Here is a 57,671-nt window from a genome sequence, read left to right on the forward strand (position 1 = left end):
CCTTCATCCTCGCCGCGGTCAGCTGCTCACCACAAAGCCACACACCCGGACACCGCACCACCCTCATCGACAACGTCACCAGCCAATTGCCCTCCCCACCACCAACCACCCCGACGCTCGCCGAGGCTACTGAACCCGCTTCACCGCGAGTGGCCCGCGGCGAGGTCCACGACAGGATTGTGCATGCGGCGGGTGAGTTGTTCGCCGAGCGGGGTTTCGACAACACATCTCTGCAAGACATCGGTGACGCGGTAGGGGTCCTCAAAGGGAGTCTCTATCACTACATCTCCTCGAAAGAGGACTTGCTGTACGCGGTGATCCAGCACGGCCATGAAGGCCTGCTGGAGAACGTGCGGATGTGTAAAGAACTACGCGCCGGCCCGGCCGAAACGCTGGTGGCGTTTGCCGTCGGGCATATCACCCTCAACGTTCACCCAGACCGCTACCAGCGCGGAATCGTGTTTCTGCGCGACAGCGCACGCCTGAAAGACGATAAACGTCAGGCGGTGATCCGCGACCGCGACGCCTACACCGAATACCTGCAGCAGATCATCCGCGACGGGCAACGCCGCAAAGTGTTCTGCCCGGACCTCGACGTGCGCTTGACCTCCTACGCGATCCTCGGCGTGCTCAACTCATTCCACCGGTGGTATCGACCCACCGGCAAGTCAAGCCCCACAGAGATCGCCCGCCAGTTCAGCGCCTTCATCCTCGCCGCGGTCAGCTGCTCACCACAAAGCCACACACCCGGACACCGCACCACCCTCATCGACAACGTCACCAGCCAATTGCCCTCCCCACCACCAACCACCCGAGCGCCTTCGCGGCGCAGGAGGCGCTCCTCAAGCACGAGTGGTGGGTGAGCACGACTCAGCCCGATTCGTCACGCGGACAGGGAATCCAAGATCCTGACGCCGCTCAACGTACGCTGGCGCGACGCTGACCCGGGGGGAAGGCCAGATGGAGGCCTTCAATCTCCCGAACGAGACTCGTCGTCCACACCGGCCACGTTCCCGGCTGCACTTCGAATTCCGGCAGGCGCTCGAGCAGAACTCGCGTCGTCACCCGCAGTTGCACTTTCGCAATATTGGACCCCAGGCAGCGGTGGGGTCCCACGCCGAATGCAATGTGCCTGTTGTGTTTACGCTCGATGTCGACTTCGAAAGGATTGCTGAACATCCGCGGATCCCGATTGGCTGTCGCCCAGGAGAGCATTACGAAATCTCCTTCCTCCAACTCAGTTCCGCTGATCTCGACATCACGCGTACACGTACGTCCGATCGCGAAGTTGGGCGAATAGAATCGCAGAAACTCATCGACAGCACGTGAGATCTTCTGCGGATCATCGACGAGGACCTTGCGGTCGTCAGGATGAGTCGCGAGGTAGTGAGCGATACTTGCGAGCATGTAAGCCGTATTGCCCACGCCTCCGGACATCAGATCGACAACGACACTGACCTTCTCATCGAACGACGTTTCCTTTCCGTCATATTCGAATCCCTGGACGACGACATCGATGACATCGTTGCGCGGCGGCTGGGCTGCCCGTGTCTTCAAGTAGTCGGAGACGTAGTCGCCGCAGCGGGCCCAAGCCGCGCCCCGCTCGGCAACAGGGCCAAGCAACCCCGCGACGACGTGGGTGCTCAACATCTCGACGTCTTCCATCGGAACGCCGATCAGTGTCTTGAAGAACATGACACTGGGCAGGTGAACCGCGACGTCGCGGACAAAATCGGTGTGGCCGGACTCGATGAAGTCGTCGATTGCGCCGTGGACGATCTCCTCCACGACCGATTCGAACTTGGCGGCTGCGCCAGGGGTGAAAAAAGGGTTGAGAACCTTACGCCAAATCGTGTGGTACGGCGGGTCGGTCTCGACGGGAATCAACTTCATCATATCGTCGGGCCGGTTTGGTTGGAACCCTTTCGAACTGGTGAACGTCGGCCAATCCTCAGCACTCCTGCGGACATCTTCGTAACCGGTGATTGTGTGATAGCCCTTCCCCACCTTGCTATGGGCCACCGGGCAACTCGTGACGAGATCGTTGAGAACGTCGTAGTAGTTGTCGTTGAATTCCGGGCTGTCCATATCGAAGTCGTTGTGGTGGTCGCGCCCGAATTCTTGTTCAGCCATTTCCTTGCCTCCACCGAGTGCCCGCGGACCTCGCGTGCTGCGTTCGAGCGTTGGGCCACGCGTTCATCAACTAACCAAACGATTGGTTCCAAACCTTAGGCGAATGCGCGTAGCACTGTCAAGCAACGGACAGGCACCATCCTGGCCACGAGCGCGGTCCGGCAAGCCATGCTCCGATCGCTGCGGATTCCTCATCCCGAAATATAAGCTCTGACAAGCTCATAAAGGCCGTCCGCAATCGCCGGATCGTCGGTCAGCGGGTCCACGATCGCCGAGCGCGCGGCCAGATGCGGATCAACACCACTGGCCGTCAATCGGGCGGCAGCAACGAGCACGCGCGTCGAGGCGACTTCGCGTAGTCCGTCGGCACCGGACTTACGGATGGCGTGGGCAAGCGTGACGAGCTGCCTGGCAGTCTCCGAGCTGACGCCCGCTTCGTGCTTGATGATCTGAACCTCCGCCTCGGCCGGAGGGAAATTCAGCGTGATCGCGACCATGCGTTGCCGAGTGGACTGCTTGAGATCCTTCAACACTGACTGATAGCCAGGGTTATAGGACACAACCAGGCAGAAATCCGGATGTGCTTGAAGAGTCAAGCCCAAACGTTCGATGGGCAGGATGCGACGGTGGTCGGTCAGCGGGTGTAGGACCACGGTTGTGTCTTGCCGTGCTTCGACGATCTCGTCGAGGTAGCAGAGGGCACCGCGCCGGACAGCTGAAGTCAATGGCCCGTCTACCCACACGGTCTCACCGCCCCGCAGCAGGTACCTGCCGACCAGATCGGATGAACTGAGATCCTCATGGCAGGCCACAGTGGTCAGTTCCCGGTTCAACGAATGCGCCATCGCTTCGACGAATCGAGTCTTGCCGCATCCGGTCGGGCCCTTGAGCAATATCGGTAATCGCTGCTCAACGGCAGCGTGGAACACCTCCTTTTCAGTACCGGTGGCGAGATAGAACGGAGCCTCCATTGCGGTCACTGGCCTTCGTCTTCCCTTCTGTCGAACCGTCGTCTGAGATCTGCCGAGGCCAGGGCCGCGCGGCATAGCTTGCCGAGTTTGGGCGCTATGACCTCCATCCGGTCGCCGGTCGCCCGGACAGCGGAGCCGAACACATCGTCCAGCGTTCTTTCGGGCGTGTCGGATCCCAAAGTGAGACACAGGGACCCAATTCCGCCATCACGCGCTTCCTCAAGCCCCCGCCGGGAATCGGCTGCGGCATAAGGGCCTTCATAGCCCGCGTCGTAGGCAAACCCGTCGGAGAGCACCATCAGCAACATGTTGGCGGTGCCCGCCTCGGTTTGCAGGATATGGCGCGCGTGACGGATCGCCGGCCCGAGTCGGGTAAATCCACGGGGGGCGAGCGCGACCAGCCTCTGGCGTGCCCGGCTGTCCATCAGATCGTCGAAGGTCTTGACCCGTAGAAGGTGCACGCTGTTTCGACCCTGCGACCGGAAGCCATACACCGCGACGCGCGCGCCCAGCGCAACCCACGCATCGGCCAGCGCTGCCGCTGCGGAGATCTGTTGAGCGTGGTTGTTCGTCAACAGCGAGGAATCCGCGGACGACCCGGAAACGTCCAGCAGCAGGAGAACCCCGAGATCACGCTGCGTCTTTCGGGTATCGACGTAGAGCCTCTCGTCCGGCGTATGCCCCGCGACCAGGTCAACCCGACTCTGAATCACGGCGTCCAATTCCAATTCGTCACCGTTGAGTTCATGACGATGACGCTGTCGCACCAAGCCGATTGTTGCGAGGTTTCGACGCAAGGCTGATGCGTCCGCAATGTTGAGGCAGATCTCTGCTTCGCGAGGTTCTGGATCGACCTCGACGACAGTGCACCAGCCTTCGCGGTATCGTTGCTGTCTGAAGTCCCACTCTGGGTATGCCCAACCGGCGATGCTCATCACATCGTCGATGCCAGCAACGATCAGGTCCATGGAAATCGGCTCTGGATGCAACGAGAAGGCCGGATCATTCACACTCGGGCCACGACCAGGTCGAAAATGCCCCATATCGCCGGGTGCCGATTCGCCTGCGCCCGGCTCGCGCCCGAGGCCGAGTGCCTTGAGAGCGCGTGCGGATACCGAGAACCCGGCGGCCCCACCATTGACGAGCTTGCCGATGAAGCCCAGCCGCAGTGTTTCTTCGTCCTCTTCGAGCTCCTCTGTATCGTCGTCTTCCATCTCGAGGCTGCCCCCACCCGCCCCGGTCGCCCCGGAGAGCGATAGTGGGCGAGCAGCGAGCACACACCGGGGACGGACCACGCCGTATACATCGGGAGGTTCCTGAATTTCGCTCCTGCCCAGCGCCAACTTGAGCGACTGGGTCGGGTTGTGGACGTCCGCCTTGTAACCCAAGTCAGCCAGACGTTCAGGCTTCGCGCCGGGAAGTTTCCGCGCAATCGCATACAGCGCACGGGGTGCCTCTACAGCCAGATAACGACGAGCAGCACTAGGCCGGCCCAACAACCGCTGCATGATCGGTGCTTCTAGGCTGCCCGCCCAAATCAGTGCTGACTGAATCAGAGCTGCATCGCGCGCATGCACGAGGTCACTGTCACCGACATAGATCACCTCGGTGTCGGTATAGGTGCGCGCAGCCCCGCCAGACGTCACTCGAACTGGCCGGTCGGCTATCGCGCGACTCAACATCGTGTATATCGCTAGGTCATCGCCGATCCATCGGCCGCACGGCGTACCGATGTCGAATCGACCAGCCAGGGATGTGGCGTCGTCGGCGCTGCGTTCCACAACGGCAAGGGTATTGGGTGGAGTTCGGGCGTTCGAGCTGCTGCGACGGAGTGGGGAGATAACTGTCCAAGATCGGGGAATCGTTGGGCCACAGCTCTTCCGAAGCGGGACATTAGGCGACGAAATGTCTAGTGTCGCTTTGATCAAGCCAAAGAAGGCAGCGCCGTAGGCCTCGCCCATTTCGACGGAGAATCGCTCAACCCATGGTGAACCCAGTCAGCCGCACAGACCGATCCCAACACACCGGGCGCATCGCCGAGTCCAGCCTCGCCTCAGGCTCTAAAAGAGTTCGGCCCGTCCAGATCTGGGCAGCCCTCGGCGCCATGTTCGTGCTGCTGCAGATCTACCTGTACACGGCGTGGATCCTGTCGGCCGACTTCAAACGCACCCCCGTCGGACCTACGCCGGTGCCGGGGTGGATGAAGGTTTCGCTCAACATCTGGCAGTACGGCGGTCTCGTCGCAGCTCTGGGAATCATCTATTTTGTCGTCTATCGCCCATGGCGGCGCGACGGACGGATGTCGGTCGACGGCCTCATCTGTCTGGGCTTCCTGACCGTGTTCTGGCAGAACAGCCTGATCAGCTGGTTCCAGTGGAATCTCACGTGGAACTCCTACATGATCAACTTTGGCGGTTGGGAGCCGCGAGTTCCGTTCTGGCTTTCTCCTCACGCCAACCGAACAGCTGAACCTTTCGTCACGCTGCCGCCGATGTACATCTACTTCATGTACGCCGCTGTCGTCATTGGTTGCTTCGTGATGGGCCAAATCCGTAAGCGATTCCCCAATCTCGGCAATTTCGGCTTGTGTGTCGCCACCACGCTCATCTTCCTGGTGTTCGACACATGCCTGGAACCACTGTTGATGGCATCCGGAGTATGGACCTACCCCTCAGCCATCAAGGGCGTCACTCTATTTCACGGTCACTACTTCCAGTTCCCGATCTACGAGGCGATCCTGTTCGGCACCTGCTGGGCGGCGTGGACATTCCTACGGTTCTTCAAGGACGATAAGGGCCGTACCGTTGCCGAGCGCGGCGCCGACACTTTGCACGTTCGCGAGTCCGGCCGCACTTTTGTGAGATTCCTGGCCATCGCGGGCTTCCTCAATATCGCCATGGTCGTGTACAGCCTTCTGTGGGCGGCGATCGGCCTCCACGGCTCGGAGTGGCCTAAGGACATCACCGAGCGCTCGTATCTGACCAACAACTTGTGCGGTGCGGGCAGTGCCCCCTACCCGGGCGCGCCTGACTACGCCTGCCCGGGACCCGGGGTACCGATTCCGCGGCCCGGCTCGGCATACATGACCACCGATGGCACCATTTTCACGCCCAAGTAGCTCACCGCCCAGACCTTCGTCGCGAACACGTCGTGGTCAACGCCGCCGAGTCCGGTCACTTGAAGGAGCAAATATATGAACGCGAGAACACAACGCCTTTGCGCATGGTGCGCACCAGCGTTGATGGTCATATTCTTCATAGGGTTCTGGCTGATTGCCCGCTTCATTCCGCCGCCCAGCCCCGCGTGGAGCGCGGCCGAAATTGCAGACTTTTACCGACAGAACAGCTTTCGGATCAAACTCGGTATCACCATCGCAATGTGGTCAGGCATGCTGTGCACTCCGTGGGTGATCGCCCTCGGCCTGCAGATGAAGCGGATCGAAGGCCGCTGGGCTCCGCTTGCCCTCACGCAAATGGGCTTGGGGATTCTACTCCCGATGCAGTTCATGGTTCCGTTCTACTTCTTCTTGACGGGCGCCTACCGCAACGGACGCTCAGATGAAGCAATACAGACACTCAACGACCTTGGCTGGCTCCCATTTGCCGGTCTGATATTCACCTGGGCCACTCAGTGCATCGTCTTCGGGATCGCCGTCATCAAGGACAAGCACTCGAGACCGATATTTCCACGTTGGTCTGGCTACCTCAGTCTCTGGTGCGGCATCGTAACGCTCGGATCGCAGCTCGATGTTTTCTTCACTGACGGGCCGCTCGCTTGGAACGGTGCAATCACCTGGTGGCTGCTGCTAGTCGTGTTCTTCGTATGGATGCTTAGCTTGACCTACGTGATGCTGCAAGCCATCAACGATCACGAGAAGGAGTACGCGGCAGAGGCATTGAGCAGCGCGGCGTCGGCCTGACTCAAGGATGCGAACCATCGAGCCGGAAACCTCTAGCGACAGCGGCAGCCGGGCTCCCAAGGTCCCCGGAGAACCGGGGATTTGGGTCTTCATCTTCGGCGACCTCTTGCTCTTCGGTTACGTCTTCGGCGTATTTCTCGTGAATCGAGCTCACGATCCCGGTGTCTTCATCGAGTCGCAGCGCAGCCTCAATGTCCACGTTGGCGTGCTCTACACCCTGCTGCTACTGACCAGCTCGCTATTCATCGTGCGGGCGATGTCGTTCATCCGGGCTGGTGATGCGGTACGGGCGCCCGCGTATGTACTGCTGGCCATCGCATGCGGTGCCGCATTCGCGGTGATCAAGGTCGTTGAGTACTCGGGCAAGGTTAGCTCGGGGATCACTCTGAAGACCAACAACTTTTACCTGTTCTATTTCTTCATGACGGGCCTACACCTTGGCCACGTACTTCTTGGTCTCGTAGCGCTGGGCGTGTTGTGGCGATTCGCAAGCCGCGCCGGGACGCCTGACTTCGGCAACAAGATGCGTTATGCCGAAGGCTTCGCCTGCTTTTGGCATATGGTCGATCAACTCTGGCTAGTAATCTTCCCCCTGCTCTACCTCCTCCACTGAGAACTCCGGGCGACGAGTTGAACGGCGGAGCATTCTGTAGCTCCAGAGTCAGGCCGCTGGTACACCCGCCTGCAGGGGTGGCCGGCTAGTTGGATCTTGCGTTGCGCCCTCGATACCGGACCGCCGTCACCATCGGCACTCCACGGGGTCGGCACGCTCCCCAGCTCTTCGGATCAACGCATTTGACTGGTACACAGCGATTGTCGACTAGAACTAGAGGACTCTTGGATGCGTTCGTCTTCTGTCCTCCGTCGGCGTGCCAACGGACCCGATCGAGAGTCGAGGTGACCTTCGGGATCAGTGTCTTTCTACGGATGCGAGGGCGGCGCGTTCACAACAGAGCCGATGTGCTGTGCCGATACTAGGTCCTGCGCCCAGGCCAAACAGCGGCAACGGGGATTCGGTCTAGCTGTATCAACGCGCTGCTGCTCCGGTGTCTGTTGCGTCCATCATCTTCTTCACCGGCTTGTAGAGAATCTTCGTGTAAGTGTTGGGTGCGATGCGCGCCAGGATGTCCATGGCTTTCGCTTGTCCTCCAATGACCACCTTCGGCCGGCGCTTTCGTATCCCATCGATGATCAGATGACCTGCCTTCTCAGCAGGAACAGGCTTGACCGTCATCATGGACTCCTGCCCAGCTAGACCCTCCTCACGACTCATTGCAGGCGAGTTGATGAAAATGTTGGTGGCGACCGGGCCCGGATAGACCGTTGTCACAGTGAGATTGGTCTCGATCATGTCCATGCGCAACGCCTCACTGAAGCCTCGTACTGCGAATTTCGCAGCGGCGTATGGCACCTGGTACATCAACCCGACCAATCCGCCGAGACTCGAGATGTTGACCAACGATGCCTCCGGTCGACTCAACAGCTGAGGAAGGAACACCCGAGTGCAGTGGAGAACACCCCTGAGGTTGATATCGATGAGCCGCTCGATCATCTCTTCGGGCATCCGGTCGAATCGTTCGGACTTCATGAGGATGCCGGCGTTGTTGACCAAGATATCGGCAGGTCCCAACTCATCGGCGATCCGTGCCGCAAGCAAAGAGACTGCCTCTCTGTCAGCCACGTCAGCGACATAAGAGATTGCGCGCCCGCCGTTTTGGTTGATGTGAGCGGCCGTCTCCTGTGCACTCGCTCCGTTGATGTCCAGTACCGCCACCGCGGCTCCCTTTTCGGCCAGCTGGATCGCAATCTGTTGTCCCATGCCTGAGCCGGCCCCAGTGATGACTGCCACTTTCCCGTTGAAGTTCTTCACTCAGCACCCCTGGTGCCGCCAGCGGGGAATCCCACCACAACATCCTTGGGGCTCCACAGTTGTCCAGTTGACCACCTGACCTTTTCAGGTTCGGCGAGCCAGAACTCCGGTATTGCACGGAGCCATTCCTCAAGAGCAAGCCTGACTTCAAGCCGGGCCAGATGTGCCCCCAGGCAGCGGTGAATCCCGACACCGAAGCCAAAGTGCCGGTTCGCCTTTCGGTCGATGATCACAGTTTCCGGACTCTCAAACGCCGCAGGATCTCGGTTTGCCGCACCAAAGCAGACCAAAATTGGATCACCCTTTTGGATTGTCACCCCATTCAACTCGACCGTCCTCGTGGCAGACCGGCCCTCATGCACGGGCGCGAAATATCGCACGAACTCCTCAATGGCCACCGGAAGGAGCGATGGATCCGCGGCGAGCCGATCGCGATCCTCGGGATGTTGCGACAGATGATAAATTGCCGCAGTTATCATTCCCCAGGTGGTGTCCATTCCCGCCAGGATGAGCAAAAATAGCGCCCCCAGCAGGTCTTCGTCGTTGAGTTTCGCGCCGTCGACCTCACTGTCGATCAGCAGGGTGATGACATCATCTTTGGGGTTAGCACGGTGGTCGGCGATGCTGCCGGCCAGGTAGACCTGCATCTCGCCAGCCGCAGCCAACGCGCCATCCGGGTCGACGGCACCCATTTCCAGAATCCGCTTGATCCACGACGCAAACCGGCCCTCATCGTCCGGCGAGATACCGAGCATCGTGGCCATCAATCGCAGGGGAATGAATTTGGCGTACTCGGAAGACACTTCGACTCGGCCCTGGTCGATGAACTGGCTGATCACCGCTCGGCAGTCAAGGCGCACCAAGTCCTCCCACTTTTGCACATTCTGTGCGGTGAACGGCTTGACGAGCAGCTTGCGGAACATTGCGTGAGCCGGTGGATCAAGTTGAATCGGGGGGAGGATGGTGAATTCTCCGAACATCCCACGTGGAATCGACGTATAGCGGGACGAGAAGTCGCCTGGATTCTTGAGCACCTCTTCGACATCGTCGTAACGTGTCAGCACCCAGAATCCGCCATGTCGGTCGCTGTGGGCGACCGGACACTTGTCCCGAAGTTGGCGGAACGTGTCAGGTAAGCACGCTGCTTGATCGGGATCCCAGTGGTCGAAGTTGGCGGCGAGTTCCGCCACCGCTGCGCCGTGATTGATGGTCGACATGCCATGTACCTCCTGGTTGATGGCGTTCAAGAGTGTGAAATCGATTGGCAGCAAACTCAATAGGAACGCGGAAGGCCGAGAAGGTGAGTGCCGATCGAGTTGAGAATCATCTCGTTGTTCAGCGGGGCGACCCGCGTCAGCCGCAGAGTTTCAAGGAGCCAGAGGATGTCGTTATCGACATCAAACGCCGCCCCGCCAAAGGCCTGAATCACGCTGTCTGTGGCGGCCCAAGCCGATTCCGAGGCCATCAACTTCGCCATATTCGACAGCTGTCCGGCGTCGCCGCCCGAGTCGAATACCTCAGCTCCGCGGTAGGCGAACAGCTTCGCCGCTTCGAGCCCGACCTTGGCGCGCGCCATCGGGTGAGCCACCGACTGGTAGGCGCCAATCGGGGTACCGAACGGGGCCCGTTCGCTGGCGTATTCCACACCCTTCTGCAGTACGAAATCACCCAAGCCGATCGAGCCGCCAGCGGCGACCAAGCGTTCCGGGTTCAGCCCGTCGAACAAATACGCCGCACCTCTGCCTGGTTCACCCAGCACCGCGCTGTCAGGCACTTCGACCCCATCGAAGAACACCGTGCACTGTTTCTCGGGGGCGTTGACCGTAATGTTCTGCGGAGTAACCGAAATGCCCGGCGTGTCGTTGGGAAGCACGAACAACGTCAGCTCGGCACGCTTCCCCGCCGAGTTGGTTCGGGCGGCAACCATCAGCATCGGGGCTTCGTCCGCACCGGAGATGTAGGTCTTTTGCCCGTCAAGTCGCCAACCGTTGTCGATCTTCTGCGCATGGGTTCGCATGGCAAAGCTATTGGTGCCCGCGTCGGGCTCGGTAAACGCAAAGGCGACACTGGGCTCACCTGTCAGCGTGGGCTTGACTACCGCCTCCACCTGCGCCGGCGTGCCCACCTTGATCACTGGAACACGGCAGAAGAATGGGACCACCACATATCCGCTCAACGGCACGCCGGTACGCCCGAGGGCCTCAGCGAGCGCGACGAGTTCGGTCACGCCGCCGCCACTGCCCCCCATATTCTCCGGTACACCGATGCCAAGAAGTCCCGCATCGGCCAGCCCCGTCATGAACTCCGACGGACGCCGTCCCGTGGCCCGACAGTCACGCCAGTACGCACGGCCCCATTGCGCGCTGACGCCTTGAACTGCTTCCCAGATTGCCGCAACGGTCTCGCTGCGATCGGACGGCGGACTTGTCAACGTCATCTCCTATGAACCGAACGTTTGGCTACGATAGTACTCGTTGCGCCCCAACCGCAATGACCTGAATGTCACCGGCTAGTGAAACCCGCATCGACCGGAAGAGTTACGCCCGTGACGTAGCGTCCCTCCGTCGAAGCCAGCCATGCAATGGCGTTGCTGATGTCCTCACACTCGATCAGGTCAACCGGTAGCGAATTCTGTAAGGCGCTCGCAACCTCTGGGTGCTCGACTGTGAAAGCTGCGAACGCGTCGTTGGCGATCATCGGGCTGTTGACCCCAGTGGGATGAACCGTGTTGACCCGAATTCTGTGCTTAGCTAGGCGATTCGCATAGACCCTCATCAGCCCGACGACAGCATGCTTGGCCGCGGCGTAGCCATCCGACCCTGCCTCGCACGCCGTGGAGAGGCCCTTCAGCCCGGCTGTGGAGCTCGTAATGACGATGCCGCCTCCTTGTTGCTGCTCGATCAACTTGGGAACTGAAACGCGCAACGTATGCCAGACGCCCTTCAGCATGACGTCGATCGCGTCATAGAATGCCTCGTCGTCGTCGGCCCGCGCACCGACCGTAGGCATGATCCCGGCGTTCGCGATGACGATGTCGACGCGACCAAGCTGACCGATGCCGGCGTCGAACGCCGTTCTCAAAGCGCCGAGATCGCGCACGTCGGCGACCTCGAAAGCAGCGACCCTACCGTGTTTTTCAACCACGGTCTTGGTTTCTTCGAGATCCTCGAAGGTGGCCAACGGGTAGGCGACGGTGTCAATCTGGCGACAGATGTCAACACCGATGATGTCGGCACCCTCCTGCGCCAGCCGGATGGCGTGGGAGCGGCCCTGTCCGCGCGCCACCCCGGTGATGAACGCAACCTGGCCATCGAATTTACCCATCTTCCATCACCTTTCGCTTGTCAAGCGGTCTTAGTTCCGCCCCGTGTGGCCCCTGCAAACCGTGCGTGAGAACGGCCTCGGCCGATACGCATCGACCGCGGTCGGTGGAGGCCACGATTGACAATGCGACCGCCTGTTCCCCTGACTCAGTTACAAATCGCTGAGTCAGGGTGGCCACGCCGACAAGCTCATCGCCGGGATAGACCGACTGCGACATCTGCATTGTCCGCCTCCGGATGAACCACTCGGGTCCGGTGGTCGCCACGGCGATGCGATCGACAAATCCGTGCAAGACCATAGTGCTGACGTATACGTCGGGTTGCCCCTGGCTGCGGGCGTAGTCGATGTCGTGATGACCCGGGAAGAAATCCCACGTGGCCACCGGCGCCCCCAACACGGTTGCCAGGGTTACGTCGAGAACAACGGGCGGCGCTGACTCTCCTATGGCAAGCTCCTGGAGCACTGTCATCGTGGACCGTCCTGATCATGTGGCGTATAGCGGAACAGCGTGTTTCGGTAGTCAGCGATGCGAGCGCCGGTTCCTGTTCGGTAGATCGCGAGGGTGGTCACGAAGTGGCCAACGCCCAAGCGGGTTGACTTCTCCCCCGAGACCGCGGTCATGGTTTCGGTCACGTTGATGGTGTCTCCCGGCCGGGCGAAGTCGAAGTACTCCACGTCGGTGGATACGTTGATGAGACTGGTTCCTGGAAGCGGTATGCGGGCCGAGAGTGCGGTTCGCTCTTCCCGCCCGTCAGGACGCCAGAGCAACGGCATGACCCAGCCATGCAGCATGCCCGGCGGGGCACCGATGCCACCCCACAGTCTGCGCGCCTCGGCGATGTCCCAGTACGCGGGGTTGGGATCCTCGACTGTCGCAGCGAATACCCTGATCAACGCCAGACTGACCGGCACCTCGCCGAATTGGATCTGCTGTTGGACACCGATCATCGCGACGGCGTCTTCGTATGTGCCTTTCGGCAGTTCAGACTGGTCGGCCACGGCGAGTTCAGGCCCCTCCATTGGTACGGGCGACGTGGCCCTGTGCGTACTGCCCGAGACCTTCGACCGCCAGACCGTGGCTCAGCTCGTCGGCAACAGTCCGCCGCCAACGCATGCTCAACGCGGTACGGGTGTAACGCAATACGGGCAGTGGGTGCCGCGCCATATCGGCAGCCAACTCCCATGCTCGCGTGGACAGCGCGTCGGGACTGTGGATCTCGTGGACCACCCCCAGACGCAACGCTTCGGCCGCGTCTATCTCGGTGCCTGTCAGCAGAAAGTACCGGCCACGGGTCGGTCCCAACAGCTCGGTCCACACAATATGGACTCCGTCGCCAGGAACGACGCCGCTGACGAAGTGCGCCTTATCGGCAAACACCGTTGTGGGGCATGCCAGGACCACATCGGCCATAACCGCCAACTCTGAATGGATCAGCGCTGGGCCATTGATTGCCGAGATCACCGGAACGTCGATCTCCCACAGCGAAGTGAGCATTCGGCGACCTTCAAACCACGTCACGTCCCAACCCCGAACGGCCTCACGGAAGCTGGCCCGGTCGATGGACGCACAGAAGTCCTCTCCGGTTCCGGTGAGGATGACCACCTTCGTACTCTCGTCGAGGCCCACCGAGGTGAACGCCTCGGCGAGATCGCGATGCACAGTGGCGTTCCAGACGAGTGGGCCGCCATCGGTGTGCAATCGGATCTCGGTCACTCCTCCCTCCTGGGTGATCCTGATGTTCGGCCACCCGACCGCACCGTAACCTCTCATGTTGCCGTGCCGGGTTGGGATCGCTTGTCGGCAACCACCTCGCCGGCGATCATGATTTCCGTTGGCTCGAGTTCGCTGATCCACACTCTGACTGAACTTTGTTTTGCACCAATCGAAGTCATCACCGCGTGAGTTACGGCGGACAACAGCGCACGCTTCTCCGCGTCGGTGTGACCTGCGAGGAGGTTTATCTGGATCATCGGCATCGCGTTGGCTCCCTATTCAGTCAGAACTTGGTGCTGGCTCCGCCGTCGATCGGCAGAGTCGCTCCGGTGACGTAGCGGGCCTGGTCGGAGGCCAGGAACAACAACGCATTCGACATGTCTATAGGTTCGATCTGGGCAATCGGCAGAACATGCATGCCCAATGCGTTCTGCATCGCGCCTTCGCGGCTCGGCTGGGCCACATCGGGTTCGAAGAGTGCGTAGGTGCCGGGGTTGTGCAGCATGTGGGTGTTGACATTGGTGGGGTGGATGGTGTTCACCCGTATCGAGTACTGGCCCAACTCGTTCACCAACGTCTTCATCATCCCGACAACACCGTGCTTCGTTGCGGTGTAGTGGACGGTATTGGCCATTCCCACCAAACCGGCTAGCGAGCTGGTGATGGTGATGGATCCACCATTTCCGGCGGCAATCATCAACGGAACCGCCGCCTTGACGGTGTGCCAGACGCCGGTCAAGTTGACGTCGATGGTCTCCTGCCAGACCTCGTCGGTGAGTTCGTGGGCGCGTCCGTAGGTAACGATGCCAGCGTTGGCCGCGACGATGTCCAGGCGACCACCGAACTCGGCCACCGCGGCATCCAGCCCGGATTTGACCTCGTGGTAGTCACGGACGTCCGCCCGGAAGGCGATCATCCGCCGGCCCTCTTTTTCGACCAGCCGTTCGGTCTCCTCCAAGTCCTGCCAGCTTGCCGGCTCGTAGCCGGTCGTCAAAAGCGGCCCGCACAAATCGAAGCCAATGATGTCGGCGCCTTCGCTGGCGAGCAGCGCGGCGTGGCTACGCCCCTGCCCTCGCGCAGCCCCACTGATGAACGCAACCTTGCCTTCGCACCGGCCCATGTGGAGGCCTCCTATCCTGCTTGCTAATCCTTGTTGGTCGATGTGGGACCGCCTCAATCCTGGGGAAGGAACTCGAAATTCTCTGTCCCCATGGCGACAAGTGCGTTGCCTTCCAACGCCAGCCCGTAGCCCAACTGGTCGATCATCAACTTGCGCATGGTGTGAACCAGTGCGGTACGTGTGTACTTGAGGGTCAACGACGGCTTCGCGGCCCACAACTTTGCGATCTCGTTGGCCCTTGCAAGAAGCTGCGAGGGCGGCAGTACCTCACTGACGATGCCGACGTCGAGCATCTCATTCGCCGACAGCCGCTGGCCCATCAAGAGGAAGTAGCGTGCGCGGTTCAATCCCATCACGAGCGGCAACAGCAGGTTGATCCCGTCACCGGGCACCAGGCCATTGGCGAAATGAGGTCCGTCTTTGAGAGTGGCTGACTCCGAACACAACACAACGTCGGAAAGCAGGATGAGTTCACAGTGCTCGGTGACAGGACCATTGAGTGCACCGATGACCGGGCACTCGATATCGAGGAGATTGCGCAGCATACGGCGCCCCTCGAAGTAGATCTTGTCCCAGCCGTTCGGAGTGCCGACATCGGACAGGCTCGCATTGTCGGTTTCAGTGATGAAGTTGGGCCCCTTGCCCGTCAAAATCACAACCCGGTTGTCACGGTCGTCGGCGACGTCGCCAAACAAGCCCGCCAATTCACGATGAGCGGTCTCGCTCCAGATGAGCGACCCACCGTTCGTATGGAATTGAACCAGCAGAACGCCGTTGCCATCGCGGGTGAGTTCGGCGCTGCTGTATTTGTGCTGATAATCCTTGAGCACCGTCGTCATTCAAGACACCTCCAGGATGCGCCGCTCATGACCTGTCATCGAGTGAACCGATCGATTCACCCCGAGCCACCTTCTCGTCGAGGCTAGCGGCATCACTTGGAGTCCCCGAACTGGAATTCCGTTGCCACCGCCGCCGTGTCGAGGCCCGCCATTGCTCCCGGCGGCGATGCCGTAGGCCCCGACGCAGTTGCTGTAGACCGTGCCGCGAAAGCGGCGCGGGCCGCCGCGGCTTCCGGTCGCCCCTGCGTGATGACTCCAGTCGCCAATTCGAGTGCCAGGAAGTGCACGAAGTCGGAGTCTTCGGCGCTGTGCAACAGACGCTTCGTGAGTTCCACCGCGCGGGAGGGGCTTTCGGCGAGTTTGCCGGCAAGCTCCATCGCAACCGCCAGGCTGGCGCCGTCATCGGCCAGGTGGCTGATCAGACCGCACTCGTGGGCTTCAACCGCGGTCAGTTCGGTCCCCAGAAGCACCAGTGCCGCCGCCCGGATACGGCCCACACGCTGACTCAGGAACCAGCTCGCACCCCCATCGGGCACGACTCCCCGCCGAACGAACGGACACGAGAATCGTGCGCCCCGCGCAGCGACCACGAGGTCACATGCCAGCGCCAAGCTCCAGCCCAGTCCGACCGCGCCGCCCTCGACTGCGCAGAACACCGGCACCGGCAGCGACCGTAATCGGGTGATCACGCCGTGGGCCACTTCCAGTCGGCCGATGGCGGCCATCGCGCCATTGCCCACCCGCGGTGCCGTTTTGAGATCCCCGCCGGAACTGAAGTACGCACCGACCGAGGTGAGGACCACGCAGCGGACATCGCCGGCGGCGGTGACATAGTCGAGAGCCGCATCGAGCGCCAGCCAGGACTCGAGTATCAGGGAGTTGCGGCTCGACGGCCGGTTGAGGGTCGCCACGAGAATCCCCGCGTCGGTCAGTTCGGCGGTGACCACGTCATGACCGGTGTCGATGTTCACCGCATCACCACAAGCGCATCCAGTGACACCAACCGCCGGCGGTCGTCCAGTCCGATCGGATTGAGGTCGACTTCAACGATGCGCTGCTCGGTGTTCATCAATTCACCGAGCCTGACCATTGTCTCGCTCACGCCTGCCGCGAGAAGCTCGGCCGCTTCCGGGTCGCGCCGGTGGAACGACTGGTAGGCACGCAGACGCCGTACGGCGCGCAATGCGGAATCGGTGGTCACCGGCGCTACGCAGCGGGCCACATCCCCAAGTTCCTCGGCGGCCCCACCGCCGGCGCCGCAGACGACCACCGGGCCGAAGACGGGATCTCTGACCGCGCCGCACATGAATTCTGTTTTGACGGAGAGCATCTCGGCAATCATCACACCGGACAGAGCTGCATCCGGCCGACGGCTCGCGACGGTCTTCATAATCGTTTGGTAAGCGTCTCCCGCCATCGCCGGGTCAGCCAACCCCAAGATCACTCCCCCCACTTCGGCCTTGTGCGGGATATCCTTCGACACGATCTTGGCCACTACCGGGCGGCCAATGCTTTGCGCCACCCGCTCTGCGGCATCAGAGGAGGTCACCACCTCGGCAATTGGCATCGCAATGCCAATCAAAGACAGCACTTCGCGCGAGTCTTGCTCGTCAAGTGTCGAAGTCGCGGACACCGTACCGAGCCGGTCAGCCACCGCCGACAAGGCATCACGATCCAGAAGATTCACCGGACTCGTGTCCGAGACAGCCACGGTGGCAAGTCGCCGTTCCTGCCAGGCTGTCCAGGCCGAGATTCCGGCGAACATACTCGTGTATGAACGCGTGAGCGCGACATTCTCGTCACGGTCCAGGGTCTCGCTGCCGGGGCCTTCCAGCCAGCTGCTCAGCCAGATGCCCCCGATCGGGACGTCGGTGCTGCCGGCGGCTGTCGCGATCGCAGCGGGGCGGCCGGCCGTCGCAGCTCCTGTTGTGGTGGAGACCAGGGTTAGGACTACGGAGTAGGACGGATCCTCGGCGAGCGCTAGCAGGCACTGACCAAGCACTGCGTCAGACTGAAACGCGGTGGTGTCTATCGGGTTTCCCACGGCAGCGAAGCTAGGTACCAACTCGCCGAGCCGCGCGACGGTGGAGGCCGTCGGCGTCGGCAACGCGACACCGGCGTCGTCGGCCGCGTCGGCGGCAATTACGCCCGGACCGCCCATGGTCGTCAAAATGGCCACCCCGCCACGGCGGTACCGCTTGTTGCGCCAGCGCGAGAACATGTTGGCCGCGTCTAACAGCTCCTCCGGGGTCTGAAAGACGAGGAGTCCAGCGTCTTCGGCTGCGGTGCAAAACACTTCATAGCTGGTGGTCAGACTCCCGGTGTGCGATACCGCGGCATTGCTGCCCAGTGTTGTGCGTCCACTCTTGAGCACGAGGATCGGCTTGCTCAGCTCGTGTGCTCGGCGTCCGGCCTGACGGAGTGCGGCCGGGTTGTCGACACCTTCCAACGCCAACATGATCACGTTGGTCATATCGTCGTCCAGGAGGAAGTTGACGTAGTCCAGCGCAGTGACATCCACGGAGTTGCCGGTTGTCATGGTGTAGGAGACGCCCATACCGCGATGTCGCCGGTGACCGAGATGCGTCGCGAGGCCAGCACTTTGAGAGACGATGCCGATGTCACCGCTGGGGAGGTCCATCCTGAGATCGCCCAGGAACGTCAGCGGGATGCCATCACGGTAGTTGAGGATCCCGGCGGTGTTGGGACCACCGATCCGCATGCCCGACGCATCGGCGATCTCACGGATTCGGTCCTGCGCTGCAGCCCCATACGCGGTCTCACCGAAGCCCGCGGTGAAGATGACCGCGCTTCGACATCCGACGGCGGCTGCCGCCTCGACTGTCGCCTCGACCGCGGCGGCCGGTACGGCGATGAGCACACAGTCCAGGCCGCCCGGGATGTGGTCCAAGGACGCAACGCCGACCACCCCTTGGGGAGCAGGATCGGTGGCGAACCGTTGGTTCACCACGTAAACAGTTCCGGCGAACGGTGAATTCACCAACTGTGTGACCGTCGAGGCGCCGAACCCACTTCCGGTGCGTGAGGCTCCCACGACAGCAACCGATGCCGGCCGGACCAAGGGCCTCAGTTCGTCGTGGGTGTACAGTGCACGACCTCGCGACGTTGGTTGAAATGTACCCAGAGTCGACACTTGCTCTCCGTTCGTCTGTCTGCTCTATCGTCAGCTTGATCGGACTGCATCCACGAAGCGGTGCAACGTATTACGGTGCCTGGGCAGCGATCCGCGCAGGTCGAGCGCCAGATACGTAGCGCCCGCCTTGGCCCATCGTGCTGCGCGTCGGGCCACACATCCGATGTCGGCGTCGCCAACGGTGATCACGCCATGGAGGTCAAGACTGTCCGGATCGCGCTGGCTACGCTCCATCAAGTGGCGAATTTCTCGAAGCGCGTCGTCAAGCTCCTGCCCCGGGATCTGCTGGGGCATCCATCCATCCGCAAGACGCGCCACCCGGTCGATGGAGTGTGGTCCCGACCCCGAGCCGATCCAGATCGGGATCGGCTGCTGCACTGGGCGGGGACGTATGCTGGCACCAGCCAATCGGTGATGCTGGCCGTTGAAGGACACGTTGGGACTCGTCCACAGTTCACGCAATAGGTGGATCTGTTCTTCCATCCGTGCGAACCGATTCGACCACGGCATGCCTGTCATCGTCATTTCGGTGCTGTTCCATCCGGCGCCCACCCCCAAGGTGAGCCGACCCCCCGACAGGAGATCGACTTCAGCTGCGGCCTTCGCCACGGCAACTGTCTGTCGTTGCGGAAGTACCAGCGCCGCGCTCAGAAAGGACAGCTCACAGACCCCGCTCAGGTATCCAAACAAGACGAATGGCTCATGGAAGGCGTCACCTGCGCTATACGGAGCAGACCGCATGCTAGACGTTTCAGGAAAAGGCCAATCCCGACGCAAAGTGTCGCCGTGCAGGTCCCGATCGAGGCCGAGGTCGTGATGGGCTGCCGCTAGGTAGTCGAACCCGCAGGCCTGCGCGTCCTGAGCGAAATCGCAGATGGCGGCCTGGCTGCCGCCGATCGCGTCTTGCGGAAACACCAGCCCTAGACGCCCAGCGAAGCTCATACGGGTGCGCTCAGACCCACACGGCGGGACGCTTGTCCAGCCAGGCTCGTGGACCTTCAGAGGCATCGGGGTGTCGCATGTGGGCATCGACCACTCGGTCAGCACGACGGAGGGTTTCGTCATTCTCGGCACTGCGCGACAGAGCGCGCACAAGCCCCAGCGTCTCGGCCACAGCAGTTGGTGAGGCGTTGGCGATCGCGCCGGCAATCTCAAGTGCCCGCGCGAGAGCCTCTGGCGCCGTGTCAGCGAGCTCGTTGACTAAGCCGAGTTCATGGGCTCGCTCGGCTGAGAGCACTCCCCCTCCGATTGCCACCCTGGTGGCCTCACTGGGCCCGATGATGCTGACCATCCGCAGCGCGCCGTAACCGCACACCTGACCCACCGCGGTGTGTGTGTCGAGGAACCGTGCATGACGGGCGGCGATCACGACGTCTCCGTCAGTGACGAATCCAAGGCCACCTCCTGCGGCCGTCCCGTTAATCGCGACAACGACCGGCTTTTTCACTCCGGCAAGTCGCCACGTCAGCTTCCATTGCTCACCCGGAACACGTAGGGTGCCCTGCTCGGTGAGAGCACTCATGTCGGCGCCCACGCAGAAGTGGCGTTCACCGGCGGCGGTGAAGACAACGACACGCACCTCCGGAGTGGCGTCGACCCATTCCCATGCCGCGCAGAGCTGCTCGTAGATCGGACGGGTCAAGGCATTCCCCGCCTTTGGATTGTGCAGACTGACGACGGCAATGTTTCCGTCTAGCGATCGGATAACACGAGGCACGTCGTCGTTGTCGATGGTCAAGACACCTCCCGTAATAGCGCTTTGGCAATCACGTTGCGCTGAATCTCCGACGTTCCGCCAGAGATCCGCATGATTCGCACATCTCGATAGATGCGCGAGATCGGCGCCTCGGCCATGTAGCCGTACCCGCCGAAGATCTGCAATGCCCGATCAGCAACTCGCCCCACCATCTCACTGGCGTACAGCTTGACCATGGCCGCCTCTGCCGCGGTCACGCGACGCGACTCCAGTTGTGATGCAAGTGCGTAGGTCATCGATTGCGCCGCAGCCAGTTCGGTCACCGAGTCCGCCAACTGGATTTGGATCGCTTGATAGTCGCCGATCGGCGAACCGAACGCAGTGCGTTGGGTTGCGTATTCGGCAGCCAGTTCGATTGCGCGCCGCGCGGTTCCCAACGCGGTGATTGCCATCGAAATCCGTTCTTCGGCAAACGTCTTGAAGATCGCCTTGAGGCCTTCGCCAACTTCGCCAAGCACATATTCCTCCCCGACGAAGCAGTCCTCGAAGAGAAGTTCGGCCTGCTCTGCTACCGGCCCGCTCATGGTCTCTTGCATCCCGGCGATCGAGAAGCCCGGAGTGTCCTTCTCCACCAGGAACACCGTGAAGCTGCGAGCGCCGCTGTTGTCACCCTCAGTGCGCGCCAACACGAATAGCACGTCCGCGCGAGCACCCAATGTGATGTAGTGCTTGCTGCCCTGCAGTCGCCAGCCTCCATCGGCGCGGACCGCTCTTGTCTTCAATCCTTGGACATCAGAGCCCGCTTCAGGTTCCGTCACGGCGATGGCGGCAACCAGCTCGCCCGCAGCTATACCGGGCAGATACCGCTTGCGTTGCTCGTCACTGCCTGCGATCTCGAGCAGCTGCGAGGCCACCCCGTTAGCAATCGAGATGGGTAGCCACACCGACTTTGGGGCGCGGGAGAGCTCCTCGAGAACCGCGCAGTAGGCGAGGTGGGATACCCCCAGACCGCCATACTCTTCGGCAATGGTCAAACCGAAGTACCCCGCTTGGCGCAATCGCTCAGCGGTTTCGTCTGGCATGACACAGGTCCGGCTGATTTGCGCCTCGTGGGGCAACACGTAGCGATCGACAAACTCGCGGGCAGCCGATTTGAGTGTCGCGATGTCCTCTGGCAACAGCGGGCCAGCCCAGATTTCGTTCATCACTGCCTCCCGCTTACCGCGTCGATTTCGCGGATCAGTGCTTCGGAGTCGGTACCAAGATCCGGTGCGGGCCCGACCGGGCGTGTGCGCGTGCCACGAAGGGTGAAGGGCGAGGTGACCATGGGCGTAGGCCGGCCGACGGCGACGTCGTGCAGCATGTCGTTGACGGCGAGCTGCCGATCGCGAAGGACTTCCTCGGGTGAGGCAACGACCTGCCACCAGACTCCTGCCGCGTCGAGCCGGTCCGCCCATTCGGCGAAAGGTCGACGCGAGAACTCCTCATCGAGGATGGCGATGAGCTCGCGCCGGTGGGTCCGCATCGACTTCGCACTGCCGAAACGCTCGTCCTTGCAGAGATCTTCGCGCCCTATTGCGGCACATATACCAGGGAAGTGCCTGACGCTTTCCACGCCCTGCAGGAAGAGCCAACGGCCATCAGACGTTTGGTAGGAGTTCACCAGAGGCGTACGACTCTCCGTGCGGTGTGAGGCGCGGTTCACTCTGCCGAACGCCGCCTGCACTCCGAGATCGCCGGCGCATAACCATGTTCCGGACTGCAGTAACGATGACTCCACCAACTGACCCCGACCTGTACGCTCGCGCTCCAACAATGCGACGAGAACCGCACTGAACGCAGCCAGCGCTGTCACGGAATCGCCGTAACCACCAGCTGGATGGGGTGGCGGGTTGCCGGGCGCCGTTAACTGGTGCAGCAGTCCACTGCGCGCCCAGAACGCGCCGACGTCGTAACTCGCACGATCACGTTCCGGCCCGCGCAGCCCGAGACCTGTGATTGAGGCGTACACCAACCGCGGGCACAGCTCCAGTACCGCAGCGGGGTCCAATCCCGCGCGCTCTAGCGTTCCGGCACGCATGTTGGTGATAAGGACATCGCTGGTGGACAACAGATTCATGAGGCGATCTCGGTCATCGGCTGCGGCAATATCCAACACAAGGCTGCGTTTGCCTCGGTTGAACAACTCGAAGGCCGGGGAGCGGTCGGCGCCCCCGCCGGTAGAGCTGACGAACCGTCGCCCTGGATCGCCTTGGCGCGGCTCGATCTTGATCACTTGCGCGCCAAGGTCGGCCATCAGCGCGCTTGCACAAGGCGCAGCGATCCACGACCCGATCTCGACGACGCGTAGTGATCCAAAGAATCCGTTCACCCTGTTATCGCGCGGCGCCGCAGCGCTCGTCACGCGTCGACCATAGATGCCATCAACGGTCTCCTAACCAAACGTTTGGCGCGCTAAACGTATCATCGGTAGCAGCGAGTGTCAACGCCGAGCAATCGTGCCGCTCCAGCGCGCACCCATGCCGACGATGCCATCAAATCAGTTGCAGTGCTGATCTATTGGGAAAGCTTTGGGCTGAATCCGGGGTCTCGAAGAGCCGCGTATCGCGCAACAGGCAAAGAATGGAGCCGATGCAACTCGGCGGCCAACATGTCGACAGGCCGACGAGGTACCGAACCGATACTGTTCGCTTGAGCCTGGTGCAACTGACATGCCAGCTTCAGATCCCCGAAAGTTCGGTAAACACGGGATGGGAGCACCGGTGCCGGGACGAGGTCGCGGTCGGCGATGACGGCGACCTCGGAACTCCCGTCAATAGTGGTGCTGAGTGTTTGGCGAAGGCACACCCGGGCGGACATGCCGAAGTGACGGGCGATGCCAACGAAGTCGTGTGCTGGTCGGTGAGACGTCGGCTCTGTGGTCGGTCGCCGCGGGCCGCACTCGATGTCTTCGGAGAACAGATATGTTGGCACACCGCCAAACCTGCGCATCGCCAGCTCGATAAAGATCGCGAGAGTGCGCTTCGACCTGTCTCGAGAAGGGATCACCACACGAAACCGCGACCATGGCAGCCAGCATGTCCACAACAGAGTCGGTGCACCCGCCGCCAACGGCCCACGAGTCCACGCCCACTGCGCCCACAGGCCGGGCTCGGGAATCAGGGGTCGGCCGTACTGTCTGTCCACGGGACGGTAGTCCCGCTTACACTCGGCGACCGCCCGGCGAGTCGTGCGTTCGGCACCCTCGAAGCCCATCGCAACGAGCCGTTGGTGAACCACATCAGCTCGGACCAAACCGGCTGAGCGGTCGACCATTTCCTGAATCTTCGGAATGAACGGATCGATCGGCCTGGCCCGCCGGCCGACCATCGGCGCGAAGCCCGCGTCACGCATGCGCACGTACCGGGCAACCGTGTGGTGGTCGCAGCCGGCCAGCTTCGCTGCAGCTCGGTAGCTGCCGGTGAGATCGAAGGCTTCCAACAGGTCGATCGTGCCCACATCTATCTCCGCTCTTTCCCACCGCTACCACAGCACCGTGGCCGATATGTGATTGCCATCACCCGCCTGACCATAAAGGATCATGCACTATCCTGACAAGGGAACAATCACTCCCTTATGGACAGGGGCGGTATCCCGCCATATGCTCCACGTATGCATCTGCGTGGTTGCCTCACGCCGGTCCCACACGGCACCGGCACGGAATGTGGCGGGCGATGAGTCGTAGCAACCGCGAATTCAAAGCGAGTAACAAACCGGTACGGCCCACCCGACGCTCGTCGAATGAGGTGAAAGCCCTCTTGCTGGACGCCGCCGCGGACGAGTTCTCTCGGCAGGGCTACCGTGATGCCACAGTGCAAGGCATCGCCCGGAGAGCCGACCTCAGTGTCTCGGCTGTCTACCGTCACTTCGAGTCCAAGTCTGATCTGTTCCGCCAGGCGGCCTGTCAACCGTTCCTGAAGTTCCTCGATGAATTCTCCCGAACCTGGAATCAGCAGCGTGAAGTTCCCTGGGACGAGCTGAAACTCATGACTGAATTCGCCAGTGAGCTTTACGACAACATGCGTGCGCACCGCAAGTTGCTCATCGAAGTGACCGCCGCCCGTGATCACGTCGACCCGGGGGTGATTGAAGAGCTCCGCAAGGCCAGTTCGCGGATGTTCATGGAGCTTCGGGCGATCGGCGAGCAAGAGGCCAGCCTACGGAAGTTCTTCTCCGCGGAAGGCATTGAGCTGAGCGTCCGGCTCATTTCGGGCACAATCACCGCGATGGCGGTGTTCGATGACTGGCTTGCCCCGTCGTTCCCGCATCCGGTGTCCCGCGAGATCCTCATGGACGCCATTGCCCGCCTTTCCCTTTGGGGCCTTTCACAGACTCCGTAGGCGCGCTGAGAAGGTCGGCCATTGCGCCGGAGGTTCCCGACCCCACCGTGCCGACCCTTTTGCGCATCATGCCTGCACGATGTTGCGCAGAACGCCGAACCGTGGTGCTTCGATCTCGACGACATCGCCGTCTTCGAGGAATCGATACTTCTCGAAGCCCAGTTCCTTGTTCTTGATCCTCAGTTCGAGTAGACATCCGAAGCCCACAGTGCCCGAACCGATTACATCTCCGGGTAGCAACGTGGTATTGGCCGAGGCCCGCTGCAGGATCGCCGGCCACGGGAAGGTCATGTCGGCAAACGAGTTGTCGGTATAGATCTCACCGTTGACTCGCGCAGTCACTCGCTCTGACACGATGCCGTTCGACAATTCACCGCTGAACTCGTCTGTAGTGACAAGCCATGGACCTAGCGAGGTTGAAAAGTCCTTGCCTTTAGCGGGTCCGAGGTGATGCTTCATTTCCTCGGCGGCCAGGTCGCGGGCCGACCAATCGTTCATCAGCGTGAAGCCCGAGACGCAGTCCATCACATTCGGGTCAGACGCGTCGAGGTCGCTGACTTCGCAGCCGATGACCGCCGCGAGTTCGACCTCGTAGTCCAGCTTCTTGCACAGCGATGGTCTCCGGACAACATCGCCGTCGCCGATCACCGCCGCGGGATTGCTGAAATAAAAGACTGGTTCGCGATACCACGACTCCGGCGGCCGCTGTCCCCAGGCTGATAGGGAGTTGACCAGGTGCGCTTCATAGACCATGAAATCTCGGATACTGGGCGGTCGTTCGAGCGGTGCCCGGAAGCGTACATCCGACATGAATATCTGCGGACCGCGATCTGGCCATGCATGCGGTGCGCGGGCTACCTCGACAAGCTGACTAGGCCCCGCGTCCAAGATCGGGAAGACAACATCCTCAAGCACCTCGACCAGCATCGTGTCTTCGGAACGGGCCAGGCTGACTACCGCCAATCTCATTCGATCTCCCTCACTTCAGCGTTGAATCCCCTACCGGGGACCGACGACGCGGGCGCCAACCGTGCAACAGCGATCACCGACGACCGCTGATCAGGGCTTTGGCGATATTGCGCCGAAGGACTTCGCCGCTGCCGTCCGCGATCCGAATGATGCGAGCCTGATGCCATCCGTCATAAAGCCGCATCTCATTCGTTAGCCCCATCCCACCGTGGACCTGCATGCATCGCTCATAGACCCGAGAGCACATTTCGGTCGCGAACACCTTCGCCATCGCCACTTCATGGTGGGCTGGGCCACCTGCCTCGATGCGTGCGGCGCAGTCGCGAGCCATCGTGTCAGCGGCGTAGATCTCGATGGCGCAGTCCGCTAGGGGAAAGGACACGCCCTGGTAGTCGCCGATGGGATGGCCGAATGTCCTACGCACGCCGGCATAGCTGGCGGCCTGGTCCAACGCCCACTTGGACAGGCCGACCGAGCGCCCGCAGTTATACAGACGCCCTGTCGTCACACCCCCCAGCGCCAACGCGAATCCTTGGTCCAACTTCCCCACCAGCGCATCGGCGGGGACACGAACATCAGTGAAGCTGATGATCCCCTCGTGGCCGCCGGCCTGCCCGAACAACTTGATGACGCTGTCGACGGCGAACCCGGGCCCGCTCGTCGGTACGAGGAAGCAACTGATGCCGCCCGTCCGCTGCTTACGCAACTCGCCGTCGGTCACGGCCCACACAAAGACCCAGTCGGCTTCAGGCGAGTTGGTAATCCACTGTTTGGTGCCGTTGATGATCCACGAGTCACCGTCGGCACGTGCGGTGGTGGTCATGGCCCACGCGTCAGTGCCGGCGTTGGGCTCGGACATGCCAAAGCAACTCGTCGTGACACCCTTCACGTAGTCCGGCAGCATCCGCTCCTGTGCGGTGGGCGTCAGTGCCGAGCACAGCAGGCTGGGCCCGTAGCTCCAGTGCGCCACACTCGCGAATGGCAAGACGCGGCCGGGACCGTACCGGGCGTACAGATGGCGCCACACCTCATAGAGGAGTTCAGCGCCACCACCGCCGCCACCGATGTCTTCGGGCGCCAGCATTGTGTAGTAGCCCGCCTCAGCGGCTCGCTCACGCACCTCACGCAGTAGCGTCTTCACAGCCGGCGAGTACGCCCCGTCGGCGCCATAGAAGCGCCGCCCACAGTCGAACAAGTCTTGGTTTTTGTCCTCCAGCGGAACAACGACAGAGTCGACGAACTCCGAGAGTCCTTCAAGGATGTCGTCGTACCGGCTTGTCATCGCATCGCCTGTCCCCGCGCTGGCTCAACGCAGGTCATCTCGCGCGAGCCGAATTCGGCTCGATACATCGTCTCGGCCACTGACACCTCTCCTAGATGGTCTCGGACTCAGCCTCAAGGGATTACCAAACGTTTGGCGCCAAACCTAGGGTGCGACCGAGCACCCGTCAAGCGCACCTGAATCCGACGCCAATTCAGTACTTTTCGACCCACCAACAAGATGCTATGGTCTGAACCATACGTTTGGTTAGGAGGCCACGGTGGCGGTACCCATGTTCGACGCAGACCAGCACTATTACGAGACTGACGATGCGTTCACCCGATATCTGCCGAAGCAGTTTCTCGATGAGAACCGCGCAGTTCGGGTTGTACGTACCCCCGATCGCCCCGAGGGACGCATCTTCTTCGGCGAGGACAAGGTCACTTTTTTTGGCGTCAATCCCGTGGACGCCATCGGGTGGCCCGGCCAGCTACTCGAGTACTTCAAGCAGGGTGGCGGCAAGGGCGACGCCGTCACCGGTAACGTGCGAGCCGACGACATTCCCGAATCCCGCCACCGTGATCTGCGGCTGAGGTGGATGGTTGAACACGGCGTCGTGGGAACCCTGATGTTCCCAACGACGGCGGTCGGCGTGGAATACCAACTGCAATGCGACGTCCCCGCGCTCAACGCGACCCTGACAGCGTTCAACCGGTGGATCGAGGAGGAGTGGGGATTCGGTAGTCCAGAGTCCCCGATCTACAGTGCGCCCCTGCTCAACCTCACCGACATCGACTGGGCTGTCGCCGAATTGGAACGCGTCATCGCCCAAGGCGCCAAGCTCGTCCACCTGCGACCTGGCCCGGTCGGGGGCAAGCGGTCACCCGCCGACCCGGCACACGATGGGTTCTGGGCCCGCTGCGCTGAGGCCGAGATCCCGGTCGACTTCCACCTGGGTAACAGCGGTGAGAGTGTCTACTACTCCGCTTTGTGGGGTGAGACGCCTAGTGCACCTCAGCATCGGTTCTCGCCCTTCCAGCGTGTGACCAGCTTTGGTGAACGCGCCATCTCGGACACGCTCTTAGCGCTGGTGACTCATAACTTGTTCGGACGCGTACCGAATCTCACGGTGATGTCGATCGAACACGGCAGCGAGTGGGTCGGCCCGCTGCTCAAGAAGATGGACCGTGCTGCCCGCATGTGCGGTCCAAAGGACTGGACCTACGGTGTCTTGACTGAGCGTCCACGCGAGATCTTCAAGCGTCACGTCAAGGTGGCTCCGTTCCCGGAAGACAACATCCTCGGGTTGATCGAGCTCATCGGCGAAGACGCGGTTGTCGCGGGTTCGGACTGGCCGCACCCAGAGGGTGAGGTAGTTCCACTTGACTTTGCCGCACGCATCGAGGGCAAGGTTCCGGACCACACTTACCTCAAGGTGATGCACGACAATGTCGCCAAAGTGCTCGGGTTACCCGCGCTCCAGACTGCCTCTGCCGTGACAACAGACGTTCAGCCGAACTGACCCATCGGTGGTCGCGGGGCCTCGGCGGCCTGCGCCGTCACATCCTCAACGTAAGTAGGAATGTTCTTATGAGCCGGTTCGAGGCTAGCGCGGCCGACGGCCGTGCAATTCTGAGTCGGCTGCCCGGGACACTGAAGAGCGTGTCGGATGCTAAGGCTACGAAGCCAGTTCGCGCCTTGGGAGCGTTCTTCACGATGGCGCTGCAGGTGTTGGTGTCGATACCGCGCCGGCCGTTTGCGTGGCAGGAATTCCTGTTGCAGTCATGGTTTGTCGCACGAGTCTCGATGTTGCCCACGTTGATGTTGGCAATCCCGTTTACGGTTCTGATGGTCTTCACATTCAACATCCTCTTGGTTGAGTTCGGCGCTGCGGACTATTCAGGCACCGGGGCCGCCTATGGCACGGTGACCCAGATCGGTCCTGTGGTGACGGTGCTGGTGGTCTCCGGCGCGGGCGCGACGGCCATGTGCGCCGACTTGGGTGCACGCACTATTAGGGACGAGCTCGACGCCTTGCGCGTCATGGGCGTCAATCCAATTCAAGCGTTAGTCGTGCCTCGCGTGCTCGCCGCAACGGTGGTGGCGACCCTGTTGTCGTCAGTGGTGATTCTTGTTGGTCTGGTCGGTAGCTTCGTCTTTTCCGTCTTCGTCCAGCATGTGACACCGGGGTCGTTCGTCGGCGGGTTGACGGTCATCACGAAGGCCCCGGACGTGGTGATCTCGTTGATCAAGTCCACACTATTCGGCCTGGCCGCCGGATTGATCGCCTGCTACAAGGGCATTTCCGCCGGCGGCGGCCCGGCGGGAGTAGGCAATGCCGTGAATGAGACGGTCGTGTACACCTTCATGGCCCTGTTTGCGATCAACATCATTGCAACTGCGGTCGGGGTGAAGGCGACACTATGAGCGGTAGCGTCCCCGGCACGGGCTACCCACGGATCTGGCGCACCGCCACGGGTTGGGTTGACGGTCTCTCTCGAATCGGTACCCAGGCACGCTTCTATTTCCAGACCTTGGCCGCAATCCGCGACGCCCTGGTGCACTACAAGGCTGAAACAGTGCGATTGATCGCCCAAATGGGCATGGGCACAGGAGCTTTGGCAATAGTCGGCGGCACCGTCGTGATCGTTGGGTTCCTCACACTCTCCACGGGGGCGCTCGTGGCAGTGCAGGGCTATAACCAGTTCGCCAACGTCGGCGTCGAAGCGTTGACAGGATTCGCGTCGGCGTACTTCAACGTTCGGCTGATCGCACCGATCATCGCCGGCATCGGTTTGGCCGCCACCATCGGTGCCGGCGCCACCGCCCAGCTGGGCGCCATGCGGATCAACGAGGAGATCGATGCGTTGGAAGTGATGGGTGTGCGCTCGGTCGCCTACCTGGCATCAAACCGGGTGCTGGCCGGAGTGATCGTGGTGATGCCGCTGTACTGCGTCGCAATGCTCACATCCTTCTTGGCGGCCCGTTTCGGCACGACCTTTGTGTACGGCCAGTCGAGCGGTGTCTATGACCACTACTTCAATACGTTCCTGAACCCAACCGACATCATTTGGTCTTTCTTCCAAGCAGTCTTGATGGCAACCGTGATCATGCTGGTACATACCTACTACGGGTTCACCGCCTCGGGTGGACCCGCGGGTGTGGGTGAGGCAGTCGGGCGCGCGGTCCGCACTTCGATGATTTCGGCGGTGCTCGTCGTCTTGTTCGTTTCGCTGGCCATCTACGGCCAGTCCGGAAATTTCCACCTGTCGGGATAGTTGGATGGCAAGTAAACAGCGTGGCCACGGTGTGCACCCCTTGTGGTGGACTGCGGTGCTGTTCGCAACCGTCATTGGATTCGTGCTGCTATGTTCAGGCCTTTTCGCGGGGACGTTTCGCAGCTATGTACCGATTACTTTGACCGCGGATCGCACCGGTCTGGTGATGGAATCCGGTGCGCAAGTGAAGATGCGCGGCGTCGAAGTTGGTCGAGTCGCAGGGGTCATCGGCGGCGCCGAGCCCGTAAGCCTGAAGTTAGAGATCTTCCCCGACCAAGTCCAACACATCCCGGCCAATGTCGGTGCCGAGATCAAGGCCACCACGGCCTTCGGCGCCAAATACGTCGAATTGATCTTCCCGGCAGACCCCAGCGCTAAGCGATTGGCCGCGGGTGCTGTGCTTTGGTCACGCAATGTCGGCACTGAAGTCAACACGGTTTTCGACAACCTCATGGGCATCTTGGATCAGGTCGATGTACCCAAGCTCAATGCGGTGCTGACTGCGCTTGCCGACGGAGTACGTGGTCAGGGTGAGCGAATTGGTGCGGCGACAACAGATGCCAACCAAGTGCTGATCGCACTCAATCCCCGGATGTCCACCGTGGCAGCGAATTTGAGGTCATTCACGGGATTCAGCGATGCCTACAGCGCCGCGGCTCACGACATACTCGCCGCGCTGGACGCCGCGAGTACGACCAGCGTGACGATAACCGATCATGGCGGAGGTCTAGATGCGTTGCTGTTGAACGTAATTGGACTATCCAACTCCGGCATCAAGCTGCTTGCACCCAACACGGACAACTTTGTCAACGCCATTGACGTCCTCGAACCGACAACGAGCCTGCTGCTCAAATACAACCCCGAATACACGTGCATGATCCAGGGTGCCAAGCTCTACCTGGACAAGGGCGGAGATCAGTGGTTCGGGGGTAACGGCCGCAGCACAATCTTGGACATCGGCCTCACGTTTGGCGATGACCTCTACCGGTATCCGGACAACCTACCGATCGTTGCGGCCAAGGGCGGGCCAGGCGGCAAACCCGGCTGCGGTTCGCTGCCGGATGTCGCCAATAACTTTCCCGTGCGCCAACTGATCACCAACACAGGATGGGGCACTGGGCTGGACTGGCGACCCAACCCGGGGATCGGTCAGACGTGTTCGGTCGACTATTTCCCGGTCACGCGTGCAATACCAGAACCGCCGCATCTCGGCCAGTGCCTGGACGGGCCAGCACCCGGACCCAAGCCTTCCTATCCTGGCGGACCGCCTTTTGGGGCTCCGTGGTACGCCACGGATGGGACCCCGCTCTACCCCGGTCTACCTGCCGCGCCGACTACGGGCACCGCGCCAGCGGCGCCGTGACGCGCCAGATTCGAAGGATGCCGAACATGAATCACAACTTGCGACGCGCCGCGATCAGTTTCGTCATATTCGCGATTGTCTGCACACTTGGCACGTTCGCTCTGCTGGCAGTGTTCTCACAGTTTCGGTTAGCCGAGGATCAACGCTATCGCGCCGAGTTCAGCGACGTCAGCGGTTTGGCCGTCGGCGACTTTGTCCGCATCGCCGGCGTTGAGGTCGGCAAGGTCACGACGATCTCCATCACCTCGAAATCGTCAGCCCTGGTCGAGTTTTCGGCTGATCTCACGGTAGTGCTCACCCAGAGCACCAAAGCCGCGGTTCGGTGGGCGAACCCGATCGGTGACCGGTACTTGGCATTGTTGGAGGGTCCGGGCGTCGCCAAACGACTCAACCCCGGCAATACCATAGCAATAACAAACACCGAGCCCGCTCTGGACCTCGACACCTTACTGGGCGGGTTCCGACCACTGTTCCGGGCACTGGATCCACAGCAGGTGAACGCGTTGTCGGGCCAATTGATTACCGCCTTCCAAGGCGAAGGTGCAACCATCGGCTCGTTCCTAGAGCAGACCGCGGCAGCGACCAACACACTTGCTGACCGCGATGAGCTGATCGGACAGGTGATCAGCAACCTCAACACGGTGATGGCATCGGTCGGCGATCAAAGCGGCCAGTTCGCCAAGGCCGTTGACTCGCTATCGGAGCTCGTTCAGGGATTGTCGGCGCGCAGATCAGATCTCATCAATGCTGTCACGTATACCAATGCCGCATCAGCGACCATCGCTGACCTTCTGGTACACACCCGGACGCCGTTGAAAGACACTGTGACACAATCTGATCGCGTGACTTCGATCGTTGACGGCGATCAGGCCTGGTTCGATGACTTTCTCAGAACACTGCCCGATTCCTACAGAACCCTCAGCCGATTGGGCATCATGGGCGACTTTTTCACCTTTTATCTGTGCGACTTGCTGTTGAAGGTCAACGGAAAAGGGGGACAACCGGTCTACGTCAAACTGGCCGGGCAGGATACCGGGCGGTGCGCGCCAAAATGAGAGGGAGTTTCGTTGAGCGCAACCCGTTCGTCGTCGGCGCTGTTGGCATTGTGTTGACAGGTGCAATCGCGGTGACGGCTCTGCAGTACGACAAGTTGCCCTTCATCAATCGCGTCAATCATTACTCGGCATATTTCGCTGAGGCCGGCGGACTTAGATCGGGTGCCGCCGTGCAGGTGGCAGGCTATCGAGTCGGCGAAGTGTCCTCAGTCGACCTGGATGGCTCTCGAGTGCTAGTCAGGTTTGACGTCGACGATGGCGTACGCCTCGGTGAATACACAGAGGCGAACATCAGGACCAAAAGCCTTCTGGGCTCTAAGGTTCTCGAAATCACACCCCGCGGCGACGGTGACCTGACGGCGACCATTCCCGTCGAACGAACCAGGGCGCCCTATCAGCTGCCTGACGCCCTCGGTGACCTCTCGGCCACCATTAGTGGACTGGATACCGATTCGGTCTCCGCCGCCCTGGCCACCCTGGCGGATACATTCCAGGACACGCCTCCGGATCTGAAGCTCGCGGTGCAGGGTGTGGCGCGGTTCGCTGAAACGTTGGATGCCCGCGACGGGGCGCTGCGGAATCTGCTGTCCAACACCAGCAAAGTCACCGCGGTACTGTCGGAACGTGCCGACGAGGTGGCGAAGCTGATCGCCAACAGCGACGCGTTGCTGAGCGAGCTACGGACCCAGAGCACAGCACTGGAGCAGATCTCGGGCAACCTGTCCTTCCTGGCCCAGCAATTGTCGGGTTTCATCAGCGACAACAAGACTCAACTTCGTCCCGCACTGGACAAACTCAACGACGTCCTGTCCATGGTTGACAACCGCAAGGCTGGACTGCAACAGGCGATCAAGTATCTCAATCAGTATGCGATGTCGCTGGGAGAATCCGTCGCCTCGGGCCCGTTCTTCAAGGCCTACATCGTGAACCTGCTACCTGGCCAATTCGTGCAGCCGTTCATCGACGCGGCGTTCTCCGACTTGGGTCTGGATCCCAACGTGCTCCTACCGTCACAACGAACCGATCCCCAGACCGGTCAACCGGCCACCCCGCCGCTGCCGATGCCCTACCCGCGCACCGGTCAAGGCGGTGAACCACATCTCTCCCTTCCCGAGGCGATCACCGGCAATCCAGCCGATCCGCGCTACCCCTACCGGCAGCCGCTTGCTGCTCCACCGCCTGGAGGTCCGCCGCCGGGCCCACCTGCACCGCCGCCCGGCCAGCAACCGGCTCTCCAGCCGCCACCCTCATCGGCGTCTGAACCGGCCGGCGATGGGCTGCCACACGCAGCTGGCCCATCAACCGCGGAGGGAGGACAGTGATGCGGTCACGTCGTCGACTACGCAATGGGTTACGAATCGGGCTCGCACTGCTGCTTGTGGGCGGCGCCGTGGTCACGTGCCGTGTCCACGACACCAACGACAAGACCCGTATTGTGGCGTACTTCGACAACAGCAATGGCTTGTTCGCGGGCGACGAGGTGCGCATCCTGGGCGTACCGGTGGGTGCTATCGACGCGATCGAACCGCAGCCCGAACAGGTCAAAATCACGTTCTGGGTCCACAACAGGTACAAGGTGCCGGCCGACGCGAAGGCCGCGATCGTATCCCCGCAGTTGGTCACCTCGCGCGCAATCCAGCTCACCCCGGCCTACACGAGCGGGGCGGTGATGCCCGACGGCGCGATCATCCCGCAGACCCGCACTGCTGTTCCACTCGAGTGGGATGACCTTCGCCAACAACTCGAAAAGCTCACTACCGCCTTACAGCCGACCCAGCCCGGCGGTGTGAGCACGCTAGGCGCATTCATCAACACCTCCGCAGATAACCTCCGCGGTCAAGGCGCTAACATCCGCGACACCATCATCAAGATGTCGCAAGCCTTGTCCATCCTCGGCGATCACAGCAACGACATCTTCTCCAGCATCAAGAACCTGTCCACCGTCGTATCCGCGCTGCAGGATAGCGCCACGTTGCTTAAACAGCTCAACGTGAACATGGCTGTGGTGACCGCGGCGGTAGACGGCACACCCGATGCGGTCGGCAACGCAGTCAAAGACATCAACGACGTCGTCGGTGACACGACTCGATTCATTGCAGATAACCGCGAGTCCATTGGCACGACCACAGACAAGCTCGCCTCGATCACGACCGCCGTGCAACAGAGCATCGACGATATCGAGCAGTCACTACATCTGTTCCCGAACGCATTCCAGAACTTCGTGAACATCTACCAGCCGACACAGCAGGGCCTGACGGGTGCACTAGTGATGAACAACTTCGCCAACCCAATCTCGTTCCTATGCGGGGGAATCCAGGCCGCGTCCAAGCTCAACGCCGAACAATCCGCCAAGCTTTGCGTGCAATACCTGGCGCCAATCGTCAAGAATCGCCAATACAACTTCCCTCCGCTGGGCTCGAACTACGTCGTCGGTGCAGGAGCGCGCCCCAATGAAGTGACCTACAGCGAGAACTGGATGCGCCCCGACTACACCACTCCCAGGTCGACCTCGCCAACCGAAACGCCCCTCACCGGAGCCCCACTAGCAGCCGAAGCAGCACCCTCAACGAACCCGGATACCAGTGCCCTACCGCCTGCCGACTCCCAATCGACCGACCCGTCGTCCGGTCTGCCCGGCATGATGGTGCCACAGGGCGGCGGCTCATAAGATGCGCGCTAGACGGAAACAACGATGGCATGCGGTAATCAGTGCACCTCTGCTCGCGGTAATCGCCACATCGTCGGGCTGCGAATGGCGGGGTCTAAACGCGTTGCCGTTACCCGGAACTCAAGGCGGTGGCCCCGGGTCGTTCCTGATACAAGCACAGCTGCCTGACGTCGGCTACATCCAGCAGAACTCCAGAGTTCGGATCGCCGATGCCAATGTAGGAACAATCACCAAGATTGAGCGCGAAGGCTGGCATGCATTGGTCACGATGAGGCTCAACGGCGACGTCGACCTGCCCGCGAACGCCACGGCCAAGGTCGGCCAAACGAGCCTCTTGGGTTCTCTGCACATAGAACTGGGCCCTCCGACCGACACACCACCGAAAGGCAAATTGCACGACGGCTCACTCATTCCCCTGGACAGATCAGGCGCCTACCCGAGTACCGATGAGACACTGGGGGCGCTGTCAATGCTGCTCAATGGTGGCGGGATCGGCCAGATGCAGGACATCACTGCGGCATTCGCAACAGCATTCGCCGGCCGCGTGGCGGATCTGCGCAGTCTGATCGAACAAATCGATCAGTTCGTGGCTCACCTGAATGCCGAAACCGGAGACATTATCGCCGCCACGGACAGCTTCAACAAACTCGTCGGCCAGTTCTCTGACCAAAAACCGGTGTTGGACAGGGCTATACGTACGATTCCGGATGCGCTGGCAGTCTTGGCTGCCCAGCGCGGCACCCTAGTCGAGGCGCTTGACGCGTTCGGCAAGTTCAGTGCGCTGGCTGCCCACGCCGTCAACCAGTCCAAGAGCAATCTTGTTGAGGAGCTCAAAGACGTTGCACCTGTGTTGCATTCGCTGGCTGATGCCGGACCAGATCTGACCCGCTCACTGGACTTTCTGTCTACCCTGCCATGGCCAAAGAAGAACCTCGACAAGTGGGTGCGCGGAGAATATGGCAATCTTACCGGAATCGTCGACCTGACACTCAGCCGGCTCGACAGCTCCTTCTTCACCGGCACCCGGTGGGAAGGAAAATTGACGGAACTCGAATTGCAGTGGGGCCGCACGATAGGTCAACTCCCCAGTCCCTATACAGCCGGCAACCCTTTGGTCGCCCCCTATCACCTCGATCAGGGGCCGTAACGTGCGACAAAGCAAATGGGTCAAAATCCAACTTGCAATCTTCGTCACGGTCGCCGTGGTAGCCGGAGCGGTGATGATCTTCGGATACATCAGAGTGCCAGCGCTATTCGGGGTAGGCCACTACACGGTCACCATGCAGCTAGCGCAAGCCGGTGGACTCTATGAGAGGGCCAACGTCACCTATCGCGGCACCGAAGTCGGCCGAGTCACTTCTATCCGCCTCACCCCCGCCGGAGTGGACGCGGTGCTGTCGTTACGGTCCGATGTACCTATCCCCTCCGACCTGGACGCTCAAGTGCACAGTACGTCCGCGATCGGCGAGCAGTACGTCGCGCTAGTACCACGTAGCAACACCGCCCCATCTCTCAAAGACAGTGACGTCATACCGATGGGCCGCACGTCGGTACCGCCCGATATCAACGCTCTGCTGGATGCAACCAACCGTGGCCTGAGAGCGATACCGCGGGACAGCCTGAAGACGGCCATCGACGAAAGCTACACCGCTGTCGGAGGATTAGGCCCGGAGATCTCCCGGATCGTCAGAGGCTCCACCCAATTAGCCATCGACGCACGCGCCAACCTCGACCCCCTTGTCCAGCTGATCGATCGGTCCCAGCCGCTACTGGATTCACAGACCGACACCGCCGACTCCATCCACTCCTGGGCCGCACACCTCGCCAATCTCACACGCCAACTGAAGTCCAACGATTCCGCGCTCGGCAGTCTGCTTGAAGGTGGCGGACAGGCTGCCAGCGAGGCTCGCCAGCTGATCGACCGCCTCCAGCCGACGCTGCCGGTGTTGCTAGCCAATCTCGTCAGCGTCGGCCAGCTCGCACTCACCTACCAGCCGGCCATCGAGCAGCTTCTGGTACTGCTTCCCATGGGGGTAGGAATCATGGCTAACGGTGCGGTCGCCAACAGGGACACCAAAGGACTGGGCGGCTATGTCCTTGCGTTCAACCTCAACCTCAACCTTCCCCCAGCCTGCACAACCGGCTATCTACCCGCCCAACAACAGCGGATACCGACCTTGCAAGACAGCCCTGAGCCGCCCCACGGTGACCTCTACTGCCGCATACCCCAGGACTCATGGTTGGCAGTACGGGGTGCGCGCAACACGCCTTGCCTCACCAACCCTGGTAAGCGCGCCCCCATGGCAAAGATGTGCAAGTCCGACGAGCAGTACGTCCCGCTCAACGACGGCTCCAACTGGAAGGGTGACCCGAACGGAACTCTCACGGGCCAAGACGTCGTCGAGCAACCGCCCAATTCACTGCCAGCGTCCGCAGCGCCCCCGCTCCCTCCGATCGCCGTCACCTATTACGACCCTGCAACGGGAAGCTACGTCGGACCGGACGGCCGAACGTACACGCATTCCGACCTGGCCCAAAACGGTGGACAGCGGACATGGCAGAGCATGCTGACACCCCCAACCGGCAATTGAAAGACTGAGCTTCTGTCAGAACTAGCCCGACCCCGATCGGGCGATCCACTGTTCATGAGAGTCTTGCGGGACACGTTGTGGGGCAGGAAGGCTCGGCAAGATCATGGCGACGAGAAAACTGCACAGGCCCGAGATAGATCGCGTGGAAGTGGTCAACGGTGCAACTGGTGAAAGTGCTCATCGTGCGTGGTTCCTTCATCTGCATGCCGGTTTCGCCATACGGTGTCCAGAGCGTGGTCAGGATGCGCGTCCCGATTCGTGGATCGCCGAGCGTGATCGTGTCGCCGCCGATCGCGGCCCCACCGTATGCCACCGGCGCGGACACCGCACCTCGTGGACCGGTCTCTCATACACGGCGTGGTCGGCGGCTGTCAGCCTCGCCAGGTGTGCACCGTATCGGTTCCTGGTCTGTGCGGTCAGCATGATCGGGGTTGCCACCGGGCCCGCGTGGCCGAGTGCCACCGTGCTGCTGCGCGGTGCGGTTAGGCCTTGCAACGTCTATACCGACGCAGAGTACTTCCGTACAAGTTGCTGTTTGTAGAGCTTGCCGGTGTCGGTTCGGGGCAGCTGCTCCTCGAAGGACAGCGAACGCGGACATTTGTAGTGCGCCATTCGATTCCGGAGCCAATCAAGAAGTTCCCCGGCGACCTGCTCAGTGGCATCGGCCGGGTCGACCGTCTGCACCACGCCTTTGACCGCCTGGCCCATTTCGTCGTCCGGCACGCCGAATACCGCGGCGTCGAGCACCTTGGGGTGGGTGATCAGGAGATCCTCGGCCTCTTGCGGGTAGATGTTCACCCCGCCCGAGATGATCATGTGGTGCCGGCGATCGGTGAGGTATAGGTAGCCGTCGTCGTCGAGGTATCCGATATCGCCCACCGTCACCCAGCCGTGCTCGTCGCGGGCCGCTGACGTCTTCGCTTCGTCGTTGAGGTACCGGAACGGCCGCCCGCCTTCGTAGAAGATTTCCCCCGGCTGGCCGGGCGGCAACTCCCGGCGACCCTCGTCGAGGATGTGCGGAATCCCCACCAGGGGCCGACCAACCGAGCCCGGGCGAGCCAGCCACTCCTCCGCCTTGATGAACGACGCACCGATTCCTTCGGAGGCGGCGTAGTACTCGTCGACGATCGGCCCCCACCACTGGATCATCTGCCTTTTGATTTCGACCGGGCAGGGGGCTGCAGCGTGCACTACCCGCTTCAGGCTGGAGACATCGTACGAATTTCGCACCGGCTCAGGCAGTTTCAGCAGCCGTACGAACATCGCGGGGACGAATTGGCCGTGCGTGATTCGGTAACGCTGGATACATTCGAGTGCGGCCTGCGGGTCAAACTTCTCCATCACGACGGTGGTACCGCCCACCGATTGCACCGCCATGGTCCACAGCGACGGTGCGGTGCGGTATAGCGGCGCCGGGTTCAGATAGACCGAGTCACAGGTGATTCCGACGGCGTCCAGCAAGGGCAACACACTGCCGGGGGCTTCTGCCGGCGACAGTTGCGTGAGCTCGCGGCGAATGCCCTTGGGTCTGCCGGTGGTTCCCGACGAATACTGCAGTAGGTCACCTTCGATTTCGTCGCTGATCGGCGTATATGGTTGTTCGGCAACGCATTCCGGATAACGTGCCCAGCCGTCGAGGTCGTCGTCGGCGATCAGCAAGTGCTGAGGCAGCCCGTTGACGAGGTGCTGGCCGAGGCGTTCGCAGACCGCGCGCGTAGCCCGCGATCCGAGCACCGCTTTGGCGCCGCTGTCGTCGACGATGTATGCGGCCTCGGCGGCCGTGAGGTGGGTGTTGATCAGTGCGTAATAGAGTCCGCTACGGCGGGCGGCCCACATCGCCGCATGCACGTGCTCGTTGTTCTCCAAGATCAACGCAACCACGTCACCCTTGCGCAGGCCGACCGCGCGCCAGTGGTGCGCGAGACGGTTGGCGCGCTCCTCGAGCTCGGCGAAATCGATGACCGTCCCTGTTGCGGCCAAGATCAGGGCGGGCTTGCCCGAGCTGACGTGTTCACGGATCTGCATGGCGCCATCATGGTGCGTACCGAGCGCACATCAATTACTGGGGGGGAGGAGCATATCCTGCCATGTCGGATTCGTCGGTGCGTTCTGCGCCAGATTGCCCTGGGTGTATGTGTTGCCGTCAGGTCCGACATACGAGCCGGTGGCCGGGTCGTATTCGGCAATCGCTACCGGTGGCTCCGCCGGGGCCGGGGGCGGTATTGCAGTCGAGCCCGGCGTACCCGGCGGCGGTTGCGGAATGGTTTGACCCGTGCTGGTTGCGTTGGGGTCGCCCTTCCAGTTGAGGCCGTCGTTGAGGGGGACGTAATTCTCGTCGCTCTCGCACATCTTGACCGTGGGAGCACGCTTGCCGGAGCGGGTCGCGCATGGGGTGTTACGTGCGCCGCGCACGTTGAACACCGAGTCCTGGGGCACTCGGCAGTACAGGTCACCTTCGGGACGGTCGGGGGAGTCCTGGAAGGCGGCCGATCGCCACTGCTGCGCGGGCAGGAAGCCGGTGGTGCAGGGCGGGGGCACATTGAAATTCAGGTTGAAGCTCAAGAACCCACCTTTGTAGGGCAAGTTGGTATCCCGGTCGGGAAGTGCGGTCGCTTGGACGTCTGCCGCGCCCTGGGGCAGCAGGACCAGGATTTGTTCGATGCCGTCTCGGTAAGCGACGCCGACCTCGCCTACGCTCACCAAGTTAGCCAACAGGATCGGCAGCGTCGGTTGCAGCCGCCGGATCAGCGCGCGGCCTGCTTCCGCGGTGGGCGCGCCCTGCTCGAGGATGCCTCGCACGGCTGGGTCCTGGTCCTTGAGCTGGCGACTGATGTCGGCGACGCGCGCCGCCCACGCCTGGACTTCATCGGATGTGTCGATCTGGCTCTGGAGCAACGGCGCGGAATTGTCGACGAGGTTGGTCAACTCGCTGAGATGCTTGCGGGCATCGCTCGCCAGTGTGGTGGAGCCTCTCACCAGCCGGGACAGCTCCGGTCCCAGCCCGCCGAATGCGGTGTAGGACTCGTCGACCGCGGTTTTCAGGTCGTCACGCGGTATCGCTTCCAGCCCGCGGTTTGTCGCGTCCAGCAACGAGTTGATGTCGGGCGGTACTCGGGTGTCGGTCCGCGGGATCACGTCGCCGTCCTTGAGCGGGGGCGCGTCGCTGGTCCGCGGGAGCAACGCGACATACTGTTCACCCACCGCGGAGGTACTGTGCACTGCCGCGGTGAGGTTCGAGGGGATCTTGACGTCCGACCGCAGTGAGAGCACCGCGACGACGCCGCTGTCGGTCAGATTGACGTCCTTTACCTCGCCGACCTCGCTGCCGCGATAGGTGACGTTGGCACGTTGGTAAAGCCCTCCCGCCTCCGGCAGCTCAACGGTCACCGTGTATTGCCCGACGCCAAACAGGAGTTGCGGCAGCTTGAGGTAGCCGAGTGCGATGACGGTGAGGGTGATCAGCGAAACTACGAGAAATATCGCCAATTGAATGCGGATCCGCCTGGTCATGTACATGTCGAGCTACGGCCCCTGGTCAAAGTTATATGGCGCGACGAGCGGATTGTCGCGGGTGTAGGGACTGGGCAGCTGCCCGATGGTGCGACCCCACTGCATCTCGAGTTCGGTCAGGTTTCCTTCCCATCGGGTCCCGGTGAAGTACGACGAGTCGAGTCGGCTCAGCGTGAAGTCGAAGACCGCGGTCAGATTGGCGTAGTCCCCGCGCATCCACTTCGAGAGCGTGTCTTTGGGGAACGGAAAAGTCGAGTAGAAGCCCAGCGAACGGGTCAACGCCGGCCCGGCATCTGCCAGCGACTGCAGCACTGGCCCGAGATCCTTTAGTTCCTTGACCAAATTGTCCTTGCTCTGGTTGATCGCATCGGCGGTCAGAGCACTGAACTTGCCGAATTGATCCAGTGCACCAGCGAGGTTGTCCCGCTGGTCCTTGAGCACACTGAGCGCGTCGGGAATGTTCTTGAGTGCCTTTTCCACCACCGGCTTCTCGGCGGCGAACTGACCCGCCAGGTTGTTCAGGCCGTCGATCGCCGCCAGGATGTCGTCGCTTTGATCGTTGAGCGACGCCATGAAGGTGTCTAGCTGCTGGATCAGGCTGCGCAGGTCGTCCTCGCGTCCGCCGAAGGCGGTGCTCAGGGCCTGGGTGATGTCTTGGATCTGTCCCAGCCCACCGCCGTTCAGGAGCAGCGAAACTGCCGCTAGCGTCTGTTCGGTATTCGGATAGCTGCCTCCCGACCGAAGCGGGATCAGCGACCCATCGTGTAACTTGCCCTCGGGCGGAACATCGGTGGGAGCCGCTAGTTCGACGTGTTTTGACCCGAGCAGACTGGTTTGGCCAATCGTTGCGGTGGCGTTGGCCGGCAGCTCGACTCCCCCATTGATCGTCATCGTCAGCTGTGCATGCCAACCTTGACGCTCGATCTTGGTGACGTTGCCAACAGTGACGTCACCGACGCGAACGCGCGAGTTCCGCTCGATGTTGTCAACATCGGGCAACTGCGCCTGGATTGTGTACGCACCAGGGCCGCGTCCTTGGGTGCCCGGGAGGGGCAGCGAGTTGGCGCCACGCCAGTTGCTGCACCCGGCTAGCACGAGGGCGACGAGGAGCATTGACGCGACGGTGATGGGGCGCAGACGGCGCGTCATCACGAGCGCCCTTCGCCCGCGACCATCAAACCCGGCAACCCATCGGCCGGGTTCGTCGATCGCGCCTCGGCAGCCAGGTCCGCACCGTTGACCGCAGGGGGCGGAATGTAGTCAGGCCGCATCCAGTCTTCGCTGTAGGTGACCTCGTTGGGCCGGGCCGAAGTACCGACGATGACGTTTTCGCCCAGCGGCGGGAAATTGAACTGTCGATTCTTGATGATCGGCGCGAGATACTGGGCGCACAGCTTGGCCGATTGTTCGGCGCCCATGCGTGAAGCGGCCTGAATCGCTCCGCATACGAAGCTGATCGGGTTGGCGAAGTTGTTGAACGCCACTGCGCCTGTCGGGCTGGCCTGTGCCGGTTGGTAACTGTTCAGGAAGTTCTGGAAGGCATTGGGCGCGATGTGTAGTGTCTGCTTGACGTCGTCGAGGCTGGCCGTCAGCGCCGTGGTGATCGACGCGAGTTTGTCCGACGTGGTTCCTAACGTCTCCTTATGCTCCAGCACGAAGCTCTGAACGTCACCGACCACCCCGTTGATCTCCGCTATCGCGTTGCCGACTTCGTCGGTGTCGTTCGACAGCAGACCGGTTACGTCGGCCAGGTTCTGGTTGAGTGCGCGCATCAGATCTGCGCTGCCCTGGAGTGCCGACACTAGCGTCGACAAATTCTTCACAGTGCTGAACAGGTCCGAACTGTGATCACCGAGGGCGGAAAACGCCTGCGATAGCTTGACGAGCGTCTCTCGAATGTTCGTGCCCTGGCCGCGCAGGTTGTCCGCGGTGGTACTGATGAACTGGCCCAGGGTGCTGGCACCACCCGGTTCGGTGGGCTGCAGGGTGTTGGTCAGCTTCTCGAGTTGTTGACGGAAGTCGTCCCATTCGACCGGAACTGCGGTGCGCTCCTGCGGAATCACCGCGCCTTCGCTCATTCTCGGTCCCTCGGTGTAGACCGGGGTGAGCTGAACCGCGCGCGCCGTCACCAGTGACGGCGACAGGATCACCGCATTCGCATTGGCCGGCACCGGAACACTACTGTCGTACCAGAATTCGACCTTGGCCCGCTCCGGCTGCGCCTCGATTCGCACGATCTTGCCGACCGCCACCCCGAGGACGCGCACCTCGTCGCCGACGTACATGCCGTTGGTGTTGGCAAAGTACGCGGTGACGTGGATCCGCTGCGGGTCACCCGAGGATCGGGTTACCGCGACGATGCCCGCGATGAGCAAGGCCACCAGCGGGATGGCAAGTGCGATTCTCGCGATTCGCGGACTCATCACTGACCACCTTCACCGGGTGCTGGTACCAGGAATGGTTCCGGCGGTGGTAGAGCGCCCCGCAAGTTCGGAGGCCCAGGGTCGGGCGGGCCCGGCGGCGGTCCGCCTGGCGGTGGCGCTGGCGGCGGCTCGCGGTAGGGATAGCGCGGATCGCCGGGGTTGCCGGTGATCGCGTCGGGCAGATTGAGTCTCGGTTCACCGCCTTGGCCTGTGCGTGGGAACGGCATGGGCAGAGCCGGAGTCCCGGGTTGCCCGACTTGCGGGTCGGACAGTTCCGACGGGAGCTTGGTGGCTGGATCCAGACCGAGGTCGGAGAACGCCGCGTCGATGAAGGGTTGAACGAATTGTCCGGGCAGCAGGTTGGCGAGATACGCCTTGAAAAACGGCCCGGTCGCCACTGACTCGCCCATCGACATCGCGAAGGCGTTCAACTTCTTGATCGACTGCTGCAACGCCTCTTTGCGGTTGTCGACGATCGTGAGTACCCCGTTGAGCTTGTCCAGCGCTGGTTTGAGGGTCTCCTTGTTCTCGGTGATGACACCCTTGAGCTGCTGGGCCAGCGCAGAGATGTTCCCCGAAATCTGGTCCAGCGCAGCGCTTTGCGTCCGCAATTGAGCGAGCAGCGAATTCGTGTCGGTGATCAGGCTCACTACCTGTTCGGTGCGTTCAGCCAGCACACTCGTCGTCTTTTCGCCGTTGGCTAACAGTTGACGCAACTGGGAATCACGCTTGTCGAGGGTGTCGGAGAACCGCGCCACACCCTCGACGGCGGTCTTCAATTTCAGCGGGGTGTCTTTGAAGGTGTCCGACAGTACCGCCAGTGACTGCGACAGTTGTTCGGTGTCCAAGCCGCTGATGGTGGAAGTCAATTCACCGAGGGCATCAGGCAATTGATACGCCGGCCGGGTTCGGTCGAGGGGGATCGGATCGGTCTGTTCGCCGTCCCCGCGCGGTGTTACCTCGAGGAACTTGGCCCCAAGAAGACTCTTGGTCTTGACTGCTGCCTCGCTGCGGTCCCCCACCCGGATGTCCTTGTTCATGTTGAACTTCACCAGAACCCGCGGCACGGCCAGCTCCACCGCCGTGACAGTCCCCACCTCATAGCCTTTGACCTGCACGGGCGCCCCTGGCTTCAGGCCGCCCGCCTCGGTGAAGTACGCCGAGTGTTCAGTGGTCCGATCCAGAAACGGCATGCGGTTCCAATTCAGTGAGATCAGCGCCAGTCCGAGGACCACTGCAACGCCGACCGCGCCGATGATGATCTCGTTGCGCTCCGTGAAGGATTTCATCGCGGCGCGCACCTCCCCGTGTCCTGGCCGGCTACCTTGATATAGACCGGGTTGCCGCCCTTCCCGTTGACTTTGAGCACGGCGTCGCAGAGGTAGAAGCTGAAGAAATCGCCGTAGAGTCCCTGGCGGCTGAGAATCTGGTAGGCCTCCGGCAATGTCTTAAGCAAGTTGTCGACGTAATCATGGTCGGCCACAACCAGACCCGCCGCCCGATCGGTCTCCAGAACGACTTTGGTCAGCGGGGCGCGAGCCTGCGCAAGCAGGCCGGTGATCGACCCCGCAGCCGCGTTGGTGTAGGCAACCGAGTTGCTGATGTCCTCTTTGCGGCCGGCCAGCGTCGATACCAGCTTGGACAGCGAGTCGACGGCCTTTGCAAACTGGCTGCTCTGATCTCCAACGGAACCCAGCACGGTGTTGAGGTTGATGATCACCTCGCCGATCAATCGGTCACGGTCGGCAAGGGTGTTGGTCAATGCAGCGGTCTGGGTGAAGAACGAACCGATGGTATCCCCCTGCCCCTCAAAGGCTTTCACCAGTTGACCGGTCAGCGCGTTGACCTGGTCGGGGTCCAGCGCACGGAACAGCGGGCGGAACCCACCGATCAGGGCGTCAAGGTCGAGGGCCGGCGACGTACGTGCCAGCGGAATGGTGTCGCCCGGCCGAAGTCGCTGCGTGCCACCCGTGCCTTCCTCGAGGCTGAGGTAGCGCCCGCCGATCAGGTCGTCGTAGCGGATGACGGCTCGGTTGCCTTCGGTGAGGACCACCGAGTCGTCGGCAGTGAACTCGACCGTTGGGGTGGAGCCGTTCTCCAGCGAAATCGTCTTGACCTTGCCAACTTCGACGCCAGCGATCCGGACGAACTGGCCAGTCTTCAGCCCGCTCACGTTCTCGAACTCGGCGTTGTAAGTCTTCTCCGCCTGAAAGCGCAACTGCGAGAAGATGGCAAACAGCGCGAAGATGCCGAAACCGCATGCCGCGAAGAAGACTGCTAGGCGCCAAATGGCGCCTCCCAGATTATCTCTCACATTATCGGCCTCTCATGGATACCTTGGCACAGTGCTGATTGCTCACGGCGACGGAACCAGCACCGGGGGCTGCGGTGGTGTCGGGGTTGGTGCCAACACAGCCGGATTTTGGACGATGAACGGCTCCGTTCCCGGCGGCGGAGGGCCCGGTTCGCGCGGTGCCCCTGGCGGCGGTGCCGGCGGCAGATCCGGGTACAACGGTGTTCCGTCCGGTGCGTACTGCTGCGCGCCGTAGGGCGGCCCGCCCGGGTACGGCACCGGCCCAGGCGCCGGACCGCCCTGATAGCGGACGCTGGGAGGTTGGGGCGCTCCCCTCGTTACCGGGAAGAAGTTGGCGTATCCGGGGAAGCCGATGCCGGGGTTGGGCCGGACATCCATACCGGTACCCCAACCGGTGTTGGTGATGAGGTAGCGCTGCGGGAAATTTTTCGAGACGTCCGGCAGGGATCCGCAGCTCGGCGCGCCACCGGGACCGCCCTTGGCGCCGACGATGGGCAGATTCGCGGGGAATTGGTAGAGATCGTCGCCGAACAGAAGCGCGGTGTCGAGGATCAGCGATTTTCCGTTGGCGCCGCCAGCGATGTCGCCGAACCCGTCGTCGAGGACCTTCTTGCCACCGACCAACATGCATGTCAGCTGAGGGTTGTACTTCATCAGCAGTCGCGTCGTCGGCTCGAGCACATTGATGGCCTTGACCAGATTGTCCTTGTTCGGGCCCAGCAGATTGATGCCGTCATTCGAGAGCCCGATGACACTGAGCAGCAGGGCATCCAAGTTGGAGGCGTTACTGGTGATCGTTGCGCTCGTGGTGCTGGCGGCGTCCAGCGTGGCCACGATGCTTTTGGCGGCGGCGCTGTAAGTATCGCTGAAACCTTTGAGCGCCCGCCAGTCCCGTCGGAAGGTGTCAGCGCGAGGATTCAGTTCCGTCAGCACTTGGTTGCCATCGGTGATCGCTTCGCCGATCGCCTGGCCTTCGCCACGCAGGCCGACGGCGACAGCCGAGAGCACCGAATTGAGCTTGGCTGGATCAACCTGTGCGAGCACGCCGGTCAGATTCTGGAAGACGGTGTTGACCTCAGTGCTGACGTTGCGCGACTGGATCACCATCCCGGCCGAAAGCCGTTGCGGGCTCGGATCACTGGGATAGATGAGGTCGACATACTTGGCGCCGAATGCGGTAGTTGCCCGGATCTGTGCTTGAACGTTGGCCGGAATGTACTTGAGCTGGTCAGGCTCGATCTCCAGCCGCAATGTGACCGGCGCCCCGCCGACCGTAATCGAACCCACCCGTCCCACCTGCACGCCGCGCATCTTGACTTTGCCGCCCGGCTCCATTACCAGTCCGGCTCGATCCGAAGTGAGCGTCACGGGTACGAACGATGTGAACGTGCCAACGAACATCGCGTAGGTCAGGAAGACCATTGCGGCCAACGCCATCAACAAGATCAGGGTCCACCAACCCTGATGTACGCGCTTATCTCGCCGTGATTCCATGCGTTAGTCCGACAGGTGGAAATTGCCGGTTTGGCCGTAGAGGGCCAGTGAGACGAACAGGGTGACGAACACCGCGGCGATGAGGCTGGTGCGGACGGCACGCCCGACCGCCTCGCCGACGCCCGCCGGCCCACCGCTGGCCGTGAATCCGTAATACGTGTGCACCAACATCACCACGACGGCCATCGCGATCGCCTGCAGGAACGAGTAGACCAGATCGGTCGGGTTCAGGAATGTGTTGAAGTAATGGTCGTAGACGCCAGTCGATTGCCCGAACAACGCCGTGGTGCCGAACCGAGTCGCCAGGAACGCCATCAAGACGGCTACACCGTACAGCGGGATGACCACGATGACTCCAGCCAGCACCCGACTTGAGGCGAGGTAGGCCACTGAACGGATGCCCATCACTTCCAGGGCATCGATTTCTTCGCTGATCCGCATCGCGCCCAGTTGCGCGGTTGCCCCGGCGCCGATGGTGGCGGCCAGGCCGATGCCGGAAACCAGAGGCGCGACAAGGCGAACATTCAGAAACGCCGACGTGAAACCGGCCAGTGCATCCACGCCGATGTCGGAGAGCTGATGGAAGGCCTGAACGGCGATCAGGGAACCGGCCGACAATGTCAGGAATCCGACGATGACGATCGTACCGCCGATGATGGCAAGGGCCCCCACCCCGAGACTCATCTGGGCGATGAGCCGTACCATCTCAAACCGGTAGTGCACCACAACATCCCACGTGCCCCGGATGGTCTCGATATAAAACTGGGTCTGTGCACCGATCCGGTTCCAGGTGTCAGCCCAGCCGGCGAACGTGCGACGTATGCGCGGGAACTGCCTGCTCGCGACGGTCATACAACGACCTGCAGCGACGCGGCGGTAGCGATGACGTTGATAACGAACAATGCCATGAACGTGTAGACCACGGTTTCGTTCACCGCGTTACCCACTCCTTGGGGTCCACCGCCCACCGAGATGCCCTTGTAGCAGGCAATCAAGCCGGCCGTCAGACCGAAGATCGAGGCTTTCACCAAAGACGTTATGACCTCAGGGGTTCCGACCAGCAGCGTGAGTCCCGCCGCGAAAGCACCCGGGGTGACGTGCTGGAAGAACACTGAGAAGAAAAACCCGCCGACGATGCCGACCAGCGTCACGACGGAGGCCAGCATCAACGAAACGATGGTGGCGGCCAGCACGCGCGGGACCACCAAGGCCTGAATCGGGTTGATCCCGAGCACCCGCAGCGCGTCGAGTTCTTCGCGGATCGTGCGGGCACCCAGATCCGCGCACATCGCGGTGGCACCGGCCCCCGCGATCACGAGAACCGTAACAACCGGCCCGATCTGGGTCACCGCGCCCAGCGCGGCACCGCTGCCGGAGAAGTCTGCCGCCCCGATGTCGGTCAGCAGGATGTTGATCGTGAACACCGACAGTACGGTGAAAGGGATCGCCAGCATCATCGTGGGCACCAGCGCAACCCGCGCGACAAACCATGTCTGCAGGAGGAGCTCTCGCCACGCGAAGGGCGGTTTGAACATCAGGACCATTGCGTCCATTGACATGGCGAAGAAACCGCCGATAGCACGTACCGGTCTCAATGATGCATCCGGCAAATTCAGCACTGCTTCCCCTCACGCATGTCGCGACGGCGCGACGGACTCAGATGACGGTGGGCGGATGCTAGCGACGAATCAGCGAGACGGGAAGGTGTTCGTACTGATTAACCGCGGTCGACGGCAACCGTTCAACCGGTCCGGCGATCTCCCATCGCTGGTAGCGCTCGATCAGCCCCTCCAGGGCGATGCGAATCTCGGCGCGGCCCAACATCGCCCCGATGCACCGGTGCAGGCCCCAGCCGAACGACAGGTGCCGCTGCGGCTTAGATCGACCCACATCGAAGGTATCCGGGTCGGTCCAGATCTCCTCATCGCGGTTGCCCGACCCGTACAGCATCACCACGAAATCGCCTGCGGCAATGGGCTGGTCGCGGATGACCACCGGCTCAGTGGCCCGGCGCCCGAAGTGAATCACCGGGGCGACGAAACGTAACAGCTCCTCTGTGGCGTTGCCGATCAACGTCGGCTCGGCGACCAGCCGGTCCCACTGATCCGGGTACTTGGCGAAGGTCACCATGGAGCCCGAAAGGGTGTTGCGGGTGGTGTCGTTGCCCGCAACCATGACCGAGAAGCAGATGGCCACTGCGGTCTGCTCGGTCAAGAACTCGCCATCGACCTGCATGTTGGCTACCGCCGACATCAGGTCTTCACGGGGATTTCCCCGCCGCTCGGCCAGGCTCTGCACGAAGTAGGCATACATCTGCCCCAGGTCGTCGATAGCCTGTTTCTCCTCGGGGCTGCCCGCGGCCAGCGCTCCGCCCAGGTTGAGCATGAAGGAGTCCGCCCAGCGCCGCACGTCATCCCAGTCCTGCGGCGGCACGCCCAGGAAATCGGCGACGACGCGGACGGCGAGAGGAACGGAGACAGCCTCGACGAAGTCGACCGGTTCGCCCGCTGGAAGTTGATCAAGCAACTCACCGACGATTTTCCGGATACTCGGTTCCAGGTCGACCATCCGCTTTGAGCTGAAGGCAGGCGTAATCAGGCGCCGGAAGTTGGTGTGCCGAGGCGGGTCGCTCATAAAGCCCGCGCCGGCTTGCTGCGCCCCGCCCGGATCCCGTTCCGCGGTGCGGGCCGGGTTGGCGGCGTCCGGGATGAACAGTCCATCGACGGTAGTGAAAGGCGGGTTCGGCTGGCCCTCGACCCAAGCGATGTCTTCGTACTTGGTCAGTGCCCAGAAGTTGCCGGCCTCACACCAGAAGACCGGCGCCTCCTTCCGCAGCCTCGCGTACGTGGGATAGGGATCTCCCAGGTAGAAGTTCACATCGTCGAGGCGGGCCTCCGCGGCGAGGTCATCGCCCAGCACCGGCGCGTCCATCTCATCTCCTCTGGGTCGGAATTTGGGTGGGGGTCCGCCGCTCAGGCGGGGCTGCTTGCCGGGGCGTGTTCCGTCTCGACGACGATGTCGAAATCGATCGTGAGGAAGGATGAATAGCTCTCTAGCCCACGTGCTTTCAATTCCTCGGGATCCTTGTGTTCGATGGGAGACACTTCCAGACTGCTCTGGGCGTTCTCCCCGGGATCGTTTTCGCCGAGATAGGGATCGCCCTTGAAGTACATCTGGGTCATGAACACGCCGCCGGGCAGATCGTCGTGCCAAATCTTGAAGTGTATGTGCGCCGGCCGGAAATGAGCCTTGCCCAGGGCGTCCCAGATATCCAGGATCGGCTGGGGAATACCCGGGGTCATGTACGGCACCGGCTTGATCGTGCGGAATTCGTAACGCCCCTGGGCATCACAGCTGAACTTGCCGCGAAGGTTCCAGTCCGGCTGATCGTCCAGCCCGAAGTTCGAGTAGATGCCCGTATCGGCGCAACACTGCCAGACATCGAATTCGGCGCCAGATAGCGGCGTACCGTCCAAGGAACGCACCTGCCCGCTGATGATCAGCGGAGTGCCGGGCTCGTTCTCGCGCTGAGGCAGGACGTAGGAGGGGCCGGGCCCGACGGGTGCCAGGATGGGCGCGCCCGGCACGTAGAGCGGGCCTTCCGGATTCGAGGTGGTACCCGGCCATTCGTCATCCGCGGACTCGTCGGTCATCTTGTCCAACCAGACGTCGAAGAACCCGTGCACGACGCCCATCTTCTGTAGTTCCATCACGACCTGGCGGAATCGCTCATACTCTTCGTGCGTGATTCGCTTGTCCCGGAAGACCTTGGACACCGCGTTGACAAGTGCCTCCTTGATCTCGATCAGCCTGGGGCTGAGCTTCGACTCGTCAGGCACGAAAGGCGCGTCGGGGTCTTCTGGACGCCATTTGGTCACCGGGGCAGCGGTGGACATCGAAGGGCTCTCTCTTTCCAGGTGGGTAAACTAACTGATGCAACAGTATGTGACCACTGCTACAAAGGCAAGCCCCGGGCCAAGTGCTCGCGACACGGGCGGGGGTCCGAAAACATAGTCTGTGAGTGGCCCTTTAGCTGGGCATTCGCTGAATTTTCAGATGTGCGGGCATGGTACGACGTGAGGGTTTGATCACGACACGATGACCCGGTGCCTGTTGTCGCCACCTGTGGTGGATGGTGGTAACCGAACTATCCTCGGCATGTTGTCGAACACGCCGAAATCCTCGCCGAGCAGCAATGTTTCCACCTCAATGGCGTTCCCGGCGGTGGGCTGGTCGGGTTCTTGTATAACTAGTTGTAGAGTTAATTCTCGTCCGGGCAAGGAGTCCTCGATGGTCCAGATCAGCGAACGCAAGGTGGTTGTCGTGGGTGCGTCCCGGGGTATCGGCCGCGTCGTCGCCCTGTACCTGGCCCGCCATGGCGCACACGTTGCGCTCGCCGGTCGCAGTGTTGAGTTACTTGCCGAAGCCGTGGCAGTGTACCCGGATCAGTGCACCACCGTCGGCTGCGACGTCCGTGATCCCGACTCGTGCGACGCGGCGATCGAGCAGGCCGTCGCTGCTCTAGGCGGGCTCGACGCTCTGATCTACGCGGCCGGCGTGACGCACTTCGGCGAGATGGCGCAGACGACCGCGGAGCAGTGGCACACCGTGTTCGACACGAATATCATTGGGGCAGCGGTTGTTACGCGCGCAGCCCTTCCCCACCTCGGTGCGGCCGAGGGTAATGCCGTGTACTTGTCTTCGCATTCGGTTTCCCAGCAGCCGCCGTGGGCCGGTATCGGGGCGTATATCTGCAGCAAGACGGCGCTCGAACGGATGGTTCAGTGCTGGCAGCACGAGAATCCAGAAGTTGCCTTCACCACCTTGGGTGTCGGTCCGACTGTCAGTACGGTCCGCGACAGACAACCCGAGGGCAGTCGCTTCGGGGCGATCTGGGCGCAGCGGGAGCTGATCAACGGCCGGCAACTCGACGGCGCGGAACACGCGGCGATGATCACCCACATTCTGAGCAGTCCCGCCCGGTTCACGTCGACGACGATCGTGCCGCGGTGATCGCCCCCGCACTCAGCGCGCGATGTAGACTTCCAGGAACCTTTGGATCATGGGGTTCAGTTGTGCTGGGACGCTGCGGTTCTCGAAATGCCCCGCCCCGACGGTATGCCCAATGACAACCTGCGGGCACAGCTGTCTGATCCGATCCAGGTCGGCGTACTCTCCGGTTGGGCGGGAGAACGTGAACAGTGCGGGAACCCGCACCGTGGCCAATGCCGCCTCCCCATCCCAGTCGATGAATGCCTCTTGCACAGCGGCCAGCACGTGTGGTCGGGTGGACCGCGCGGTACGTCGGTATTCGTCGCCGAGTCCGGGCGGGTCGAGCGGCCCGATCTGAGCGTTCACCAGCATCTCAATGGCCTCGGCGGCCGAGGGCCCACGCAACATCTCTGCCAGGGTGCGGATCGTGGAGTCCTGTGCCCGGTTGGCGATCACGGACCGATTGAGCACGGCGATACCGCTGGCAAGCTCGGGGTGTCGAGCGGCGGCCTCGACGGCAATCCCGCCGCCCATGCTGCAGCCTACGAGAAACGGCTTGTCGAGACCCAGATGGCTGCACAGCCAGGCGACGTCGTCTGCGAGATCCGCGGGCCGATACTGGCCGTCTGCGGCCTCGCTGCTGGCACCGAAGCCGCGTTGGTCAAGGGTCACAACGCGATGGTCGGCGGAGAACTCAGTGACCTGAGGCGCGAAGAACGTGTGATCGGAGGCGGCCGGGTGGAGAAAGACGATGGGTGGATCACCGTTGCCGGACTGCTCGAAATAGAGCTCGAGACCGTTCCTGTCGGCCCGGCCGGCTCGCGCTTCGGCAGTCATCGCAGTCCGTCGAAGGTCGAGGCGGTCAAACCTTGCTCTTTGAGTTCTCGGTACACGGGTGACTCCTCGGAGTACAAGTACGGGCGCATGTCCCGGTTGTAGGCGGTGTCGGCATATTCCCGCATGGTGATGATCCGGCCGTCCTGGACGCGCAGGATGAAGCAGTACACCATCTCGTATGGCCGATTGTCGGCAAGCGTGCCCTCATTGCGGAGTTCCAGCACCACCTGATCGCCGGCACTGATGCAATCGACGACAACGAAATCCATTGGTGTGTCGTGGATTCCCTGTTCGACCATCCTCAATTTCGCTTTGAAACCGGCCATCGGGTGTTCCCGGTACGGGAAGGATCCACCCCAGTGCGTGCCCTCGTCGTCGAGGAGGTCGATGGCGTCGCCGAACCGGCGTTCTCGAAGGGCAGCGAAGAACGCCAGGCCGACGTCCTTCGCTCCTCGGGAGATACCCATTTCTGTATGCGGTCAAGGCAACCGCTCGTCAGTCTTCGAGCCGGAAAACCTCGCGGGCGTTGAGTTCGGCCATCATGAGCGCCTCGTGATCGGGGACGTCTTCCATCATCTTGGCCAGTTCCTTGCGGCTGTCGGGCCAGCTGCTGTCGGAGTGCGGATAGTCGGACTCCCACATGATCTGGCCGACGCCGACCTTCTCCCGCACCTCTTTGCTGATGGTGTCATCGATGAAGCAGCCGTAGATGTGCCCGGCGACCATCTCCGAGGGCAGCATGCCGTGGTCGATCTGGGGCTGATATCCCCTGTGCCGCTGCCACATCCGGTCGGCGCGCTCCATGGTATACGGCATCCATCCGACGCCGCCCTCGGAGAGCACGACCTTGAGGTCCGGGAACTTCACGAACGTCCCGGAGTACATCAGGTCCAGCATGGCGCCCATGGAGTTGGACGCGACCATGCACATGCTGACGGCCGGCGGCATATCAGGTCCGGTCACCGGGGTGGCACCCGAGGTGCCGACGTGCGGGCACAGCGGCATCCGCGCTTCCTGAGCCGCGGCAAGGACCGGATCCCAGTACCCGCTGTGCCAGGACGGCAGGTTCAGCGCTGTCGATGAGGGGTTTTCGGGGAATCCCAGACCGCGGGCGCCTTTCGCTGCGGTGCGCTCGATCTCGGCGACACACAGGTCCCTGTCCCATAGCGGCAGGACGGCGACCGGAACCAGCCGGTTGGGTGCGAAGCCGCAGAACTCATCGATCAAGAAGTCGTTATATGCCTGGACACACAGCAGTGACAGTTCCTTGTCCTTGCCGAATAGGAAGCGGGTGCCTGCGTAGCGGGCGAACGTGGAGAAGCACACCTGGGCGTGCACACCGTCGGCATCCATGTCCTTGATGCGCGCCGCGGGGTCATAGCAGCCAGGGGTCATGTTGTCGAACCGGACCGGCTCGAGGTTGAGGTGGATGTCCTCCCTACCCGCTGTCGCGGAGACGCCGTGCGTGACATAGGACTGGCCTTCGTACAGCCACACCTCATTGCCCGCTTCGGGGCCCTCGGTCTGCTCGATGACACGCGGGCCGACGTCTTTGTACTTCTCAGGCAGTCGGTCTTGCCACACATTCGGGTGCTCAATGACATGGTCATCAACCGAGATGAGTTTGGCGGTCTCAGGAAGCATGTTCGACCTTTCTCCCTTTTATTAGTCGACAAGTTAATTATTACGGTCGTCCCAGACCGCCGTCAAGGGGTCCCACACCAACGAGCCCTACGTGACGACACCGGCGATCTTGAGTTCGATGATGTGTTCGTCGTCGTACCCAAGCTGTTGGAGGATCTCGTCGGTGTGTTCGGCGAACAGCGGGGCCCTGGTCAGGGTCGGTGGTGTTTCGTTGAACTGCACCGGATTCGCGACCAGCTCACGGGGCTGACCGTCGGCATCCTCGATGGTCACGATGTAGCCGTTGGACCGCAGTTGGTCATCGCGGCCCGCTTCGATGCTGTTCTGCACCGGCGCCCACTGACCTCGCAGCGTCTGGAAGACCGCGACCCACTCCGCGAAGGTTCTCCCCGCCAGTTCGGCGCGCAAGATCGCGGCCGCCTGCTTCGCATTGGCCATCAGGTTCTCCGCAGTGTCGAACCGTGGGTCCTCGGCCAGGTCCGGTCGGTCGATGTGCGCGCAGAAATCCCGCCAGTACCGTCCAGGTTGCAGGAAGCTGATGTTGATCCAGCGGTCATCGGAGGTTCGGTAGTCGCCGGCCAGCGGATTCGTTGGGGCGGTAGTCAATTCATCACGCAGCGAGGCGACAGGTCGGGTGGTTCCGGTGAGCAGGGAGATGTCGATCGCCAGGCCCATGGCCCATGCGCCGACACTGAGCAAGGACACGTCCAGCACTGCGGGCTCACCGGTCTGGACTCGGGAAAAGAGCGCCGCCGCTATCCCCCCGGCGATCGTCATACCTCCGATGGTGTCGCCGTAGGCCGGCCCGGGCATCGACAGCGTCCGGGGGCTGTCGGGCGGTGTTACCCCCGCACCGCTACCCATTCGCGCCCAGAACACGCTCGAGTCGAATCCACCTTCGCTGGAAAGCGCGCCCTTGTTGCCGTACGCGGTTGCCCTGACGTAGATGATGGCCGGGTTGGCGCGCCGAATCTCCTCGGCGTTGACCTTCAGTCGGTCGCGGGCATCCGGCAGAAAGTTGGTGATGAACACGTCGCACGTGGCTGCCAGGGCGTAGAGGATCTCTCGACCCCTTTCCGAACCGACGTCGAGGCCGATACTGCGCTTACCCCGGTTCGGATGTTCCATGATCGGTTGGAAAGAGCCACGTCGCTCGCTGTTCCACCCCACCCGGATCCCGCGCTGCGCGTCACCGGTCTCTGCATGCTCCACCTTGATGACGTCGGCGCCCCAGTCGGCGAGCACCGCGCCGGCGGTGGGAGCGAAGGTGTACTGAGACAACTCGAGCACACGAACGCCCTGCATCGGGCGGTGTGACATGGGCACTCTCCCTAGGATTAGGGCTGACAGATGTGGGGCGAATAACCCCCACTGAGAGTCTAAGCTTATATTACTAGTTAGTCGTACAGTTAATTCTTTCACCGATGCTGACGGAGGCACCGTGTATGAGTTCAAGGGTCAGTACATCAGCGGCGACTGGACCAGCCCCGGCGGCGACCTCGGCGAAGTAATCAATCCCGCTACCGAGGAAGTGATCGGTACCGCGGCCATCGGTTCAGTCGCCGACGCCGAAGCCGCGGTCGGGGCTGCCCGCACGGCATTCGACGAAGGCCCGTGGCCACGGATGTCCCCGCAGAAGCGCTGTGACATCATGGCCCGTTTCTACGACATCCTGACCGGGCAGCAGGACACGTTGGAGCACTTGATCGTCGCCGAGGCCGGCGCGACGTACCCACTCGCGAAGTTCGCCCACATCGGGATTGCGATGGACCACTTTCGATTTGCGTTGGACGAAGCCCGCACGCGGCGACCTGTCACTCCCCTGCCACCGACGGTCAGCCAGGGGGTTGGCGGTCCGGGCAGCCTTGGCTCCGCTGTCACCGTGCGCGAACCGATCGGCGTGGTCAGCGCGATCACCGCATTCAACTATCCCCATCTGATCAACCTCGGCAAGATCGTCCCCGCGCTGCTGATGGGCAACACCGTCGTCCTGAAGCCGTCGCCGTACACGCCGCTGCAGGCGCTCACGCTGGCTGACATCGCCACCGAGGCGGGTGTTCCGGCCGGCGCTCTGAACATCGTCACCGGCGGCGTCGATGTCGGTCGAGTGCTCACATCCGACGGCCGGGTAGACATGGTGTCCTTCACCGGGT

The 57,671-nt window shown here is 62.0% G+C and carries 53 protein-coding genes (1 of these 53 running past the window's edge); 16 read left to right on the forward strand and 37 right to left on the reverse strand.

The features are described from left to right. Positions 1-863 (forward strand): TetR/AcrR family transcriptional regulator (locus ORI27_RS15455; protein WP_265997970.1); only part of this gene is annotated, 863 nt, incomplete at its 5' end. A gap of 55 nt (positions 864-918) precedes the next feature. Here ORI27_RS15455 and ORI27_RS15460 read toward each other — a convergent pair. From ORI27_RS15460 to ORI27_RS15470, 3 genes are all read right to left on the reverse strand, one after another. Continuing rightward, positions 919-2,133 carry a cytochrome P450 gene (locus tag ORI27_RS15460; protein WP_265997969.1) on the reverse strand — a complete coding sequence of 405 codons (1,215 nt, stop codon included), beginning with the start codon at positions 2,131-2,133 and terminating at the stop codon, positions 919-921. Positions 2,134-2,324: 191 nt separating this feature from the next. Then, positions 2,325-3,104 carry a CbbQ/NirQ/NorQ/GpvN family protein gene (locus tag ORI27_RS15465; protein ID WP_265997976.1) on the reverse strand — a complete coding sequence of 260 codons (780 nt, stop codon included), beginning with the start codon at positions 3,102-3,104 and terminating at the stop codon, positions 2,325-2,327. Between the two features lie 5 nt (positions 3,105-3,109). Further along, entirely contained in the window at positions 3,110-4,885 is a 1,776-nt protein-coding gene (locus ORI27_RS15470) for a nitric oxide reductase activation protein NorD (protein WP_265997968.1), read from the reverse strand. A 203-nt stretch (positions 4,886-5,088) separates the two neighbouring features. Here ORI27_RS15470 and ORI27_RS15475 point away from each other — a divergent pair, with 203 nt between their 5' ends. The 3 genes from ORI27_RS15475 to ORI27_RS15485 all read left to right on the forward strand — a co-directional run bounded on the left by ORI27_RS15475 (position 5,089) and on the right by ORI27_RS15485 (position 7,636). Beyond that, positions 5,089-6,222: a spirocyclase AveC family protein gene (locus ORI27_RS15475; protein ID WP_265997967.1), complete on the forward strand. Its 1,134-nt coding sequence runs from the start codon at positions 5,089-5,091 to the stop codon at positions 6,220-6,222. A gap of 75 nt (positions 6,223-6,297) precedes the next feature. Beyond that, on the forward strand, positions 6,298-7,023 hold the full coding sequence (locus tag ORI27_RS15480) for a hypothetical protein (RefSeq protein WP_265997966.1): 726 nt from the start codon (positions 6,298-6,300) through the stop codon (positions 7,021-7,023). Between the two features lie 7 nt (positions 7,024-7,030). Further along, positions 7,031-7,636, forward strand: a complete 606-nt coding sequence (locus ORI27_RS15485; protein ID WP_265997965.1) for a cytochrome c oxidase subunit 3 — start codon at positions 7,031-7,033, stop codon at positions 7,634-7,636. A 414-nt stretch (positions 7,637-8,050) separates the two neighbouring features. Here the strand turns inward: ORI27_RS15485 and ORI27_RS15490 are convergent, their stop codons facing one another. The 16 genes from ORI27_RS15490 to ORI27_RS15565 form a co-directional block, all read right to left on the reverse strand. Beyond that, entirely contained in the window at positions 8,051-8,893 is an 843-nt protein-coding gene (locus tag ORI27_RS15490; protein WP_265997964.1) for an SDR family NAD(P)-dependent oxidoreductase, read from the reverse strand. After that, positions 8,890-10,110, reverse strand: coding sequence for a cytochrome P450 (locus ORI27_RS15495; protein WP_265997963.1), 1,221 nt, complete (start codon positions 10,108-10,110; stop codon positions 8,890-8,892). The genes ORI27_RS15490 and ORI27_RS15495 overlap by 4 nt, the downstream gene beginning before the upstream one ends. Positions 10,111-10,166: 56 nt before the next feature. After that, the gene (locus ORI27_RS15500; RefSeq protein WP_266073990.1) at positions 10,167-11,324 is read right to left on the reverse strand and encodes an acyl-CoA dehydrogenase family protein; all 1,158 of its coding nucleotides are present in this window, start codon (positions 11,322-11,324) and stop codon (positions 10,167-10,169) included. A gap of 71 nt (positions 11,325-11,395) precedes the next feature. Next, positions 11,396-12,217 (reverse strand): mycofactocin-coupled SDR family oxidoreductase, encoded by an 822-nt coding sequence (locus ORI27_RS15505; RefSeq protein ID WP_265997961.1) that lies wholly within the window; start codon positions 12,215-12,217, stop codon positions 11,396-11,398. Then, a complete protein-coding gene (locus tag ORI27_RS15510; RefSeq protein WP_265997960.1) occupies positions 12,210-12,686 on the reverse strand; it encodes a hotdog family protein in 477 nt (158 codons plus the stop codon). Before ORI27_RS15510 ends, ORI27_RS15505 begins: the two co-directional genes overlap by 8 nt. Next, positions 12,683-13,216 carry an FAS1-like dehydratase domain-containing protein gene (locus tag ORI27_RS15515; RefSeq protein WP_265997959.1) on the reverse strand — a complete coding sequence of 178 codons (534 nt, stop codon included), beginning with the start codon at positions 13,214-13,216 and terminating at the stop codon, positions 12,683-12,685. Before ORI27_RS15515 ends, ORI27_RS15510 begins: the two co-directional genes overlap by 4 nt. Positions 13,217-13,223: 7 nt before the next feature. Further along, positions 13,224-13,931: an enoyl-CoA hydratase/isomerase family protein gene (locus ORI27_RS15520; protein WP_265997958.1), complete on the reverse strand. Its 708-nt coding sequence runs from the start codon at positions 13,929-13,931 to the stop codon at positions 13,224-13,226. 53 nt (positions 13,932-13,984) lie between these two features. Continuing rightward, positions 13,985-14,194 carry a tautomerase family protein gene (locus tag ORI27_RS15525; RefSeq protein WP_265997957.1) on the reverse strand — a complete coding sequence of 70 codons (210 nt, stop codon included), beginning with the start codon at positions 14,192-14,194 and terminating at the stop codon, positions 13,985-13,987. A gap of 20 nt (positions 14,195-14,214) precedes the next feature. After that, the gene (locus tag ORI27_RS15530) at positions 14,215-15,051 is read right to left on the reverse strand and encodes a mycofactocin-coupled SDR family oxidoreductase (RefSeq protein WP_265997956.1); all 837 of its coding nucleotides are present in this window, start codon (positions 15,049-15,051) and stop codon (positions 14,215-14,217) included. Positions 15,052-15,104: 53 nt separating this feature from the next. After that, complete coding sequence (locus ORI27_RS15535) at positions 15,105-15,890, reverse strand: enoyl-CoA hydratase/isomerase family protein (RefSeq protein ID WP_265997955.1); 786 nt, start codon at positions 15,888-15,890, stop codon at positions 15,105-15,107. Positions 15,891-15,982: 92 nt separating this feature from the next. Next, on the reverse strand, positions 15,983-16,861 hold the full coding sequence (locus ORI27_RS15540; protein WP_265997954.1) for an enoyl-CoA hydratase/isomerase family protein: 879 nt from the start codon (positions 16,859-16,861) through the stop codon (positions 15,983-15,985). Beyond that, positions 16,858-19,044 (reverse strand): acetate--CoA ligase family protein, encoded by a 2,187-nt coding sequence (locus ORI27_RS15545; protein WP_265997953.1) that lies wholly within the window; start codon positions 19,042-19,044, stop codon positions 16,858-16,860. The genes ORI27_RS15540 and ORI27_RS15545 overlap by 4 nt, the downstream gene beginning before the upstream one ends. A gap of 30 nt (positions 19,045-19,074) precedes the next feature. Continuing rightward, positions 19,075-19,986: a TIGR03619 family F420-dependent LLM class oxidoreductase gene (locus ORI27_RS15550; RefSeq protein WP_265997952.1), complete on the reverse strand. Its 912-nt coding sequence runs from the start codon at positions 19,984-19,986 to the stop codon at positions 19,075-19,077. 10 nt (positions 19,987-19,996) lie between these two features. Then, positions 19,997-20,761, reverse strand: coding sequence for an enoyl-CoA hydratase/isomerase family protein (locus ORI27_RS15555; protein ID WP_265997975.1), 765 nt, complete (start codon positions 20,759-20,761; stop codon positions 19,997-19,999). 17 nt (positions 20,762-20,778) lie between these two features. Continuing rightward, complete coding sequence (locus ORI27_RS15560; protein ID WP_265997951.1) at positions 20,779-21,945, reverse strand: acyl-CoA dehydrogenase family protein; 1,167 nt, start codon at positions 21,943-21,945, stop codon at positions 20,779-20,781. After that, a complete protein-coding gene (locus ORI27_RS15565; RefSeq protein ID WP_265997949.1) occupies positions 21,945-23,144 on the reverse strand; it encodes a CaiB/BaiF CoA transferase family protein in 1,200 nt (399 codons plus the stop codon). The genes ORI27_RS15560 and ORI27_RS15565 overlap by 1 nt, the downstream gene beginning before the upstream one ends. A 1,309-nt stretch (positions 23,145-24,453) precedes the next feature. Between ORI27_RS15565 and ORI27_RS15570 the strand changes: the two genes are divergently transcribed. Next, positions 24,454-25,119: a TetR/AcrR family transcriptional regulator gene (locus ORI27_RS15570; RefSeq protein WP_265997948.1), complete on the forward strand. Its 666-nt coding sequence runs from the start codon at positions 24,454-24,456 to the stop codon at positions 25,117-25,119. 66 nt (positions 25,120-25,185) lie between these two features. Here ORI27_RS15570 and ORI27_RS15575 read toward each other — a convergent pair whose 3' ends face one another. Together ORI27_RS15575 and ORI27_RS15580 are read right to left on the reverse strand one after the other, a co-directional pair. Beyond that, positions 25,186-26,088: a fumarylacetoacetate hydrolase family protein gene (locus ORI27_RS15575; protein ID WP_265997947.1), complete on the reverse strand. Its 903-nt coding sequence runs from the start codon at positions 26,086-26,088 to the stop codon at positions 25,186-25,188. 73 nt (positions 26,089-26,161) lie between these two features. Continuing rightward, positions 26,162-27,370, reverse strand: a complete 1,209-nt coding sequence (locus ORI27_RS15580) for an acyl-CoA dehydrogenase family protein (protein ID WP_265997946.1) — start codon at positions 27,368-27,370, stop codon at positions 26,162-26,164. A gap of 259 nt (positions 27,371-27,629) precedes the next feature. On the opposite strand from ORI27_RS15580, the gene ORI27_RS15585 reads away from it, so the two are divergent. The 9 genes from ORI27_RS15585 to ORI27_RS15625 all read left to right on the forward strand — a co-directional run bounded on the left by ORI27_RS15585 (position 27,630) and on the right by ORI27_RS15625 (position 38,304). Further along, on the forward strand, positions 27,630-28,871 hold the full coding sequence (locus ORI27_RS15585) for an amidohydrolase family protein (protein ID WP_265997945.1): 1,242 nt from the start codon (positions 27,630-27,632) through the stop codon (positions 28,869-28,871). A 194-nt stretch (positions 28,872-29,065) separates the two neighbouring features. Beyond that, positions 29,066-29,776, forward strand: coding sequence for an MlaE family ABC transporter permease (locus ORI27_RS15590; RefSeq protein ID WP_265997974.1), 711 nt, complete (start codon positions 29,066-29,068; stop codon positions 29,774-29,776). Then, complete coding sequence (locus tag ORI27_RS15595) at positions 29,773-30,627, forward strand: ABC transporter permease (RefSeq protein WP_265997944.1); 855 nt, start codon at positions 29,773-29,775, stop codon at positions 30,625-30,627. Before ORI27_RS15590 ends, ORI27_RS15595 begins: the two co-directional genes overlap by 4 nt. A gap of 4 nt (positions 30,628-30,631) precedes the next feature. After that, positions 30,632-31,990: an MCE family protein gene (locus tag ORI27_RS15600; protein WP_265997943.1), complete on the forward strand. Its 1,359-nt coding sequence runs from the start codon at positions 30,632-30,634 to the stop codon at positions 31,988-31,990. Between the two features lie 26 nt (positions 31,991-32,016). After that, entirely contained in the window at positions 32,017-33,045 is a 1,029-nt protein-coding gene (locus ORI27_RS15605; RefSeq protein ID WP_265997942.1) for an MCE family protein, read from the forward strand. Then, positions 33,042-34,367, forward strand: a complete 1,326-nt coding sequence (locus ORI27_RS15610) for an MCE family protein (protein WP_265997973.1) — start codon at positions 33,042-33,044, stop codon at positions 34,365-34,367. Before ORI27_RS15605 ends, ORI27_RS15610 begins: the two co-directional genes overlap by 4 nt. Further along, a complete protein-coding gene (locus ORI27_RS15615) occupies positions 34,367-35,713 on the forward strand; it encodes an MCE family protein (protein ID WP_265997941.1) in 1,347 nt (448 codons plus the stop codon). The genes ORI27_RS15610 and ORI27_RS15615 overlap by 1 nt, the downstream gene beginning before the upstream one ends. 1 nt (position 35,714) lies before the next feature. Next, complete coding sequence (locus ORI27_RS15620) at positions 35,715-36,860, forward strand: MCE family protein (protein WP_265997940.1); 1,146 nt, start codon at positions 35,715-35,717, stop codon at positions 36,858-36,860. A gap of 1 nt (position 36,861) precedes the next feature. Next, positions 36,862-38,304, forward strand: a complete 1,443-nt coding sequence (locus tag ORI27_RS15625) for an MCE family protein (RefSeq protein WP_265997939.1) — start codon at positions 36,862-36,864, stop codon at positions 38,302-38,304. Between the two features lie 52 nt (positions 38,305-38,356). Here ORI27_RS15625 and ORI27_RS15630 read toward each other — a convergent pair whose 3' ends face one another. From ORI27_RS15630 to ORI27_RS15685, 12 genes are all read right to left on the reverse strand, one after another. Continuing rightward, positions 38,357-38,629 carry a hypothetical protein gene (locus tag ORI27_RS15630; protein WP_265997938.1) on the reverse strand — a complete coding sequence of 91 codons (273 nt, stop codon included), beginning with the start codon at positions 38,627-38,629 and terminating at the stop codon, positions 38,357-38,359. A gap of 173 nt (positions 38,630-38,802) precedes the next feature. Beyond that, on the reverse strand, positions 38,803-40,329 hold the full coding sequence (gene fadD4, locus ORI27_RS15635; protein WP_265997937.1) for a fatty-acid--CoA ligase FadD4: 1,527 nt from the start codon (positions 40,327-40,329) through the stop codon (positions 38,803-38,805). 30 nt (positions 40,330-40,359) lie between these two features. Continuing rightward, positions 40,360-41,820 (reverse strand): MCE family protein, encoded by a 1,461-nt coding sequence (locus ORI27_RS15640; RefSeq protein WP_265997936.1) that lies wholly within the window; start codon positions 41,818-41,820, stop codon positions 40,360-40,362. A gap of 6 nt (positions 41,821-41,826) precedes the next feature. After that, on the reverse strand, positions 41,827-42,963 hold the full coding sequence (locus tag ORI27_RS15645; protein ID WP_265997935.1) for a virulence factor Mce family protein: 1,137 nt from the start codon (positions 42,961-42,963) through the stop codon (positions 41,827-41,829). Beyond that, on the reverse strand, positions 42,963-44,237 hold the full coding sequence (locus tag ORI27_RS15650) for an MCE family protein (RefSeq protein WP_265997934.1): 1,275 nt from the start codon (positions 44,235-44,237) through the stop codon (positions 42,963-42,965). The genes ORI27_RS15645 and ORI27_RS15650 overlap by 1 nt, the downstream gene beginning before the upstream one ends. After that, complete coding sequence (locus tag ORI27_RS15655) at positions 44,237-45,526, reverse strand: MCE family protein (RefSeq protein WP_265997933.1); 1,290 nt, start codon at positions 45,524-45,526, stop codon at positions 44,237-44,239. The genes ORI27_RS15650 and ORI27_RS15655 overlap by 1 nt, the downstream gene beginning before the upstream one ends. Next, positions 45,523-46,551, reverse strand: a complete 1,029-nt coding sequence (locus ORI27_RS15660) for an MCE family protein (RefSeq protein WP_265997932.1) — start codon at positions 46,549-46,551, stop codon at positions 45,523-45,525. Before ORI27_RS15660 ends, ORI27_RS15655 begins: the two co-directional genes overlap by 4 nt. A 42-nt stretch (positions 46,552-46,593) precedes the next feature. After that, a complete protein-coding gene (locus ORI27_RS15665; protein WP_265997930.1) occupies positions 46,594-48,045 on the reverse strand; it encodes an MCE family protein in 1,452 nt (483 codons plus the stop codon). 3 nt (positions 48,046-48,048) lie between these two features. Beyond that, positions 48,049-48,897: an ABC transporter permease gene (locus ORI27_RS15670; protein WP_265997929.1), complete on the reverse strand. Its 849-nt coding sequence runs from the start codon at positions 48,895-48,897 to the stop codon at positions 48,049-48,051. Continuing rightward, on the reverse strand, positions 48,894-49,604 hold the full coding sequence (locus ORI27_RS15675) for an MlaE family ABC transporter permease (protein WP_265997927.1): 711 nt from the start codon (positions 49,602-49,604) through the stop codon (positions 48,894-48,896). The genes ORI27_RS15670 and ORI27_RS15675 overlap by 4 nt, the downstream gene beginning before the upstream one ends. 118 nt (positions 49,605-49,722) lie before the next feature. Then, on the reverse strand, positions 49,723-50,976 hold the full coding sequence (locus ORI27_RS15680) for a cytochrome P450 (RefSeq protein ID WP_265997925.1): 1,254 nt from the start codon (positions 50,974-50,976) through the stop codon (positions 49,723-49,725). Positions 50,977-51,017: 41 nt separating this feature from the next. Next, positions 51,018-51,941 carry a dioxygenase family protein gene (locus ORI27_RS15685; RefSeq protein WP_265997924.1) on the reverse strand — a complete coding sequence of 308 codons (924 nt, stop codon included), beginning with the start codon at positions 51,939-51,941 and terminating at the stop codon, positions 51,018-51,020. A 265-nt stretch (positions 51,942-52,206) separates the two neighbouring features. Between ORI27_RS15685 and ORI27_RS15690 the strand changes: the two genes are divergently transcribed. After that, entirely contained in the window at positions 52,207-53,058 is an 852-nt protein-coding gene (locus ORI27_RS15690) for an SDR family oxidoreductase (RefSeq protein ID WP_265997923.1), read from the forward strand. A gap of 12 nt (positions 53,059-53,070) precedes the next feature. Here ORI27_RS15690 and ORI27_RS15695 read toward each other — a convergent pair whose 3' ends face one another. The 4 genes from ORI27_RS15695 to ORI27_RS15710 form a co-directional block, all read right to left on the reverse strand. Next, positions 53,071-53,874, reverse strand: coding sequence for an alpha/beta fold hydrolase (locus tag ORI27_RS15695; RefSeq protein WP_265997922.1), 804 nt, complete (start codon positions 53,872-53,874; stop codon positions 53,071-53,073). Next, positions 53,871-54,341 carry a nuclear transport factor 2 family protein gene (locus ORI27_RS15700; protein ID WP_265997921.1) on the reverse strand — a complete coding sequence of 157 codons (471 nt, stop codon included), beginning with the start codon at positions 54,339-54,341 and terminating at the stop codon, positions 53,871-53,873. The genes ORI27_RS15695 and ORI27_RS15700 overlap by 4 nt, the downstream gene beginning before the upstream one ends. Positions 54,342-54,369: 28 nt before the next feature. After that, positions 54,370-55,518 carry an amidohydrolase family protein gene (locus ORI27_RS15705; RefSeq protein WP_265997920.1) on the reverse strand — a complete coding sequence of 383 codons (1,149 nt, stop codon included), beginning with the start codon at positions 55,516-55,518 and terminating at the stop codon, positions 54,370-54,372. An 87-nt stretch (positions 55,519-55,605) separates the two neighbouring features. After that, entirely contained in the window at positions 55,606-56,838 is a 1,233-nt protein-coding gene (locus tag ORI27_RS15710) for a CaiB/BaiF CoA transferase family protein (protein WP_265997919.1), read from the reverse strand. A 121-nt stretch (positions 56,839-56,959) separates the two neighbouring features. Between ORI27_RS15710 and ORI27_RS15715 the strand changes: the two genes are divergently transcribed. Further along, positions 56,960-57,671, forward strand: partial view of an aldehyde dehydrogenase family protein gene (locus ORI27_RS15715; RefSeq protein WP_265997918.1) — the beginning only. 749 nt of this gene lie beyond the right edge of the window; 712 of the gene's 1,461 nt are visible here — the first part of the coding sequence; it begins with the start codon at positions 56,960-56,962; its stop codon lies beyond the right edge, outside the window.

The sequence above is a fragment of the Mycobacterium pinniadriaticum genome (genome assembly GCF_026242045.1).
Lineage (GTDB): Bacteria > Actinomycetota > Actinomycetes > Mycobacteriales > Mycobacteriaceae > Mycobacterium > Mycobacterium pinniadriaticum.

What these genes read in the sequence shown, in the direction of transcription:
- ORI27_RS15530 (WP_265997956.1), bottom strand. Translation starts at nt 15,051, where the DNA reads ATGGGCCGGTGCGAAGGCAAGGTTGCGTTCATCAGTGGGGCTGCGCGA.
- ORI27_RS15550 (WP_265997952.1), bottom strand. Translation starts at nt 19,986, where the DNA reads ATGAGCTTCGCTGGGCGTCTAGGGCTGGTGTTTCCGCAAGACGCGATC.
- ORI27_RS15650 (WP_265997934.1), bottom strand. Translation starts at nt 44,237, where the DNA reads ATGAGTCCGCGAATCGCGAGAATCGCACTTGCCATCCCGCTGGTGGCC.
- ORI27_RS15510 (WP_265997960.1), bottom strand. Translation starts at nt 12,686, where the DNA reads ATGACAGTGCTCCAGGAGCTTGCCATAGGAGAGTCAGCGCCGCCCGTT.
- ORI27_RS15560 (WP_265997951.1), bottom strand. Translation starts at nt 21,945, where the DNA reads ATGAACGAAATCTGGGCTGGCCCGCTGTTGCCAGAGGACATCGCGACA.
- ORI27_RS15465 (WP_265997976.1), bottom strand. Translation starts at nt 3,104, where the DNA reads ATGGAGGCTCCGTTCTATCTCGCCACCGGTACTGAAAAGGAGGTGTTC.
- ORI27_RS15505 (WP_265997961.1), bottom strand. Translation starts at nt 12,217, where the DNA reads ATGGGTAAATTCGATGGCCAGGTTGCGTTCATCACCGGGGTGGCGCGC.
- ORI27_RS15610 (WP_265997973.1), top strand. Translation starts at nt 33,042, where the DNA reads ATGAGAGGGAGTTTCGTTGAGCGCAACCCGTTCGTCGTCGGCGCTGTT.
- ORI27_RS15600 (WP_265997943.1), top strand. Translation starts at nt 30,632, where the DNA reads ATGGCAAGTAAACAGCGTGGCCACGGTGTGCACCCCTTGTGGTGGACT.
- ORI27_RS15485 (WP_265997965.1), top strand. Translation starts at nt 7,031, where the DNA reads ATGCGAACCATCGAGCCGGAAACCTCTAGCGACAGCGGCAGCCGGGCT.
- ORI27_RS15670 (WP_265997929.1), bottom strand. Translation starts at nt 48,897, where the DNA reads ATGACCGTCGCGAGCAGGCAGTTCCCGCGCATACGTCGCACGTTCGCC.
- ORI27_RS15645 (WP_265997935.1), bottom strand. Translation starts at nt 42,963, where the DNA reads ATGACGCGCCGTCTGCGCCCCATCACCGTCGCGTCAATGCTCCTCGTC.
- fadD4 (WP_265997937.1), bottom strand. Translation starts at nt 40,329, where the DNA reads ATGCAGATCCGTGAACACGTCAGCTCGGGCAAGCCCGCCCTGATCTTG.
- ORI27_RS15655 (WP_265997933.1), bottom strand. Translation starts at nt 45,526, where the DNA reads ATGAAATCCTTCACGGAGCGCAACGAGATCATCATCGGCGCGGTCGGC.
- ORI27_RS15590 (WP_265997974.1), top strand. Translation starts at nt 29,066, where the DNA reads ATGGCGCTGCAGGTGTTGGTGTCGATACCGCGCCGGCCGTTTGCGTGG.
- ORI27_RS15570 (WP_265997948.1), top strand. Translation starts at nt 24,454, where the DNA reads ATGAGTCGTAGCAACCGCGAATTCAAAGCGAGTAACAAACCGGTACGG.
- ORI27_RS15595 (WP_265997944.1), top strand. Translation starts at nt 29,773, where the DNA reads ATGAGCGGTAGCGTCCCCGGCACGGGCTACCCACGGATCTGGCGCACC.
- ORI27_RS15460 (WP_265997969.1), bottom strand. Translation starts at nt 2,133, where the DNA reads ATGGCTGAACAAGAATTCGGGCGCGACCACCACAACGACTTCGATATG.
- ORI27_RS15620 (WP_265997940.1), top strand. Translation starts at nt 35,715, where the DNA reads ATGCGCGCTAGACGGAAACAACGATGGCATGCGGTAATCAGTGCACCT.
- ORI27_RS15685 (WP_265997924.1), bottom strand. Translation starts at nt 51,941, where the DNA reads ATGTCCACCGCTGCCCCGGTGACCAAATGGCGTCCAGAAGACCCCGAC.
- ORI27_RS15665 (WP_265997930.1), bottom strand. Translation starts at nt 48,045, where the DNA reads ATGGAATCACGGCGAGATAAGCGCGTACATCAGGGTTGGTGGACCCTG.
- ORI27_RS15695 (WP_265997922.1), bottom strand. Translation starts at nt 53,874, where the DNA reads ATGACTGCCGAAGCGCGAGCCGGCCGGGCCGACAGGAACGGTCTCGAG.
- ORI27_RS15640 (WP_265997936.1), bottom strand. Translation starts at nt 41,820, where the DNA reads ATGTACATGACCAGGCGGATCCGCATTCAATTGGCGATATTTCTCGTA.
- ORI27_RS15615 (WP_265997941.1), top strand. Translation starts at nt 34,367, where the DNA reads ATGCGGTCACGTCGTCGACTACGCAATGGGTTACGAATCGGGCTCGCA.
- ORI27_RS15710 (WP_265997919.1), bottom strand. Translation starts at nt 56,838, where the DNA reads ATGTCACACCGCCCGATGCAGGGCGTTCGTGTGCTCGAGTTGTCTCAG.
- ORI27_RS15605 (WP_265997942.1), top strand. Translation starts at nt 32,017, where the DNA reads ATGAATCACAACTTGCGACGCGCCGCGATCAGTTTCGTCATATTCGCG.
- ORI27_RS15575 (WP_265997947.1), bottom strand. Translation starts at nt 26,088, where the DNA reads ATGAGATTGGCGGTAGTCAGCCTGGCCCGTTCCGAAGACACGATGCTG.
- ORI27_RS15675 (WP_265997927.1), bottom strand. Translation starts at nt 49,604, where the DNA reads ATGTCAATGGACGCAATGGTCCTGATGTTCAAACCGCCCTTCGCGTGG.
- ORI27_RS15700 (WP_265997921.1), bottom strand. Translation starts at nt 54,341, where the DNA reads ATGGGTATCTCCCGAGGAGCGAAGGACGTCGGCCTGGCGTTCTTCGCT.
- ORI27_RS15535 (WP_265997955.1), bottom strand. Translation starts at nt 15,890, where the DNA reads ATGACGACGGTGCTCAAGGATTATCAGCACAAATACAGCAGCGCCGAA.
- ORI27_RS15495 (WP_265997963.1), bottom strand. Translation starts at nt 10,110, where the DNA reads ATGTCGACCATCAATCACGGCGCAGCGGTGGCGGAACTCGCCGCCAAC.
- ORI27_RS15580 (WP_265997946.1), bottom strand. Translation starts at nt 27,370, where the DNA reads ATGACAAGCCGGTACGACGACATCCTTGAAGGACTCTCGGAGTTCGTC.
- ORI27_RS15480 (WP_265997966.1), top strand. Translation starts at nt 6,298, where the DNA reads ATGAACGCGAGAACACAACGCCTTTGCGCATGGTGCGCACCAGCGTTG.
- ORI27_RS15680 (WP_265997925.1), bottom strand. Translation starts at nt 50,976, where the DNA reads ATGGACGCGCCGGTGCTGGGCGATGACCTCGCCGCGGAGGCCCGCCTC.
- ORI27_RS15705 (WP_265997920.1), bottom strand. Translation starts at nt 55,518, where the DNA reads ATGCTTCCTGAGACCGCCAAACTCATCTCGGTTGATGACCATGTCATT.
- ORI27_RS15525 (WP_265997957.1), bottom strand. Translation starts at nt 14,194, where the DNA reads ATGCCGATGATCCAGATAAACCTCCTCGCAGGTCACACCGACGCGGAG.
- ORI27_RS15475 (WP_265997967.1), top strand. Translation starts at nt 5,089, where the DNA reads ATGGTGAACCCAGTCAGCCGCACAGACCGATCCCAACACACCGGGCGC.